The sequence below is a fragment of the Vibrio sp. CK2-1 genome (genome assembly GCF_021726515.1).
GTDB lineage: Bacteria > Pseudomonadota > Gammaproteobacteria > Enterobacterales > Vibrionaceae > Vibrio.
In genome coordinates, this window is record NZ_JAKKCJ010000002.1 from 401,708 (window position 1) to 459,378 (window position 57,671).

The following is a 57,671-nucleotide window of genomic DNA, read 5'->3' on the forward strand; positions in this document are numbered from 1 at the left end:
TAAGCTTAACTTCGGTCCTTGGTAGGTATGAACCCCTTTAGTCCAAGGCGTTGAAGTGGTGAAGGTCGTCTGAGGTAGGGTTTCAAGTTCCTCGCGGCTTAGGTTAATTTGTTGCCCTGTTGGCGACTCTAAGTTCAACATATGCGATGAGTGGGCGAGAGTTGAAACCACCATCAATATCAAAGCTAATGTTAGTTGGAAAGAGGATGAGGTTATCGATTTCATTAGTAATATTCACTCTGCGCATATATTCCATCGCATTCTAACATTACCATGACAATTAGTGCTATTTTGTTGGGGGATTTTTAAACAAAAAAATGAGAGGCATAGGCCTCCCACTTAGTATTATTGATTATTCTTGTATCGATTACTTACGTACCGCAATCGCTTCAATTTCAATACCAACATCTTTTGGTAAACGCGCGACTTCTACACAAGAACGAGCAGGGTAGTTGGCAACGTTATGCTCATCAAAGAATGCGCCGTACACTTCATTTACTGCAACAAAGTCATTTAAGTCTTTTACAAATACGGTCATTTTAACAATATCACCCACCGTTAAGCCTGAAGACTCGACAACTGCTTTAACGTTATCTAAAGACTGACGAGCTTGAGCCGTGATTTCTGCAGGTACTTCACCCGTTGTTGGGTTCACTGGAATTTGGCCAGAAGTCATTACCATGCTGCCAAGATCGACACCTTGAACGTATGGGCCAATCGCTGCGGGTGCTGATTCAGTATGCAGTACTTTAGTCATTATCTTTTCCTTGTTATTCCGTGGTAATAATTATTTCTCAGTCATGATTTCGCGAGAAAAACTTTTCTCACAATACTTACACTTTAAGCGAATATCATCATTTTTTTCAATCACAGAAAAACTACTCGAAACAGGTTCATTGTGAGTAATGCAATTGCTATTGGCGCAGTTGAATACGTCAGTCACCACTTTCGGTAAGGTTAGGGCGAGTTTCTTGACGACTTGATAATCTTCAATTTGATTCACTGTGGCATGGGGCGCATACAAAGCGAGTTTCTGTGCTTGCTCTTCAGTGATGAAAGTATTTTCGATTTTGAGTAAATCTTTAGCGCCAAGCGCCGAAGATGGCAAATTTAAGCCGACGGTCACTCTTTCATTTGAGTTATCCATTTCAAATAGCTTCAGTACTTTGATGCCAATATGCGCAGGAATGTGGTCGATCACGGTGCCGTTTTTAATGGCTTCAACTTGTAATTGGTATTGCTTAGACATGGAAGGCCTCCGTGATTATAAAGTTTGGTTTAGAACAAGCGCGAGCAGGGCGGTACGAGCGTAAACGCCATTCTCTGCTTGTTCGAAATAATAAGCGTATGGCGTTTTATCAACATCAACCGTGATTTCATCTACACGAGGCAGCGGATGAAGCACTTTCAAATTATCTTTAGCGGATTTCAATGCAGCCGCAGTTAATACAAAAGCGGATTTAATATGAGCATATTCTGACTCATCAAAACGCTCTTTTTGTACGCGCGTCATGTATAAAATATCTAGCTTTGGAATCACTTCATCCATATCGGTATGCAAGCTGTATTCAATGCCAGCATCATCCAGTTCTTCACAAATATAATCAGGCATCGCCAGCGCTTCCGGAGCGACAAAATAGAAACGTACGTTGCTGAACTTAGCGAGCGCTTGAGTTAACGAGTGCACGGTGCGGCCGTATTTTAAATCTCCGACAAACGCGATATTAATATTATCTAAAGTGCCTTGAGTTTCATAAATGCTGTACAGATCAAGCAAGGTTTGAGTTGGGTGTTGGTTTGAACCGTCGCCAGCATTGATGATAGGCGTATCGTTGGAGAACTCAGATGCTAAGCGCGCCGCACCTTCTTGTGGGTGGCGCATTACAAACGCATCGACATAAGAAGAAATGATGCGGATTGAATCGGCAAGCGTTTCTCCTTTATTGGCATGAGAAGTATTACCTGCATTATCAAAGCCAATCACACTACCACCAATACGCTGAATGGCGGTTTCAAAAGACAATCGAGTACGAGTGGAAGGCTCAAAGAAGCAACTTGCTACCACTTTGCCTTTGATTAACTCTGGCTGAGGATTCTCTTTAATTTGTGCGGCAGTCTGAATGATTAATTCAAGCTCCTGACGAGACAGTTCTGGGATGGAAATAATGTGCTTTTGATAGAGCGAGTTCGCCATGATTTGTCCTTAGATTCACGCTAGAAACAGATACAAAAAAGCCTCCCAAATAAGGAGGCTTGATCATGAAAGAATAAAAGCAATAACAGAATTAAATAAGCCCATTTGCTTGAAGCAAAATTTGATATTTAGGCTTAACAGTCGCATTGCTCACTCCTTTGATAATTGGCGGAAATTATACTCCCAATAAAAGTAAGCGCAAGCGTTTGCTAAAGCTAATTATTGCATGTTTTGATTTCTGTTTATCGAATGATGCTAGTCACCTAGAGTCGCCACCATAACGGCTTTAATCGTATGCATGCGGTTTTCAGCTTGGTCGAAAACAATAGAGTAGTCAGACTCAAACACTTCCTCTGTTACTTCTAAGCCTTTCATGCCGTATTTTTCAGCCACTTCTTTACCGACGGTAGTTTCATCATTATGAAAAGCAGGTAAGCAGTGCATAAACTTCACATTCGGATTGTTGGTCGCATTAATCATATCCATATTGATTTGATAAGGCGTCATCAAGGCAACACGTTCATCCCAAGCATCTGCCGCTTCACCCATCGAAACCCACACATCGGTATATAAGAAATCACAACCTTGAACACCTTCGGCAACATCTTCGGTGAGTGTGATTTTAGCGCCAGTGCTTTGGGCGATAGTTTGGCAAGTTTCCACTAGGCTTTCTTCTGGCCAAAATGCTTTCGGTGCAACTAGGCGAATATCCATTCCCATTTTCGCCGCGCCAACCATTAATGAATTACCCATGTTGTTTCGAGCATCGCCTAAGTAAGCGAAACTCACTTCATTTAATGGCTTGTCTTGGCTGTACTCTTGCATAGTCAGGAAGTCAGCTAAAATTTGCGTTGGGTGAAATTCATCGGTTAAGCCATTCCAAACTGGTACGCCGGCATGCTCTCCGAGTTCTTCAACAATCGCTTGTCCAAACCCGCGATACTCGATGCCATCATACATACGACCTAAAACGCGCGCGGTATCTTTCATTGATTCTTTATGGCCAATTTGCGAACCAGAAGGGCCAAGATAGGAGACTTGCGCACCTTGATCAAACGCGGCAACTTCAAAGGCACAACGAGTACGAGTGGAGGATTTTTCAAAGATAAGCGCGATATTTTTACCTACCAATGATTTCTTCTCACAGCCTGCGTATTTAGCGCGTTTAAGATCGCGAGATAAGCTGAGTAAAAAATCGATTTCTTTTGGCGTGAAATCCAACAGTTTTAAGAAATTACGGTTGCGTAAGTTGAAAGCCATAACTACGTCCTTGTGAGTCGGTGGTAAAAGTTATTTATACATAAAAATGCCAATAAAGTGAATTTTTATTTAATTTCAATGCAAGGTTAATCTGAATGTGAATCGCATTAATAAATTTTAGTGATTAGCCTTAGTCTCATTTACTGAGTTTTAAGTTATATACTTGGTATTTTATCGTCAACATCCTTCATATTAACGCTTACTTAGTATGAGCTTTCATGGCAAAATACACCGTATTAATCTACATTGAAAATTCGCCCACACTGGAGCTTAAGCTATGTCTAATAATGATCAATCGATGCAAGACGATTACATGTCGGTAGAAGAACTGATTGAATTTCAAAAAGAAGAAACACGTGAAATTATCGCAGCATTGATTGAAGATGGCAGTGATCCAGATGCGCTTTACGATATTGAGCACCATTTATTCGCTGAAGATTTCGCAACATTAGAAAAAGCGGTGATGGAAGCATTCCAAATGGGCTTTGAAGTTTTAGAAGCCGAAGAAACTGAAGACGAAGATGGCAGCAAAGTATTGTGCTGTGATGCGATCATGCAATCGGCTTTAGATGCTAATCTTATTGATGAGCAAGTTGAGAAGCTTGTTCATTTGGCTGAAAAGTTTGACATCATCTATGATGGCTGGGGCACTTTCTATGAAGGTGAAGATGCGATTTATGATGAAGAGAATGACGACTACGATAGCGAGTAACGCTTTCCTTTTCGTTAATAAATACCAGCTGAATAGGCTGGTATTTTTATATCTACCCCCAACAGATTCACGGACGATTATGCATTTTTTACTTGATGGCCTTTGGCAAATATCCCCGCTTACTGATTTATCTATACCTCAAGCGGATATCGCTTTTCCTGCCAAATTGAGTTCGGTATTACCTAGTCATTTAACTGAGCAAGAGATTGATCAACAAGAATGGCATTTAATGCATGATATCGAGGTCGATCAGTCAATGTTAGATCTTGCAGGGGTAGATCTTGTGATCGATGGTATTGATCGTTATGCCGAGGTGCGAGTAGGTGGTGTAGCGGTATTTGACTGTGATGGTAGCCAATATCGTTATCAAAAAGATATTCAGCCTTATCTTAACCTTGGTAAAAATCGGATTGAGATTCTGTTTTTAGAGCCTGATGATGATTTCTTGATTGAAGAAGAAGCATCGGTTTGTCACTTAGGCGAACCAGTTAGCGATGCTCCAATTGTTAGTGGAATTAAGCGCACACCTTTTTTGCGTTTAGTGCGTAATGTTCGACTGCAACATGTGGTGACTGAGCAAATTTGGCATCACGGTGGTGGCTGTGAGTTAAAAGTGGATGTGTATTATTCGACATTAAAGCCGGGATTAGTTTCAACTCAAATAAAATATGAAGGGATGATGTACACCATACCTTTGGATGTGAGAAGCGACCACGTGACGGCTATTTTTCAGGTCGATGCTCCTAAACAAGCGGTGATTGAGCAAGAAACCAATCAAGCTTTATCTGGCAATACCGAGCTCTATGTTCACTTAGATGGTTATCACTTTAGGTTTAATGTGGCGCTATCAGAAACGCAAAGTGTTAGCCATTATCCTCTATAATCTTGGCTTTTATTCATTGTGATTACAGCGCTTTAGCCATTACTACTTCACAATCACTGTGACCGGTATTTCCCCACGGCCCGTCTAAATGCTGAAAGCCAAGCTTTTGATATAAAGTAAGCGCCGCTTTCAGTTCAGCAGTGGATTCTAAATAACACTGCTCAAAGCCGATTTCTCTCGCTTGCTCAAAACAAACATCGATTAACTTCTTAGCGAAACCTTGGCCACGAGCGCGATTTAAAATATACATCTTCTGTAACTCACACACTTCGGGCTTACCGGCGAGTGGGGCAATTCCCGCACCACCCACAACCAGACCATCTTTATCAACCATTACCCAATAGTGAGAAAGCGTCGCTTGGTAGACTTCAAATAAACTATCTAAAGTTGGATCGGCCACGCTATAGCCTTTATCTGCAGTTAAGCCAAACTCTGCGGAAACATCACGAATAACTTGAGCAATTTGAGGGTTATCTTGCGGCTGAATAGGGCGAATGGTGTAAGTCATAGTACGGCTTGATTCTTAAGGATATGAGTAATAGCAGACAGTGTACTCCAATATTTCTCGGCTATAAAAATAAAAATGAAAAACAAAAACGCCCACTATCTTATTCGGAGTAGTGGGACGTGGGCGTTTGTTGTTTAACGTGTTGATGTAGGATTAATAGGCTCTGACTTGGTCGTCTTTCACTTCTGATACTTCAATACTATGCTGCTGTAATTCATGGTGGTGGCAATGTAAGCTGATTTTCGCTTTTTCATTACGTTGCCATACTCGCTCATGGAAGTAGAACACAACCGTGTTAATACTTGGCTCTAACGCCGCCATCAAACCACCGACAAACACATCACCTGTTAATAAGTAAACCACTAAGAACGCTACGCTAAAGTGCAAAACAGCGAAGCTAGCGGTTTTACGACTCGGTTTTAACATTGCTAAACGAGCCCACTTTGGCTGTTGCCATGCTTTTTCATGGAAGTAGAAAGCAACCGTGTTCACCATAGGTTCAATCATCGCGATCATGCTACCTAAGATAATGTCGCCAGTTAATACATAAGCAACGGTAAAAGCGACACTGAAATGTAAGATAGCGAATGTGAATGTCTTTTTCATAATGACTCCGAATAATGTCTTTGTTTTGTTGAGTACATTATTGCGAATAATTCTCATTACGTAAAGTAAGTTTGTGATTATTTGTTTGATAGGAAAAAGCTATTGATTAGGTCGCTTTACTGCAAAACGAAAAAGGCTAACCTCTCGGCTAGCCTTTAATCGTTCTTTTTCGAGTTACGAGCAGCGTAGCGCCCGAAAACCGAGTATCGCTGCTTTACAACGCCGCAATAGTCGCTTTTTGCTCTTCTAGCTTAACCAAAGTTTCTTGGTAGCCTTCAAGCTTAGCGCGCTCGGCTGTAACAACTGCTTCTGGTGCTTTTGCGACAAAGCCTTGATTGTTTAGCTTACCTTCGATGCGTTTGATTTCACCTTGGGTTTTCGCGACTTCTTTATCAAGACGAGCCAGTTCTGCATCTTTATCAATCAGACCTGCCATTGGCACCATGATAGTTGATTTACCTACCAGTGAAGTTGCACATGCTGGTGTTTCTTCGCCTTCCGCTAATACTTTCACATCTTCCAGCTTACCTAGAGAGCTTAATACCGCTAGGTTATCTTCAAGACGTTTAGCATCAACAGAATCCGCTTTCAGCATAATTGAAAGTGGTACGCTTGGCGCAATATCGTATTCTGCACGTAGGTTACGGATACAAGTGATGAATTGTTTTACCCACTCGATATCGTCTAGTGCTTTTTGGTCGAAGTTATTTTCATCAAACTGAGGCATGGCCTGAGTCATGATGGTGTCGCCTTCAACGCCAGGAATAAGAGGTTTCACGCTCTGCCAAATAGACTCTGTGATGTATGGGATCACAGGATGCGCAAGACGCAATGTTTTCTCTAGTACAGTAATTAGCGTACGACGAGTAGCACGTTGTTTTGCTTCTGTGCCTTTCCATAATACTGGCTTAGTTAGCTCTAAGTACCAGTCACAGAATTGGTTCCAGATGAATTCGTATAGCGTATTAGCAGCCATATCTAGACGGAAGTTTTCGATATGTGCATTGAACTCTTTAGCGGCGATTTCGAATTGAGCTTCAATCCATTTGTCGGCTAGAGAATATTCAAGCTCGGCACCTTCAGCAAAACCACAATCTTGCTCTTCTGTGTTCATCAATACGTAACGGCTTGCGTTCCATAGTTTGTTACAGAAGTTACGGTAACCTTCAAGACGCTTCATATCCCAGTTTATGTCACGGCCAGTTGAAGCCATGGCTGCTAGGGTGAAACGTAGAGCATCAGTACCATAAGGTTCGATACCGTTTTCAAAAGTTTTACGGGTGTTTTTCTCGATCTTCTTCGCAAGCTGAGGCTGCATCATGTTGCCACAACGTTTTTCAACCAGAGACTCAAGATCAATACCGTCAATCATGTCGATTGGGTCAAGTACGTTACCTTTTGACTTAGACATCTTATCGCCGTTTTCATCACGGATAAGGCCCGTCATGTAAACGGTTTTAAATGGTACTTGTGCTTTACCATTTTCATCTTTCACAAAGTGCATGGTCATCATGATCATACGTGCAACCCAGAAGAAGATGATGTCAAAACCAGACACCAATACATCGGTTGGGTGGAAAGTTGAAAGATCTTTGGTTTTTTCAGGCCAGCCCATAGTGCCGAACGTCCAAAGCGCTGAAGAGAACCAAGTATCTAATACGTCATCGTCTTGGCGTAGAACGATCACTGGATCTAGGTTGTTTTTCTCACGAATTTCTTCTTCAGTACGACCTACATACACGTTGCCGTTGTTGTCATACCAAGCTGGAATACGATGGCCCCACCAAAGTTGGCGAGAGATACACCAGTCTTGTACGTCACGCATCCACGCAAAGTACATATTTTCATATTGCTTAGGTACGAATTGAATTTCGCCATCTTCTACCGCTTTCACCGCTGGAGCGGCTAAAGGTGCAGTGCGAACATACCATTGGTCAGTTAGCATTGGCTCGATAACCACGCCACCACGGTCACCGTAAGGAACGGTTAGGTCGTGATCTTTAACTTCTTCTAATAAGCCAAGTGAATCCATTTCTGCAACGAGTGTTTTACGTGCTGCGAAACGTTCCATGCCTTGATATTGAGTAGGGATGTCAGTGCTATAAACATCAGATGGTTCACCAGTTGTAGTGAAAACTTCAGCGGCATCACGGATATCAGCATTTAGCGTTAAAATGTTGATCATTGGAAGCTGGTGGCGTTTGCCCACTTCATAGTCATTGAAATCGTGCGCAGGAGTGATCTTCACACAACCTGTGCCTTTTTCCATATCAGCGTGTTCGTCAGCAACGATTGGAATACGACGACCTACGATAGGCAAGATGATTTCTTTGCCAATGATATCTTTGTAACGAGGATCTTCTGGGTTAACCGCAACACCAGTATCACCTAGTACAGTTTCAGGACGAGTGGTTGCGACCACGATGTAGTCTTTACCTTCCGCAGTTAATGCGCCATCGGCTAATGGGTAGCGGAAGTGCCACATGTGACCTTTTTTGTCTTTGTTTTCAACTTCAAGATCAGAAATCGCAGTGTGCAGTTTTGGATCCCAGTTTACTAGGCGTTTGCCACGGTAAATCAGGTCATCTTCATAAAGACGGACGAACACTTCACGAGTGGCATCAGATAGGCCATCATCCATAGTAAAGCGTTCGCGATCCCAATCAACTGATGCGCCAAGGCGACGAAGCTGACGAGTGATGTTGCCACCTGATTCTGCTTTCCAATCCCAGATCTTATCGATAAAGGCTTCACGACCGTAATCGTGTTTTGTTTTGCCTTCTTCTGCTGCAATCTTACGTTCAACGACCATTTGAGTCGCGATACCGGCATGGTCGGTACCGACTTGCCAAAGGGTGTTTTTGCCTTTCATACGCTCACAACGGATCAAAGTATCCATGATGGTATCTTGGAAAGCGTGGCCCATGTGAAGACTGCCGGTGACGTTCGGCGGTGGAATGACAATGCTGTAGGCTTGCTTTGAAGTATCACCATGAGGCTTGAAGTAACCAGCCTCTTCCCAACGCTGGTATAGCGCTTGTTCAATTGATGTTGGGTTATATGTCTTTTCCATAGTCTTCTTTTATCGATACGTTGAGCGTGAAAAATAATGTTTTTCGAGCCTAGAGCGCTGCGCTTTTTCGTTGCTAGAGCGCTTCGCTGCTCGATTTATTAGCTACTCGATTTACGTGCTTTGCTTTTCCGAGCTACGAGTAACGTTTTTAATGTTAATTGTCTGCATTTCAAAGCCAGCTTGTCGGTAGATTTTATACCTTTCTCGAGCTTGTTGCTTTGGTTTTTCTTCGCAAGGAACGAAGTCTACCACTTGTCTAAAGGTCTGAGCAAAAATTGTATTATCATTCGCCATATTGATGACTAACTGGCGGTTGCGATGTGGCTTTACTTGGCTAAAACCTATTTCAATTGGAGTTCCATATTGAGGGCCTTCTCCAGATAAGTTATGCGATTGAAATTGTTCAGGTTCTTTTTGCCAAAAGGCTTCATCTATGGCTTCTGCTTGGCTTTTATCTTGTGCATTGACGTACACTTTTGCCCCTTGAGAAGCAAAATAACTGGCTAAATACACCGCATAGTCAATATGGCCAGTCGTAGTATCTTGCAAGCTGTTTGGTTCAATGATGTAAAAAGTTGCAATAGCCATACGCAGTTTTATGTTCGCCAAAATGAAAGGGGACCGTAAAGGCCCCCATTTTATACGATTAGCTCATCAAAGAGATAAGAATTATTCTTCTAAGATTTGCGAGCCTGATGCACGGTTTACTAAGAATTGTACTAGTAACGGTACTGGACGGCCGGTTGAGCCTTTTTGTGCGCCTGATTTCCAAGCTGTGCCTGCAATATCAAGGTGCGCCCAATTGTATTTCTTAGTAAAGCGAGATAAGAAACAACCTGCGGTAATTGTGCCACCCGGGCGACCACCGATGTTTGCCATATCAGCAAATGGGCTATTGAGTTGTTCTTGATATTCATCAGACATAGGTAGACGCCATGCGCGGTCACCCGCTTGCTCTGATGCGTTAACAATCTCATGCGATAGCGGGTTATGGTTAGCAACTACGCCACTGATGTGATGACCTAGTGCAATCACACAAGCACCAGTTAAGGTTGCTACATCAATAACGCAATCAGGATCGAAACGCTCAACATAAGTCAGTGCATCACAAAGTACTAAACGACCTTCTGCATCGGTATTTAATACTTCAACCGTTTGGCCTGACATCGTGGTTAAGATATCACCTGGGCGATAAGCGTTGCTGCCTGGCATGTTTTCACAGCCCGCTAACACACCAACCACGTTAATTGGTAAGTTGAGTTTCGCGAGTGCTTTCATGGTGCCGAATACAGAAGCGGCGCCACACATGTCGTATTTCATTTCATCCATGCCTTCGCCTGGTTTTAATGAAATACCGCCTGAATCAAAGGTTAAACCTTTACCCACAAGCACAATCGGTTTGGCTTCTGGATCTGGGTTACCTTTATAGTTGATGATAGACATCATAGATTCATTGCGTGAGCCGCGACCGACTGCTAGGTAAGAGTGCATGCCGAGTTTTTCCATCTCTTCTTCACCAATAATTTTGGTGGTGATGGTCTCGAAATCATCGGCTAGGCGACGTGCTTGAGAAGCAAGATAAGCTGGGTTTGCAACATTCGGTGGCATATTGCCAAGATCTTTCGATGCTTTAACACCTGATGAAACCGCTAAACCATGAGCAATCGCTTTTTCGCCGAGGTTAAGCTCGCGACGAGTCGGTACGTTAAACACTAATTTACGTAGAGGACGGCGAGTTTCTGGCTTATTGCTCTTAAACTGATTAAAGGTGTAAAGGCTATCTTTTGTTGATTCAACTGCTTGGCGAACTTTCCAATAAGTATCACGACCTTTGACATGTAGCTCAGTTAAGAAGCATACTGCCTCCATTGAGCCGGTGTCGTTCAAGGTGCTGATGGTTTTTTGGATAATATCTTTGTATTGACGTTCGCCTAGTTCACGTTCTTTACCACAGCCAACAAGTAGAACACGTTCAGATAACATGCCCGGTACTTGGTGCAATAGTAGCATTTGGCCTGGTTTACCTTCGAGGTCACCTCGACGTAATAATGAACTAATATAGCCGTCGCTGATTTTATCTAGTTGCTCGGCGACAGGAGAAAGGCGACGTGGCTCAAACACACCAACGACTATACAAGCGCTGCGTTGTTTTTCTGGGCTGCCACTTTTTACACTGAACTCCATGCGTACTCCTACATCCTAAAGACAAATAGAACTAAATGTTGGATAATGCTTATTCTTCGTTGCCATTGAGCAAACTGTTCTAGAATTAAGCGACACAAGATTTAGTTAGAAATAGTAAATCGAGTGGCTTTGAATATTCACTCGATATTTAAAGATTAATATAGTTAAAAAACATTAAAAATAATAGACTCATCGGAAAACTATAGTGATTCCGTCAAAAAAACAAGTTTTGTATAGGTAATGCTGCGTGATTATTGTTAGATATTTGATCCGCGAGACACTCAAAAGCCAGTTCGCCGTCTTCTTTGTGCTTTTTCTCGTGTTTTTGAGCCAAAAATTTATCAGTGTGTTAGCTGATGCATCTGATGGGGACATTCCCGCCAGTATGATTATGTCGATTGTTGGTCTTAATATGCCAGCAATGGGGCTATTAATGCTGCCATTGAGTTTATATGTTGGCATCTTGCTGACTTTTGGCCGCCTGTACGCTGAAAGTGAAATCACGGTAATGAATGCTACCGGGATTGGTAATAAGTTTTTAGTGCATGCAGCTTTATATCTTGCGGTGATCACCGGTGCTATTGCCGGTTTTAACTCTTTATACCTTTCGCCTTGGAGTCAGGAAAAAGTAACCCAACTTCTTGAGCAAGTTACCGCAACCAGTAGTATTGATTTGCTTAAAAAAGGCCAGTTCCAACCTGCGCCAGATGGTAGTGCAGTGGTTTTTGTTGATGATATTAAAGATAAACAACTGACCAATGTATTTGTCGCTCAAGCACAACCAAGAGATTCGGTTCGTCCAAGCGTGATGTTTGCTAACTCTGGTGTGGTGCAAGAATTCCCCGATGGCCGTCAAATGTTAACCCTAAAAGATGGGGTTCGTTATGAAGGCATTCCTAACTCTTTAGATTACCGCAATACCGATTATGACGAATACTCAGCGTTAATTGGTCAACGTGATGTGCAAACGAAAAAGCGTAAGTGGGAAGCCATTCCAACCAAAGATCTTATCGGCATCAATGACCTAGAAGCTAAATCTGAACTGCAATGGCGTTTAACGTTGATTGTTTGTATCCCACTGCTTACTTTAGTGGTGGTGCCTTTATCGGCGGTTAACCCTAGACAAGGGCGTTTTGCCAAACTAGGTCCTGCTGTATTGATTTATTTAGCTTACTTCTTAGCAATCAGTGCCATGAAATCGGCTATTGAAGATGGTAGTGTGCCACCAGCATTAGGAATGTGGTCGATAAATGCTTGCTTGTTGATTGCCGGGATTATTCTCAATAGTTTAGATAGCTTGTTTGTACGTGGACTCAGAGATAAATTGAGAAGAAGGAAGTTGAGCCGTGTTTAAAATTCTTGATTGGTATATTGGCCGAACCATTATTGCCACTTCTTCTTTGTGTCTCGCGACCTTGGTTGGTTTGTCTGCCATCATTAAATATGTTGAGCAGTTACGTAAAGTAGGTCGAGGTACTTACGATTTGATGGAAGCTTTGTACTTTGTGGTATTAAGTATTCCTCGTGATATCGAAATGTTCTTCCCAATGGCAGCGTTACTTGGTGCCTTGATTGGTCTCGGTATGTTAGCGGCTAGTTCTGAACTTGTGGTCATGCAGGCATCGGGCTTCTCGAAGTTAAATATTGGTGTTTCAGTATTGAAAACCGCAGTGCCTTTAATGCTAATGGTGATGATCCTAGGCGAATGGGGCTCACCACAAGCACAAAAACTGGCGCGAGATTCACGTGCCATGGCGATTGCCGGTGGTGACATTGTTTCGGTTCGAGATGGTGTTTGGGCGCGTGATGGTAATAACTTTATCTATATCGGTCGAGTGAATGGCGAAGATGAGTTAAAAGGCGTGACCATCTGGCAGTTTGATCAAGAGAAAAAACTTAACGATATTCTAGTGTCTCAAACCGTTCGTTACGAAGATGACAATCGCTGGATGATGAAAGATGTGCAAATTACTAAGATGGAAAATGACGTTCAGCTTAGTAAAGTGAAAGAGCCAAATTATGAATGGCATACGACATTAACGCCGGACAAGCTAGCAGTCGTAACGGTTAAGCCAGAAGAATTGTCATTAACCGGTTTATACAGCTATGTGACTTATTTGAGAGATTCAGAGCAAGATCCATCTCGCTATGAATTAGCCTTTTGGCGTAAAGTCTTCCAGCCGTTATCTATTGCTGTGATGATGTTGATGGCGCTATCGTTTGTTTTTGGTCCGCTGCGTAGTGTGACCATGGGGGCAAGGATTCTATCGGGTGTTATTGCCGGCTTTACTTTCTACATTTCCAGTGAAGTCTTTGGCCCAATGAGCTTGGTATATGGCATACCACCGATAATAGGCGCACTCGCTCCGAGTGTGATCTTCCTAGTGGTCGCCGTGATGCTGATGAGGCGGAAAGCCTAGCAGTGAAATAGCCAAAACAAACAAGGGATGCCAAGTGCATCCCTTTTTAATGTGTTCAAGTAGCTGATTGAATTTAAACAGCTTTTGGTAGGTGAATCACTTGGCACTTTGACCACATATCTTGCAGGGCTCTTTTTTCAGAATCAAATAACACAGTGATATTACCCAGCCCAAATAGAGATGTAGCCGCTCGAATTAAAGATTGAGCGAAACGGATATTACTACCATCTTCATTCTGTACTCTTAACTTCCAAGCTCGCATGCCGAGAGTTTGTCCTTTCATCCAGAAGAAGCTTAGAAAGCCAACCCAGACAAACACCACATAACCATGAAATAAAATACTCCAAACAGGATGATGATTGAGTAAATCACTAGCATCAATATAAGAGCCGTAGCTGATGATGCCTTGAGATAAAAGGGCTTCCATGGTGGCAATCACAATACCTACCGCGATCATTTCCACCGCAATAATAATCAGAGCATCATAAAATATCGCCGCCAAACGACGTAAAAAACCAGCAGGCTTGGTGTGTACTTGAGAATTCATAAGCGATCTAATTTATAAAAGGTGTCAGCAGAATAGCCATTTGTATGAGACATTTAAAGTTGAAACTTGTATCTAATTAGCATTAATGGTGAAAATATCAGCGATTAAACCATTTTGAAAATTTAACACTTGCGCCGGTGTCTTCCATACGTATAATTCCAATCACTCCTTAGCGTTATAAGCTAATTGAGTGACATTTTGGCGGTGTGGTGAAATTGGTATACACGACGGATTCAAAATCCGTTGCCTTCGGGCGTGGCGGTTCAAGTCCGCCCACCGCTACCAAATTTAAAGAAAGGCGTTCAAGCAATTGAGCGCCTTTTTTGCATCTGAAATCTAGCTAGTCTCTTTTCTTCCTTTCCTCAATCCATACTAAGCGACTTCATTTTTTGAAGTGGTGATCTTCGTCGATAGATTTTCATTCTCATTGAGCGCATTATGAAGCAGTCTTACTGATTTAATTTCAGCTAAACTGAAAGTATTAAAAATAAAAAAGGGATGAATATGAAGCAATTAAAAAATCAAACACTCCTTGCCTCGGTGTTAACGGATGGCAAAGGGCAGCAAGTATTCAATCCATTTGATAATAGTTTGCTCGCTACGGTGCCGGTTTCTTGCCAAGCGAGAATTGAGCATGATGTTGCTGATATGGAAGCTGGGCAAAAAATCTGGCAGAAAAAGCCGGTTGCCGAACGCTGCCAGCTTATGAAGAAATGGCATCAATTGATTTTACAAAATGAAGATGATCTTGCCATGCTGATCACTTTAGAAGGTGGTAAGCCATTAAAAGAAGCGTTAGGTGAAGTGCGTTACGGAGCCTCTTTTATCGAATGGTTTGCTGAAGAAGGGCGTCGCGCTTACGGTAATACCATTCCATCGGCGAGTAATGACAAAACCATTTTAACGGTAAAACAAGCGATTGGTGTGGCGGCGGCAATTACCCCTTGGAACTTCCCATTAGCCATGATCACTCGTAAAGCGGCACCGGCACTGGCCGCTGGTTGTAGCTTTATCTGTAAACCGTCTGAATCAACGCCTCTGACGGCATTTGCGGTCACTGAGTTGGCATATCAGGCTGGCATCCCTAAAGACGTTCTACGCATGGTTGTGGGAGAAAATGCGCATGATGTAGGGGAGGTGTTTACCTATCATCCTTCTGTTCGTAAGTTTTCGTTCACTGGTTCGACTCTCGTGGGGCGTAAATTACAAATGCAGTGTGCTTCAACCATTAAACGTACTTCAATGGAGCTCGGTGGCAATGCGCCATTTATCGTGTTCGATGATGCGGATATTGATAGTGCGGTTAAAGGGGCGATTGCCAGTAAGTTCCGTAATGCAGGGCAAACTTGTGTATGTGCTAATCGCTTTTATGTGCAAGATGCGGTTTATGATGAATTTATTGAAAAGCTGGTGGCGGAAGTCGATAAACTTAAAGTTGGCAACGGGCTTGATGAGTCAACCGATATTGGTCCGCTTATCTCAAAAGAGGCGAAGCAAAGAGTTTCTGATTTGATTGAAGAAGCGAAAGGCCGCGGAGCAAGACAAGTAAATAAAGAGCAATCGTTAGAAGGCAACTTTATAGCACCAACGGTATTGGTGGATGTTGAGCACGATAGGCCATTAGTTCAAGGTGAGATCTTTGGCCCAGTATTACCGATCATTCGTTTTTCTGAAGAAGATAAAATGATTGCGATGGCCAACGACACTATCTACGGATTAGCCGCTTATTTTTATAGCCAAGACATGAACCGCATTTGGCGTGTCGCGCATAATCTAGAGTACGGCATGGTAGGAGTCAATGAAGGTATTATTTCGACGGAAGTTGCGCCGTTTGGTGGCATGAAACAATCGGGTAATGGTCGAGAAGGGGCCAAAGAAGGTTTAGAAGAATACCTAGAGACGAAATACGTGTGTATTGGTGGGTTAGATCGATAATGAAGCAGGGTAAAGGTATTTGGTTCCTAGTTTCTAGGAAGAGCGATTTTTCGAACGCTTTGCTTTTACTCATAGCTTTTACACGTATTTAGTAAGACGCTACTTTTTCTCGGTTTGAGAGAGTGGCGTTTCCGAGTTCTGATAGTTCTACCCTAGAAACGAAAAAAAACCTCATCATCTGATGAGGTTTTTTTAAAGTGGCTCCCCTTGCAAGACTTGAACTTGCGACATACGGATTAACAGTCCGCCGTTCTACCAACTGAACTAAAGGGGAATTATTCTTTTTTTTATTTCTAGTGATTAAGCTAGAAAATGGTGCCGACTACCGGAATCGAACTGGTGACCTACTGATTACAAGTCAGTTGCTCTACCTACTGAGCTAAGTCGGCGCACTTTGTTTTTTGCTTCTAATTATCTGAATTCTTGATTCAAACAATTTTAAATTGGCTCCCCTTGCAAGACTTGAACTTGCGACATACGGATTAACAGTCCGCCGTTCTACCAACTGAACTAAAGGGGAATTATTCTTTTTTTATTTCTAGTGATTAAGCTAGAAAAAATGGTGCCGACTACCGGAATCGAACTGGTGACCTACTGATTACAAGTCAGTTGCTCTACCTACTGAGCTAAGTCGGCACACTGTATTTTTCAATTTGACGTCTACTTTATCAAGACACCAAACTATAAATAGTGGTGCCCGGAGGCGGAATCGAACCACCGACACGAGGATTTTCAATCCTCTGCTCTACCGACTGAGCTATCCGGGCGACGGGGGGTATTAAACGGTTTTTCGTGACTAACGTCAACAGTAAAATATAAAAAAATGTTCGTTTGAGTAATTTATAGTCGCCATTGCGTGTTTCTCCACACAATAGGACGTTTTTTTCTCAAATTTTGCTGTTTATTTGTGGGTGATTACTGACGTGAAAGCGAATGAGAATAAGAGTAGCTTGGGTATAAGTTTAGCTTGAGTGCAATTCATCGTGCTGAATGCCGAAAATATAAGCTAAGTGAGTCATTATCATCGAATACATGATTGCTCGAATACATAATAGAAAGGAGAGGTAGTGATTAAACTATCTCTCCTTTTTCGTTACAGCTTATCTGAAGGGATTAAAATTATATTTGGGCCCACGGTCCACCAGAGGTTGGTTCATCGCCTTGTGTCCACCATTGTGCTTTATAAGAAGCGCCGTGGTAGTTTACCGTATCACCGGATGTATAGACCTTATCGGCTTGCCACTCAGCATTATCACTTGCGGCCGCTTGCCAAGCACTTGAGGTGTCAGGCTGATCACCTTGAGTCCACCATTTAGCGGTATAGCTCACGCCGTTATATAGCACGACATCACCGCTGTTGTAGGCAATTGCACTATCCCAAGTAGTTTCGCCATTGTTATTACCGTCATCTTCTAATGGGGTTACAGTAATGGAAATTGTTGATTGGCTAGTGGTAATAGGATCGCCAACCGAAACCACTATGCTTTCATTGAGAGTAGTTGTAGTTTCTGGTGCTTGATAATTGACGGTAATGCTAGTGTCGCTTTGAGTGATGATATTGCCTTTATCGACACTGAATATCAGCGGATCATTGTCGGCATCGGTTGCTGAAACCTCAAACACTAGGCTTTCTCCGCTTTGCACGCTTAAATTGCTTGGAGCAGTAATAACCGGAGCTTGATTACCCGTTTTGATTTCTAGTTGATAGCTGTAATTCGAGTTGGTGACATAAACCAAATTGCTATACAAATCTTGGCTTTGGTACTGAATAGTTTGTGAAGCTGAGTCTTTTAAACCAATTTGCACCGTTTGTGGGTATTTTTGATTCACGGTTGTTGCTAAAGATTCTGCCCACACAGTTTCCGCATCATTATCAATTGGGAACTTTTCAAACACGATCTCTTGGCCATTTTCATCAAAGATACGTAGCCAAGCCGTATCACCAGCATTTGCGTCCATGGTTGAAGCTAGGTAGTTACCGCTACTGACCCATTTATCGAGCGGGTTATTTGGATCGGTTCCATCGTCGTTACCGGTAAATGAAACATCACTACAGTTATAAAAACCTTCCCCTGCCGGATCTTGACGTTGCCAGCGAGTATATAAAATAGCATCGCCAGTACGATCCGTTGGCAGTGTGACTTCCATTTGATAGTACTTTTTGCCATTAAGCTCAACGGTTGCCAAGTTGCCAAACTCCGCGATTAAATCTAAATCACTCCAAGCCAGCGGCATAGTTGCAGAATCATAATTTGGCTTGGTTAAGTAAACTTTCCAAAAGCTTGGGTTATGGGGCGTGTTGGCGCGATATTGCAGGGTGACCTTACCATTGTTGGTTAAATCAAGTTTGGTCTTTTGCCAATCAGGTGAAGGTAGGTCGATACCATGTTTGGCTTTATCGCCCGCTGAGCATAATTCGCCATTGGGAATGGTTGCTTCAACGGCAGCTTGATCATTGTAGTTAGAAACTAAAGTGGAAAACTCTGGCTTTTGCACAAATGGCGTCCAGCCTGATTCTAAAAACGCGGCACGGCAAGCAGCGTTGGGAATAGTACTACCATCGGTTGAATCCCAGTAACCGCCATCCATATCACAAATCTGTTGCCTTGCTGGTGGGTAGTCTAGGTAACCATGCGCTTGTACATGAGTTGAAAGTAAAGTTAAGCTAATGACGCTCGTGGATAAGCATAATTTGCTTCGAAAAAGTGAATAATTCATACACACCTCCATTTGTTATTGAATGGCATGGAGTGTGGTGGGGGATAAGAAAAAGGCAGAATAGAAAATTGTTAGTTTGAACACTCTCTCGAAGAAATTTATCTTCAGTTTCACTTGTCGAAGTAAAATTGAATAGTCGCTTTGAAAGTGAAGCTAATTGACATAAAGATTACATAAATTGGAAAAAGCCAGCTAAGCAGAGAAAATGTGGTGAGGCGAAACTATGGTAAAGGATGGGTAAAGGATGTTATTGAAGGCGAAAAAAAACCTCATCAGATGATGAGGTTTTTTAAAGTGGCTCCCCTTGCAAGACTTGAACTTGCGACATACGGATTAACAGTCCGCCGTTCTACCAACTGAACTAAAGGGGAATTATTCTTTTAACACTAATTGATGCAATCAGTCGTTAACTAAATAATGGTGCCTCGAGGCGGAATCGAACCACCGACACGAGGATTTTCAATCCTCTGCTCTACCGACTGAGCTATCGAGGCAATAAATGGTGCCGACTACCGGAATCGAACTGGTGACCTACTGATTACAAGTCAGTTGCTCTACCTACTGAGCTAAGTCGGCACACTATATTTATTGCTTGTCCGTGCATGTAACCATGACACCAACAATTTAATTGTGGTGCCCGGAGGCGGAATCGAACCACCGACACGAGGATTTTCAATCCTCTGCTCTACCGACTGAGCTATCCGGGCAACGGAGCGCTATTAAACGGATTTTCTGCTTCACCGTCAACTTGTTTTTGTAAAAAACTCGAAAAAAAGGTTTGTTTGCTGCCAATTTAAGCAAAAAAGTGTGATTTGCTGTTTTTTAATACAAATATTACTTCATCGAATGAAATTCTTTTTGGTAAGCCGTTACTTTTTCTAGGTAACGGCGAGACTCGGCATTCGGGTGTTTTTTGGTCAGTGCCCAATAAACTTGACTAGTTTGTAAGCTGTTAATGTCATTGATGGCACTGGTTTTACCGCCACCAAAGGTGTTAAACACTCCGCCGGAGCCACCGTTATACGCTGAAATCATGCTGTATTGCAGCGAGGTTGAATTTCGTATGCCCTTTAAGTAACGGGTTTTTAAAATGTAAAAGTAGGCCGTGCCGGTATCTATATTATTGGCTGGATTGTATAGATATTGAGGCGTTGGCATGCCCGATTTACCTTTAACTAGGTTAAACACATCGTGTCCGGCTGTTTTGGGTACGATTTGCATTAAGCCATAAGCATTCGCCCAGCTCACTGCGTAAGGGTTGAAGCTACTTTCCGTCTTGATGATGGCATAGATAAGATCTTCAGGGATGTCATATTGTTTTGAAGCTTTACGCACGATATCAGCATATTGATAACTACGTAGTTTGGAGTGGTTTTTTACCATAGGGATGGTGACATAGTACGACTTTTTAAAATCAATAGTGCGAGTCTTAAGCTTGTTTTTTATAAGATAATCAGCAAATTGACTAGCACGCCAAGACCATTGAATCGATTGACCATTTTGATCAACGACCTGATCGGATAAAAATGGTTTACCGCCCATTGCGATCTCTTTAGATGAGAATAAGTCAACATTCGCTGGGTTATTTGGCGTTAGTAGGGTAGTCACAATCGCTTGTTTTAAGTGCCCTGTGGGATCAGTTGAGGCAATGGTTTCTACGGTGACAGTACCATTATCAAAGTCGATATCGGCTCGGTTTAAGTAGCCATCGGTATATTTAACGTAGGTTTTCGCGCCCGCCATCTTGATATTGTCTTGCCCCCATTTGTTGGCGACTTGGCCGGAGAACTGATTCATCAAACTATCTAAAGCGGCGGTATCTTTGGCAAATTGGCCAGGAAGTGGTGCTAGGTTTTTAGCAAAGCGATTGGTAGGGGTGTAATCGACATCATAAATACTTTCGATAAATTCTCGGCTACAGCCAGAAAGGGCAAAAAAGGTGATGAGTAACAGCCAAAGTTTTTTATTCATGTCGAGTTCGAATTTGCTTAAAAACAAAACAGGCATTGCTTTCGATTTCCCAAAACGGGAAGAGCAATGCCTGCTACAAAAGTTGGTTGTATTATACCCGATTATTCACTCGGTGGGGTATAACCATCAATAATGATCTCTTTTCCTTCAAATAAGAAATTAACCATTTCAGTTTCCAGTAGTTTGCGGTGCTCTGGATCCATCATGTTTAATTTTTTCTCATTGATCAGCATGGTTTGTTTATGCTGCCATTGGCCCCAAGCTTCTTTGCTGATGTTATCGAAAATACGCTTACCGAGTTCACCAGGGTAAAGTTGGAAATCTAAGCCTTCCGCTTCTTTCTTTAAGAAAACACAGTTTACAGTACGGCTCATAGGAGCTCCTTGAGAGATTGAATTAATCGTTAAGTTCGTAAGGCAAGCTATGCAGCAGTTGTTTGACTGGTGCGGCGAGCCCGACTTCTTTCGGTTGAGATAAGTTATACCAAAGACCTTGCTGACCTTCCATCACCAAGCTTGGTTGTTTATTCAATTTTACTAAGATTGGCGTGATATCTAAGTGATAATGGCTAAAAGTATGACGAAAGGCCGTCAAAGTACTTTTCTGGCTTATCATCGTCTCCGTAATCGCTTTATTATCTAGCAAATCTTCAATGGTTTGATTTGAATGTTGAGGGAAACAAAATAACCCTCCCCAAATGCCGCTTTGCGGACGCTGTTCTAGCCAAACCTGATTGTCGTGATAAAGCATCACAAACCAAGTTTCCTTTATCGGTTTTTCTTTTTTCGGTTTTTTGCCCGGAAAATCAAGTTGGCGCTGTTGGGCTTTGGCTTGGCAGAACTGCTCGATAGGGCATAAGTCGCATTTAGGTTTACTACGAGTACACACTATTGCGCCCATATCCATCATGGCTTGATTGTACTTATCAACATCATGCTTCGGCGTATGTTGTTCCGCTATTTGCCATAATTGGTTTTCAACGGTTTTTTGCCCCGGCCAGCCTTCTACGGCAAAACAACGTGCTAAAGTACGTTTTACATTGCCGTCTAATATGGCGTGAGGCTGTTTATAAACCGAAGACAAAATTGCCGCTGCGGTTGAACGGCCAATCCCCGGTAGAGCATTCATTTGTTCTATATCGGTCGGGAATTCACCTTGGTAGTCTTGCTCGACAATTTGCGCCGCTTTGTGCAGGTTACGAGCACGAGCGTAATACCCTAGTCCAGTCCAAAGGTGGAGTACTTCATCTTGATGCGCTTTGGCTAAATCTGTCACGGTAGGAAAGCGCTCAAGGAAGCGTTCAAAATAAGGAATAACCGTGGTGACTTGGGTTTGTTGTAACATGATTTCTGATAACCAAACTTTATAGGCGGTTTTATTTTGCTGCCAAGGCAAGCTTTTACGGCCAAAGTTTTCATACCAATTTAAAATGGAATCAGAAAATGTACTCACTGGTTACTCTTTATTTGAATTTTAATTGGCGTTGATTCCACCATAGCTATACAGTTTAGTAAACCATGTAAATTATATGGATAAAAATGGCTATTTGGGTGAAGTGGCAATAAACCGATGAGAAAGTCGATTAATTCGACGATAAAAGCTTGCACCTTGAGCGTATCTTTGGATAATTCTCACCCTAGTTTTGAATAGCCTCTATTATTTAAAATCACTCATTATTTTCAATCGCTAAGTTTCAGCTAGAACAATCAAACTTGGCATAATCTTCAGGCGAAACCATGACAGAAGTAACAACCAACGAAGTAAATGAAGAAGGCAAAATTGTTCGCAGAATTCGCAGTTTTGTTCGCCGTGAAGGGCGCTTAACCAAAGGCCAAGAAAAAGCGATTGAAGAATGCTGGCCAACCATGGGCATCGAGTTTGCTCAACAGCGTCTAGATTGGAAACAAGTATTTGGTAACGATAATCCAGTTGTTCTAGAAATTGGCTTTGGTATGGGCGCGTCATTAGTTGAAATGGCGAAGAATGCACCAGAGAAAAACTTTATCGGTATTGAAGTTCATAGCCCAGGTGTGGGTGCTTGTTTAGCGTCAGCGCAAGAAGCTGGCGTAACGAACTTACGTGTAATGTGTCATGATGCAGTTGAAGTGTTTGAGCACATGATCCCAGATAATAGTTTGATCACGTTACAACTATTCTTCCCAGACCCTTGGCACAAAAAACGTCATCATAAACGTCGTATTGTGAAACTAGAGTTTGCTGAAATGGTTCGTCAAAAGCTCATTATTGGTGAAGGCATTTTCCATATGGCAACTGACTGGGAAAACTACGCTGAGCATATGATTGAAGTGATGAATGAAGCGCCGGGCTTTGAAAATATTGCCACTGATGGTGATTTCATTCCTCGTCCGGATGAGCGTCCATTAACTAAGTTTGAAGCTCGTGGCCATCGTTTAGGTCATGGCGTATGGGATATTAAATTCCGTCGTGAAAGCTAATCGATCTAATAAAGATTAATGATAAAAAACCAACCGCGCGGTTGGTTTTTTTGTTTAAGGTTTAACAGTTTCAGTTAAGCATTTTTAGATTAACAGCTTTAAACCGCTTCAGTCTCACTGGTTAAGCATTTCTCTACTTTGATTGCCGCGACCTTAAACTCTGGGATCTTAGCGTGCGGATCAGTCGCAGTGACGGTTAATCGGTTTGCTGCCGCCTCTACAAAGTGGAAAGGAATAAACACTACACCTTGCTGCATACGTTTGGTGACAAAAGCGTCGATTTCAATTTCCCCGCGACGACTGGAGACCTGTAAACGTTCACCATTTTTGATCCCTAACGCTTCAGCATCTTGTACGCTGATCATGGCGCGAGGCCCTGCTAGATTATCTAATCCTTTGGTTTTACGAGTCATAGTACCAGTATGGAATTGTTCCAGTACTCGCCCTGTCGTTAGCACTAATGGATATTCAGGATCAGGCAATTCTGCGGCATATCTAAATGGTGTCGCGATTAATTGACCTTTGCCACGCATAATACCGTTACTGTGCATTAAGCGAGTACCGTCAGGGTTTGTGGTATTACAAGGCCATTGCACACCATCTCGGCCAACTTTATCCCAAGTGATTCCCGCATATTGAGGGGTAACTTGAGTAATTTCAGCGGTAATGTCGGAGACCGAGTGATAACCCCAATCACTACCCATAGCATTGGCGATTTGTTGGATGATCCACCAATCTTCTTTTGCTTCTCCCGGTGCTTTTACCGCGGGAGTTAACCGCTGAACGCGTCGCTCGGTATTGGTAAAGTGACCGGTTTTTTCGGCAAATGAATAAGCCGGCAATACGACATCTGCATACTGCGCGGTTTCAGTTAAGAAGATATCTTGCACGACTAAGAAATCGAGTGCTTCTAATCCTTCAATCACATGCGCTTGATTCGGATCGCTTAACATTGGGTTCTCACCCATCACAAATAAGCCTTTCACTTGCTGGTGGCAAGCCGCATCAATGATCTCAGTTAGGGTTAGCCCTTTTTGATTTGAAAGCTGTGGTGCGTTCCAAGCTTCAACAAATTTGGCGTGAACCTCTGGGTTGGTGACTTTTTGATAGCCGGGGAAGTCGGTCGGTAGCGCGCCCATATCACAAGCGCCTTGCACATTAGATTGACCGCGTAATGGGTTGATGCCTCCACCTTCAATACCAATGTTGCCGCATAGTAGTTGTAGGTTAGAAATCGACACCACATTATCATGGCCAGTTGTGTGCTGTGTGATACCCATTGAATAGTAAACAGCAGTTCGCTTGGCTGTACCAATAGTACGCGCGATTTGTTTAATATCTTCGGCTTTAATGCCAGTGACTAGCTCAACTTTATCAAGTGCATAGTCAGGCTTTAATAACTCTTGTTTGAGCGCTTCAAAGCCTTGAGTATTGGCATTAATGTAATCTTGGTCTTGCCAGTTATTTAATAAGATTTGTTGCATGATGCCATTTAACAGCATCACATCAGTGCCCGGACGTTGCGCCACATAAAGCTCAGCATGATCGGCCATATCAATGCGTTTAGGATCGGCTACGATCAAACGAGCACCCTGATGACGAATGGCTTGTTTGATGTGTGAAGCAATAATTGGGTGGGCCGATGTGGTATCTGAGCCAATAATAAAGATCACATCAGAATGCTTGATGCTTGGAATATCATTAGTCATCGCGCCACTGCCTAGCGTTGCCTCTAAACCTGTTACTGTTGAAGCGTGACATAAACGCGCGCAGTGATCTAAGTTATTGGTACCAAACTCACGACGCACTAGCTTTTGGAATGCATAGTTATCTTCGTTGGTGGTTTTGGCCGATGAGAAACCGGCTAAAGCATTGGAGCCAGAATGCTGTTTGATATGATTGAACTTGTCAGCAACCAATTGAATCGCTTCTTGCCAACTAGCAGGCTGTAATTTTCCATCACGTCGAATAAGTGGTGTGGTTAGGCGCTGATTATTATTAATAAAATCAAAACCAAATCGACCTTTCACACATAACATGCCTTGGTTTACTGGCGAGTCCGCTCCTTGCACGTAACGGATTTTATTGTTGGCTTGATCAACAAACATAGTGAGTTTGCATCCGACTCCACAGTAGGTGCAGATGGTTTCAACTGGAGTAAGAATATCAAGGCGGCTTTCTGATTTATCGCGCGCGTCGACTAATGCGCCGGTTGGACAGGCTTGTACGCATAGACCGCACTGTACGCAATTTGAATCGCCCATTGAACAGGTTTCACCACCAAATCCAGCACGAGCTTCTGGACGCATCATTGGCGTACCATCAAGGTTCTTCAAAAAGCTTAAAACGCCATGAACGCCGCTCTCATTGCACGCTTGTACACATTGACCACAGCTGATGCAGCGATTGGCATCAAAGGTGATAAATTCAGAGCTGTCATCAATGGCAAATTTTTGCTGCATCGATTTATCTAGTTCATCATCAATCACGCCATATTCGGTACCGTAGTCGCGTAGGGCACAATCGGTATTGGCTTGGCATCCACACTCTAAACAACGAGCCGCTTCATCCATAGCTTGTTGATTGGCAAAGCCCGTTTCGACTTCCTCAAAGCTACCTTGGCGTTGATTAATTGGCAGCTCCGGCATAACAACACGAGCAACTTTTTGAATATTTTCAAATTGTTTTGGGTCGACCTGTTTAACCGATTTTTCTTTTTTAGAATCGTATTGGCGAACAGGGATGTGTTCCATGGTGCCTTGAAAATAACGATCGATGGCTTCTGCTGCCACACGACCATCGGCGACAGCTTCAATAGCGGTAGCAGGGCCACGACGGAAATCACCAATGCTGAAGATGTTTTTATTGCCACTATGCATGGTATTTTCATCTACTTCAGCAGTATTCCAACGAGATAATGGCAGCTCGATATTGTCATTATCTAAAAAGCTAAGATCGGGCTTTTGAGAGACCGCCGCAATCACGGTATCAAACTCTTGAATAAAGAATTCCCCCGTTGGTTCAGGGCGACGACGACCCGATGAATCGGCTTCACCAAGATGCATTTTTTCTAATTTTATTTGGCAGACTCGACCATTTTGATCGGCAATGTTTTCCACCGGATTAGTCAACATTAAAAATTGTACGCCTTCGTGCTCAGCTTCTAGGATTTCATAATCTTCAGCTGGCATTTCATCACGAGTACGGCGATAGATTAATGTGGTTTCAGCACCATCACGCACCGCGGTTCTTGCGCAATCAATCGCTGTGTTACCACCACCAATGACGGCTACTTTTTTGCCCGTGGTGTAATGATGATCCATAACGTAATCTTTTAGGTAATCGACGCCTAAATAACAACCATCAAGATCAGAACCGGGGTAATGCATTTCCACTGCTTTTGATGCACCCACCGCAAGGCAAACTGCATCAAAATCTTGGCTTAGGCGGGTTAAGGTAAAGTCATCACCGAGCTTTTTATTTAGCTCAATTTGCATGCCATTACGGCACATTAATTCAATTTCTTTATCAAGAATATCTTTAGGCAAGCGGTACTCTGGAATGCCATAACGAAGCCAACCACCGGCTTTTGGCATCGATTCAAATACCGTGACTTCATAACCTTCATTAGTGAGGTAGTAGCCGCAAGTTAATCCACCAGGGCCACTGCCTATTACGGCAATGTGTTTTTGTTTGGCTGGTTTTTTCTGTGGGACATAGGCTTCTTGAGCAGCAAGATCCGCATCGGCCGCATGGCGCTTTAATTGACGAATTGCAAGCGGCTCATCAATGATATTACGGCGACATTCAGTTTCACAAAATGCTGGGCATACACGACCAATGGATAGTGGCATTGGCAAGGTACGTTTAATGACTTCAATCGCTTTTTGATGGTCATTTTGTGAAATATGATAAAGGTAAGATTGAATATCGACACCCGCAGGGCAGGCTACTTTACAAGGCGCTTCACAGTCTGCGTAGTGATCTGATAATATCGCCTGCAACGCTTGTTTTCTGTGGGCGCTTAATGCGGCAGATTCAGTGGTGACTTGTAATCCATCGTAGACTTGCATTTCACAAGCGCGCTGAGTAGTGCCATCGGAAACTTCCACCACACACAAATCACAGGCGACTTTTTCTCCCTGCGTATTCGTGCCACATAGAGAAGGAATGTCGATATTATGTTGTTTCGCAGCATTGAGAAGATTTTGTTCTCCATCAACACTGAAAGTATGACCATTAATAATGATTTTCACGATTACATCCCATCCTTGCAGCGATAAATAACCAGCAATATTCTGCTCGTTGAAACAGCGACTGATTTAATAATTTTTATGTGAGTGAACTTGTCTGACAAATACCACTACTATAAAAAACTCAAGTTGCTTGAAATATGATCTGATACAAGAAAAGTGTGAATTACCCCTAAATAGGAACCGCTATGCCACAAGCTACGACTGAATTACTGAACGATATCTTAGAGCAAGTTCGCCCATTAATTGGTAAGGGCAAAGTGGCAGACTACATTCCCGCTTTAGCGTGCGTTCCGAATGATAAATTGGCTATCGCGGTTTATACCAATGATGGCAAGGTGGTGAAGGCAGGGGACGCTGATGAGCCGTTTTCGATTCAGTCGATTTCGAAAGTTTTGAGTTTAACGCTCGCGATGGGTTTATATGAATCCGAAGAAATTTGGCGTCGAGTAGGTAAAGAGCCCTCAGGCCAAGCCTTTAACTCGATGATTCAGTTGGAAGTTGAACAAGGTATTCCGCGTAACCCGTTTATTAATGCAGGGGCAATTGTCGTGGCTGACATGCTTCAATCGCGTTTATCTGCTCCTCGTCATCGCTTATTAGAATTTGCCCGTCAATTGTCTGGTGATACGCATATTGTGTATGACAAAGTAGTAGCCGCTTCTGAGATGCAGCACAGCGACCGTAATGCCGCGATTGCCTACTTGATGCGCTCATTTGGTAATTTTGAAAATGAAGTAATTCCGGTTTTAAATAACTACTTTCATGCCTGCGCACTGAAAATGAGCTGTGTCGATTTAGCGAAAACATTCAGTTATCTCGCCAATAAAGGTCAATCGGTACAAAACAAAAAGCAAATTATCGCTCCGAATCAAACTAAGCGTTTAAATGCCTTATTGGCTACTTGTGGGCTTTATGATGGCGCAGGTGAATTTGCGTTCCGTGTTGGCATGCCGGGTAAATCTGGTGTCGGTGGTGGTATTGTGGCAGTGATCCCGGGAGAAATGAGCATCGCAGTATGGTCACCAGAATTAGATAAATCCGGTAACTCATTAGCGGGAACCGCGGCGCTGGAGATATTATCGACGGAGTTAGGGCGGTCGATATTCTAAAGAGACTTACGTCAATAGGAATCTCGTTACTCGTCGCTCGATAGGACCTTCAAGCGACGAGAAGCAAAGCGCTCGAGAAACGAGATTCGTTTTTTATTCTTCTTCTACAAACAACTCCACCAAATCATTAAAAAACAATTTCCCTTTCTGGGTAATGTGCCAATGACTTTCCGTTTCGGTTAAATAGCCTTGCTCTATCGCGGTTTGGATCTGCGCTTCAATCACAGAAAGCGCCAATCCGGTACGCTCGACAAATTCAGCTTTCGGGCAAGCTTCGATTAAGCGGAAGCGATTCATAAAGTATTCAAACGGGCGATCTTCGGTTTCGACTAAGGTTTCGCTATCTAGGTAGCTTTTGACTAGGTTTTGATAAGCCGCTAAATAGCCTCTAGGGTGCTTGACCTTAGTAGTGCGAACGATTCGTCCATCCTCAAAGCTTAACTTGCCATGCGAGCCGCAGCCTATGCCTAGGTAGTCACCAAAATGCCAATAGTTAAGGTTATGGCGACATTGATAACCGGGTTTGCTGTAGCCAGAAATTTCATATTGCACGTAACCAGCATCAGTTAATCGCTGGTGGCCTTGTTCGAAAATATCCCACAAATCGTCATCATCCGGCAGAATCGGCGGTTTGGAGTAGAACAAGGTATTGGGCTCAATGGTTAATTGATACCAAGATAAGTGATAAGGATTCAGTTCAACCGCTTTATCTAAATCGGCCAGAGCTTGTTGCTGGGTTTGATTAGGTAGCCCGTGCATCAAGTCTAGGTTGAAACTGTTTAACCCAATCTTATGCGCCAGATGAGCTGCATTAATCGCTTCTTGTTGTCCATGAATTCGACCTAGGGCTTGTAGCTTTTCTTCTTCAAAGCTTTGTACTCCGATAGAAATACGATTGACCCCTTGAGTTTGAAATTGAGCAAAACGCTCAGCTTCAATGGTTCCCGGGTTGGCTTCCATGGTGATCTCAATATTGTCTTCAAATGGCAGCAGCGCTTCGATGCCTTGCAATAAGCGACCAATTTCTGACGGCGAAATTAAGCTTGGCGTACCGCCACCAATAAATATTGAATGCAGTAATCTAGGAGCACCAGCTAGCTGATATTTTTCGATATCGGTTTTGAGATCTTCTAACAAGGCATCGATATATTGGGTTTCTGGGATCTCACCTTTTTGGGCATGCGAGTTGAAATCACAATACGGGCACTTTTGAACACACCATGGAATGTGCACATATAAACTTAATGGTGGCGGAGTAATTGAATTCATGTCTTAACTTAAAAACTGAGGAGAATCAGACAGTTCAGCAAACAGTTTTTTCAGAGCTTTACCGCGATGTGATAGTTGCTTTTTACGTACTGGTTCTAGCTCGGCAGATGAGCATTGATCTTCAGGAACCCAGAATACCGGATCATAACCAAAACCATTTTCGCCTTGAGCTTTTTCTAAGATCTTACCTTCCCATTGGCCGTGACAGACTAATGGGGTTGGATCGTTTTCGTGGCGCATTAATACGAGAACACAGTGAAAGCGTGCGCTGCGTTGTTCACTAGGTACGCCCTTCATTTCTTCTAGCAGTTTATCTAGGTTGCGTTGATCGGTCGCCCCTTCACCTGAATAGCGGGCAGAGTAGATTCCCGGAGCGCCTTGCAGTGCATCAACTTCTAAACCGGAATCATCCGCAATTGCCGGTAAGCCCGTTTCTTTTGCGGCATGGCGAGCTTTGATAATGGCATTTTCGATAAAGGTGGTGCCGGTTTCTGCCACTTCTGAAACCTTATATTGGCTTTGCGCTTCAACCTCAAAACCAAATTCAGAAAGTAGGTCAGCCATTTCTTTGACTTTGCCTTGGTTGCCAGTGGCGAGAACGAGCTTTTTCATTGGGGATCCTGTGTTATTTATTCTTCAACATAAAACTTTTGCGTGAAGCTGATTGGGCCGCTGCCCGTGTTACCAGCATCAACATTAATATTGAAGGTGAGTTGTTCTTCATTGGTGATAGGAAATTCTGCTAAGTAATAAATCGCTTCGCCTTCTTTCACTTGTTTGAAGTTAAGTTGTTTCGTTTGGCCTATTAGGTTCTTACTACTACCTGTGACTTTTGCATCCACCGCAGGTTTGCCGAGCTTACTAGTGTCTAACACACTGATATTTAAAATTGCCGAATAGCCATTACGCTTTAATTTATATAGAGTGGCCACTTCTGGGGTAAGCATGGCGGAATTGAAAGCAGAGTAGTGCACTTCGCTATTTTTAATGGTTTTGAATTGCCCAGCAAAGCTCGGTATAGAGACCAAGGTAATCAAAGAAACCAAAGCAGGTAGGGCGATAGCGATCCATTTTTTCATGAGACTTCCTTATCAATGTAGATTATCAAAGTAGATTTTGTATCGACTCGGGAATAACGCTTGGGGTAGTGATTCGAATGGTTTTATGTCTGCCTAATTCGCCTTTTTCGATACTCACTGAGCCTTTTGATACCTTACAAAGTTTGGCTAGGTATTTAGTTAAATAGGCGTTAGCTTTGCCATCGACTGGCGGAGCGGTAATGGCGATTTTTATTTCATCCCCATGCAAGCCGACGATGTTATCTCGGCTTGCTTTGGGTTGAATGTAAACTCGCAGTAGTAAGTCTTCTCCTGCGAGTTGTACTGGGATGGCCATCGATTAAAGCTGATACCAAATCGGACCAACTACATCGCCCATCAAGTAGTTGGCAAATTGTAGAATTAAGAATAGAACCAGTAGGCTAAGATCGAAACCGCCCATTGGAGGAAGAATTCGACGAATTGGCGCCAGCATAGGTTCGGTTAATTGCACCATCACATATTCAACTGGGCTGTTGCCTTGGCTTACCCAGCTTAGAATAGCGCGGATCAGTAATACCCAGAATAGTAATCCACCAGCTGCTTTAACCAGTGAAAGCGCGCCAAACATTAAAAAGCTTGGGCTCAGCACTAGGCTGCCATTTGAGATTAAAATTAAGCAGACAAATTTCAGTACGCTAAGTACATAAGCAAAGATAATGGTGGCTAAATCTATGTTACCTACTGATGGAATCACGCGGCGCAAAGGGCCAACAATAGGTTGGGTGGCTTTAACCACAAATTGAGAAAATGGGTTATAGAAGTCTGCGCGAGCCATTTGTAACCAAACACGCAAGATGACGACCATAATGTAGAGGTCGAATACGGTAGAAACTAGAAAAGTCATTGAGTTCATTACTGCAAACCTTGTTATTAATATTTAAATCGAAATTAAATTAGTTTTTCCATTTCTTCAGCACGGTTAACCGCGGCTTGCATCGCTTTAGATACGATGTCAGAAAGGTTATGTTGGTTAAACGTTTTTAGCGCTTCAGCGGTGGTGCCGCCTTTTGATGTTACTTGTTCACGAAGAGTTGATAAGTCGAGCTCAGGGTTTGCTACGACCATTTCCGCCGCGCCTAGGGCTGCTTGTTGAATCAGTATGCGAGCGGTATCTTTATTGAAACCTTGCGCCATGGCTTCTTGTTGCATCGCTTCCATAAATAGGAAGAAGTAAGCAGGTGCACTGCCAGCCGCAGCAATAATATTATTGATGCCAGATTCTTCATCTACCCAACAGATCTCACCAACCGCTGACATGAGATCACCGGCAAAGTCTTTATCATCTTCAGAGACATTATCGGTGGCAAACAAACCGCTCATGCCTTTGCCTACGAGTGATGGTGTATTGGGCATCACGCGTACTAGTTGCACGGTTTGACCAAGCATTTCGTTAAGGCGTTTTGCAGAAATACCTGCGGCAATCGAGATGATTAGTTTGTTGCTTAGATCTATGGATTGAAAATCAGCGCATACATCCGCCATCATTTGTGGCTTAACCGATAAAATCACCACTTCAGCTTGTTCAACGGCTGCAACATTATCGGTTGTTGTGTGGATCCCGTAGCAATCAGCAAGATGTTTGAGTTTATCTTCATCACGGCCTGTTGCGGTAATATTCCCTGCTTTATAGCCACTTGAAAGCATGCCTGCAAAAATGGAACGCGCCATATTGCCAGAGCCGATAAAACTGATTTTACGTTGTTCCATATCTGTATCGTCCTAGTATTTTATCTTTATGCGAGTATATCGTTGGTTCGCTTATGACGCTTGTCATTTACAGTAAAAGTTAGCGCTTAATTGGAATAATCCCTTGCTCCAAAAATAGCGGTACCAATACGAACCATAGTGCTGCCCGCTTCAATTGCTGCTTGCATATCACCACTCATGCCCATCGAAAGGGTATCGATTTGTGGGTAGTGTGATTGTAACGCTTGCTTTAATTCTTTTAGTTGCTGAAATGCTGCCAATTGTGAAGCGTGATCAGAGACATTTTCCGGAATTGACATCAACCCTCTTAATGTGAGGTTAGGTAAGTCATTTATCAACTGAGCTAAGGCAAAAACTTGTTCACGATCTGTTCCTGATTTCGAGCTTTCGCCACTGGTGTTTACTTGAATCAGAATTTGCAGTGGTTTGCCGTCAGGACGTTGATCATTGAGTCGTTGGGCAATTTTTTCACGGTCAACCGAATGTACCCAATCAAAATTTTCTGCGATCAGTCGAGTTTTATTAGATTGAATCGGTCCAATGAAGTGCCATTCAAGTGCGCTCTGGGTATAGTGTTGAGAGAAATATTGTATTTTTTCAACGCCTTCTTGGACGTAATTTTCACCAAAGCATGTTTGTCCCGCTTCGATGGCTAACTCTAATGCCTCAATCGGTTTAGTTTTACTTACTGCTAGCAGCTGTACTGAGTTAGAATGGCGGCCATATTGTTGCTCAGCGGTACGAATCTGCTGGTTAATTTGTTCAATGTTTTGTTGAATACTATTTTTATCAGAACACATCATAGTTTTTCTTCGATAAGGAATATAAATGGATATTGCTGAGTTATTGGAATTTAGTGTAAAGCATAATGCATCAGATCTACATCTTTCTGCAGGCGTTCCTCCAATCTTACGTATTGATGGCGACATCAGACAGTTAGAAATGCCAGCTTTCACGCATTCAGATGTTCATGCATTAGTTTTCGATATTATGAACGATGCTCAGCGTAGCGAATTTGAAGAAAAACTAGAAATCGATTTTTCATTTGAATTACCTAATATTGGCCGTTTTCGTGTCAATGCTTTCAATCAATCTCGTGGTTGCGCGGCAGTATTTCGTACTATCCCTGTTCATATCCCTTCATTTGAAGATATCTCAGCTCCTGAGATTTTCGAAAAAATTGCTAACTATGAAAAAGGCTTAGTGCTAGTAACCGGCCCAACCGGTTCAGGTAAATCGACGACCTTAGCGGCAATGGTCGATTACATTAACCGTAATCATAAAAAGCACATTCTAACCATTGAAGATCCTATCGAATTTACTCACAGCAATAAAAAATGCTTGGTCAACCAACGTGAAGTGCACCGTGATACTCATAGTTTTGAAGCATCGCTACGTTCGGCATTACGTGAAGATCCCGATGTGATTTTGGTGGGTGAACTACGTGATAAAGAAACCATTAGCTTAGCCTTAACCGCAGCGGAAACGGGTCACTTAGTATTTGGTACTCTACATACTAGTTCTGCCGCAAAAACCATTGACCGTATTATTGATGTTTTCCCTGGAACGGAAAAAAACATGGTGCGCTCTATGCTGTCAGAATCATTACGTGCGGTTATTGCGCAGAAGCTATTAAAGCGTGAAGGCGATGCAGGTGGACGTATTGCTTGTCATGAAGTGATGATTGTAACTCCAGCGATTCGTAACCTAGTGCGTGAAGATAAAGTTGCTCAAATGCTATCGATGATCCAAACCGGCTCGGCTATGGGCATGCAAACCATGGAACAAGCCGCTCGTCAGTTATTAATGGAAGGCTTAGTGACTCAAGAAGAAGTTGAAAGCAAAATCGAAACTCTAGCGTCAACATCACCATATTAATGTCACCGTATTAGTTTGAAGGAAACCACATGCAACTTTCACAAGTCCTAGAAATTATGGTGTCATCTAAAGCGTCAGATATTTATTTGACGGTTGGCGCGCCATGTTTGTTTCGTATTGATGGCGAGCTTAAAGCACATGGTGATCCATTAGATAAAGGTGGGGTAGAAGCCTTACTGTTTGAAATGATGGATAACGAAAGACGCGAAGAATACCAGTCAACTCATGAAGCAAACTTTGCTGTAGTGCACGGTGAAGGGCGTTTTCGTGTCAGTGCTTTTTTCCAGCGAGAATTACCTGGTGCGGTAGTCCGCCGAATTGAAACGCGTATTCCAAGTATGGAAGAGTTGAACCTACCTGAAGTATTAAAAGAGCTATCGACCGCTAAGCGTGGTTTAGTGCTGGTGGTGGGGGCGACGGGTTCAGGTAAGTCGACTTCAATGGCGGCCATGACTGGTTATCGCAACTTAAACAAAACCGGCCACATACTGACGGTAGAAGATCCGATTGAGTTTGTTCATGAGCATAAAAAATGCATCGTGACTCAACGTGAAGTTGGCCTAGATACCGAAAGCTATGAAGTGGCACTGAAGAACTCTTTACGCCAAGCGCCAGACATGATTTTAATCGGTGAGATCCGTAGCCGTGAAACCATGGAATATGCCATGACGTTTGCCGAAACCGGGCATTTGTGTATGGCAACTTTGCACGCCAATAACGCCAACCAAGCCTTAGAGCGTATTTTGCATCTGGTGCCGAAAGAACAAAAAGAACAATTCTTGTTTGATTTATCTTTGAACTTAAAAGGCGTTATCGCCCAGCAGTTAGTTCGAGATAAAGAGGGCAATGGTCGACATGGGGTGTTTGAGGTATTGCTTAATACACCACGTGTATCGGATTTGATTCGTCGTGGTGATTTACAAGAGCTTAAATCGACCATGATTCGCTCTAAAGAAGCCGGTATGCAGACTTTCGATCAGGCATTATTTGAGTTATTACAAGCCGATAAGATCAGCCTAGATGATGCGATGCACAGTGCGGATTCCCCTAACGATTTACGTTTAATGCTTAAATCTTCCGGTGATGCGACCTTTGAATCTAGCTCATTGAAAGGCATTAAGATAAACCTGTAGGAGAGCGGATAAATGGATAACACCTTAATTGAGACTTATCAGAAAACTTGTTATCGAGTTGACATCGATGGGCAGGTTTTTGAGTTATTCATTGAGCAGCCTAATTCGCCATTTGCCGCATGCTGCCAGCAGAATAAAATTCAACAATGGGCGATTATTACCGCCTATAATCCTTACTCAAATTCAACGTCTGAGCCGCTCAATCAACAAGCTAATATCGCGTTATCAAACGAGTTACAGGCTCTAGGTTATGAGTTTTATCGTGGTGATGGTGTGCCGGATTCTTCTGAGTGGTCAATTGAAAAAGGATTTTGGATTGCCAATATTGAACTCGCTATAGCGAAGAAGCTGGCAATAAAATATCAGCAGAATGCGTTTGTTTTTGGTGATAGTCATGGGATTCCATCACTGCACTTGTTTGAATAGCTAAACTAAAAAGAGTTGATGGTTCGCATCAACTCTTATGTTTTATTGTTACGTTTTCATTCTTAACTTTTATAGACTAGTACTGACTTTCAAACCAACTTTCTAAAATCACAACAGCAGATTGGCAATCGACATTACCTTTGCTGAGGGCTTTATAGCCGCCCATCGAAAATAATTCCGCACGTGCTTCTTGAGTCGAAAGACGCTCATCATGCAATTCCACTTTAACGCCAAAACGACCATGCAGACGGTTGGCAAACTTGCGTGCTCGGGTCGTGATATCGGTAAGATCTTTACCTTGCATATCGGTCGGTAAACCGACCACGACGAGATCTGGCTGCCACTCTTTGATTTGTTTTTCGATGTCTTCCCATTTTGGTATGCCATCTTGAGCTTTAAACGCTTTAAGTGGTGAGGCGGTGCCAGTAATGGTTTGGCCTATGGCACTGCCAATGCTTTTAGTGCCGTAATCGAATGCCATGATGGTTTGGTTAGACATGATGTTTCTCTATAAGTGTGATTATCGCGAGATTTAAGCGTGACCGGCATCGCCAGATAATTGTGAAACGCTGATCCCGAGTAATTGTACTGCTTTTTTCCAGCGAGCATGTACTGGAGTATCGAATAGAATTTCTAAATTAGCAGGGGCAGTTAACCAAGAGTTATCGAGTAGTTCTTGCTCTAACTGACCTGAATCCCAGCCTGAATAACCTAGGGTGACAATGAATTTCTTTGGCTCGGCTTCGGTGCCAAGTACCGTCAGAATATCTTTTGAGGTTGTGACTGCCAACTCGTCAGTAATTTCAATACTTGATTGGTAGGTATCTTTTCTACTGTGTAGAACAAAGCCTCGGTCGGTCGCCACAGGGCCGCCATTTAATAAAGGAGCAGATAAACTTTGTTGGCAAATACGTGGGTGAACAGGCTGAACATCAATTTGTTCGAGCATGTTTTTAATATCAATGCCGACAGAATCATTAATGACTAACCCCATCGCACCATCCTCATTGTGCTCACAGATATAAATCACGCTGCGAGTAAAATGAGAGTCTTGCATGCTGGGCATAGCAATTAAAAAGTGATCGGTTAAGTTCATTCTGCTCTCCATAAGCAATTTACGTATGGCAACCTATTTGCTGCCATACTATTTTAATGTGAGCTAGCTAGATAAGACTATTTAGCCGCAGCCACACGACGCTCAATAGCATCCATTAACTTACCTGTGATAGAGATATCAAATGCCGCTTCAATCTCTTTAATGCAGGTTGGGCTAGTGACGTTGATTTCAGTTAACTTATCACCGATCACATCAAGACCAACGAAAATTAAGCCTTTTTCTTTTAGCGTTGGAGCAACCGCTTGGGCGATTTTCAGGTCAGTTTCGCTTAACGGACGAGCTTCGCCACGGCCACCAGCTGCTAAGTTGCCACGAGTTTCCCCTTTGGCAGGAATGCGTGCTAGGCAGTATGGCATTGGCTCGCCATCAACCACTAAAATGCGCTTATCGCCATTACTGATATCTGGTACAAAGGTCTGTGCCATCGCATAGTTTTGCTCGTGATTGGTTAAGGTTTCGATAATCACCGACACGTTCGGATCATCTTGTTTCACACGGAATATTGATGCGCCGCCCATGCCATCGAGTGGTTTTAGAATCACATCACCATGCTGCTCGCGGAAGGCTTTAATTTTTTCCGCTTTACGTGTCACTAGAGTAGTTGGCGTTAATTCTGGGAACCAAGCGGTAAATAGTTTCTCATTGCAATCACGTAGGCTTTGCGGCTTGTTTACAATTAACGTGCCTTGTTCTTCGGCGCGCTCAAGAATGTAGGTGGCGTAGATGTATTCCGTATCAAACGGAGGATCTTTACGCATTAAAACCGCATCCAGTTCTGATAACTCAATCGATTGTTCTGACGTGAATTCATACCATTTATTGGCATCTTCAAATAGGCTTACGATCTTGGTATCAGCCAGCGGCTTGCCTTGTTCTAGATGAAGATCAGACATTTCCATGTAATGGATTTCCCAACCACGACGTTGGGCTTCTAGTAGCATTGCAAAGCTTGAATCTTTTTTGATGTTAATGGTTGAAATCGGGTCCATTACGATGCCAATTTTCATCATTGATACTCCATAGTTGGCGAATTCATTGATACCGCTTTTTTATCGCGATATTGAGATGTTTGTATTAACCGAGATCGCCAAAGCGAACTTGTAGGGCGGTAATTGCTGATAAGCCTGCGGTTTCTGTACGTAGCACGCGTGGGCCTAAGAGTGTTTCTTCAAACTGATATTGTTCGGTCATTTGAATTTCTTCATCAGACAGGCCACCTTCTGGGCCAATCAGTAGACGAACTTTACTGACCGGTGCTGGTAGAGTATTGATTGAGTACTTTGCTCTAGGATGAAGGTTGAGCTTTAGTCCATCATAATCTTCTGCGCACCATTGTTCTAGCTGCATCAAAGGGCGAACGGTCGGCACGATATTACGACCACATTGTTCACAGGCAGCAATCGCGATTTTTTGCCATTGTTGTAGTTTTTTCTCGAAACGTTCTGCATTGAGTTTGACCCCACAACGCTCTGAAATTAAAGGCGTAATGGTATTCACCCCTAGTTCGACCGCTTTTTGAATGGTGAACTCCATCTTGTCACCACGAGAAATGACCTGACCAAGATGTAGATCTAACGGGGATTCAATACTACGCTCGATACGTTCTTTGATTTCTACCGTCACATTTTTCTTTGAGACAGTAAGAATCACGGCAGGAAACTCTGCGCCAGAACCATCAAAAAGTAAAACGTCTTGGCCTTGAGTCATACGCAGTACTCGGCCAACATGACCGGCTGCATCTTCAGATAAGTGGATTTCCCCTAGCTGTTCGATAGCTTGGGGATGGTAAATTCTCGGGATTCTCATGTCATGACCTGTGTAAGCTTAATTGCTTTTCTTAACATGGATGTTTTGACCGTAAAAAACAAGGGGCAAGGTTAACTTCACACACTATGTTTTACGATATATAGCATTAATCGCTGATGATAACTTGATTACGACCTTGATGCTTGGCGGTATATAGTGCTTTGTCGGCGCGAATATAGCTTGAATCTATTTTTTCACCTTGTTGAATTTGGGCTAACCCAACCGATAAGGTACAGCGAACTCTCAACTTATCATCGCTATTGTCTTGCTGAATTATAAAGTGGTGATTCTCTATAGAGGTACGTAGAGACTCTAAACGCGCGATAACATGTTGAGCTGAATCTGAGCGAATAAGTAGGATGAACTCTTCTCCACCTAATCTGGCTAAATAGTCATTTACGCCAATAAATCCGCGGAGTAATTCGGCGAGTTGCTGCAGTGTTTTATCGCCAGCAAAGTGACCATATTGATCGTTGATATTTTTAAAGTAATCAATATCGACAATGGCTAAAAAGAACTCTTTGGCGAGATCTTGATGATGAAGTTTTGTCAGTTTATTGATGATGTAACGTCGATTATGTAACAGAGTTAAGGGATCTTGCTCGGCGAGTTTTTTCAGGTGACGTTCTTTATTGATGGTGTCGGTAACAATACTGATGAAGGTACAAACCGCTTGTTGTCCGTGCCAATTTATTAGTTTATCCGTAATTTCAACCATCACTGGGTTGCCTAATAAATCAGTATGAGCAATGACTTTAGGTTCGGTTTGCTGCTCTGCAAAGGCTTTTTGGTAACGAACCTGGGCATCTTCCCTTTCTTCCGGGTTAATCAGCACCATTAATGATTCCATTTCTAGAATTTGATCTACGCTTTTTAATCCACTAAAGCGAGCAAAGGCATCGTTGGCATAAAGCGGTTTGAAGTCAATATGAATCACGCATGGATTAGGGTGAATCTCGAGTATATGTTGATATTCATTCATAGCGTTATTCATCGTTACTTCAAAGGAGTTGAGGTTATTTACGGTCTAATCATAAAGCAATACAAGCTATTTTATAGGCCATTGATCACTTTTTCTTTGTTTAATGGTTCTAATTGAGTGCCACATAAAGAACAATGATACCGAGTTTGTTGCCGTTTCACTTTATTATGCCGCCGAATCGATAATTGATGGGTTTGGCACTGGCATTGATAAGCAAAGGTTTCACCCTGTACCGAACTAATATCGAAAGCATGATAAGTTTCAGGAGGGCACTGGAAAATATTGGCCATCACATAGCGCCACTCTTTGCCATGAGGTTTGACTCGACCAAATTGATGGTAGGTGATGAGATGAGCCAATTCATGGGGAATCACTTGTTCTACGAATGCCTGCTGATTTTCGATAAGCAAGGTTGGGTTTAAGCGAATTTGCCATTGTTGCAGATACGCTTTTCCTGCCACTTTCCCTCTAACTTTGAAGAACAACTCCGGTGTGGGAAAGGTGCATTCAAAGGCCAACTCTGCTTTTTTCAGGTGAGCCTGAAGGCTGTTTTCCAGCTGATGAATTAAATCTTGAGGAACGACAATGGCTGACACAATGAGTCTCTACTAACATTCAGAACCGATAGAGGAAGCCGAATGTTAATAGAGAAAGGTAGGAGATACAATTAATGTTTACGGCTGAGTGTTTTAATGTTTACGACTAATAGTTTGTCGGTAACCATGCCAAGTGGCAAAGCCTAAAACGGGCATCGCAATGATCATTCCTATACCTGCTGTGGCAAAGCCAAAACCGATACATACCACAATGATTCCTGCCCATACGACCATTGCACCTAGGTTATTTTTGACGGCGTTATAGCTAGTAAAAACAGCGGTCATCATATCGACTCGTCTTTCCATCATTAAAGGAATGGAAAATGCTGACATTGAAAAAATGACACACGAGAAAATAAACCCAACCACAGAACCGCTAATTAAAAAGGGTAGGAAGGCTTCGATTGAGGCGCCTTGCATTTCTGGGTATAAGGCATGTAAAAGGGCAGCAATACGCATCCAGAAGATCATCGCTACACAAAGCAGTAGGGCAAAACTCCATTGTGAAACCCCATTGCGTTTAATCGCTTTTATGGAATGGAATAATTTAGGTTTATGGTGTTTTTCTATTTGCCAGCTCGCATCGTATAGCCCTAGTGCTAAAAATGGGCCGATTAACATATAGACAATCAGGCTAGGGAAAATCACTAAATGAGAACCTTGCAAATAGACTAGCCACTGAATACCTGCGGCGGCAGCAGCAAAGCAAATACCATAAAATAAGCTGATCACAGGGGCTTTGAAAATATCGCGAAAGCCGAGTTTCAGCCATTGTAATGGTGCGGATGTAGCGATCTTCTCACAAGGTATGGTGCGAGCATATTCGCTATCTGGTGTTCTAAAATCTGATGGTTTGGCAGTACGAGGCATAAATCCTCCTGGCAGTTCATGAGGGAACAAGTCTGTGCTTGTGTATATAAATATTGTCGCTGTTTGGGATAATTACAAATTTAATGATTAAAATTTGTGCGAATTTAACGGGTAGGAATAATGAGAGGGAATATTTAATAGGTAATAAAAAACCCTCACCGAATGGCAAGGGTTTGAAAGTACAGTGTTTTGTTCTAAAGGCTAATTATAAGCCAGCAAATCCACGTAGTGCTTCTGCTTTGTCCGTTGCTTCCCATGGGAATTCTTCACGACCAAAGTGACCATAAGCAGCGGTTTTCTTGTAGATAGGTTGAAGTAGGTTCAACATTTCTTGTAGGCCGTATGGACGTAAGTCGAAGTGCTGACGAACCGCTTCAATGATGATGTCAGATGGTACTTTTTCAGTGCCAAATGTTTCTACCATGATAGAGGTTGGTTCTGCTACGCCGATTGCGTAAGACAATTGAATCTCACAACGATCCGCAAGACCAGCTGCTACGATGTTTTTTGCTACGTAACGAGCTGCGTAAGCCGCTGAACGGTCAACTTTTGATGGATCTTTACCAGAGAATGCACCGCCACCGTGACGAGCTGCGCCGCCGTAGGTATCAACGATGATTTTACGACCGGTAAGGCCACAGTCACCCATTGGGCCACCGATAACAAAACGACCGGTTGGGTTGATAAAGAATTTAGTTTCTTTATTTAGCCACTCAGAAGGCAGTACAGGTTTGATGATTTCTTCCATTACCGCTTCACGTAGATCCGGTGTAGTAATTGAATCACAGTGCTGAGTTGATAGTACAACTGCATCAATACCTACAATCTTGCCTTGATCGTATTGGAAGGTAACTTGAGATTTTGCATCAGGGCGTAAGAAATCAAGTTTGCCGCTTTTACGTACTTCAGCTTGCTTTTGTACAAGTAGGTGAGAGTAAGTAATTGGGGCAGGCATCAATACTTCTGTTTCGTTACATGCATAACCAAACATAATACCTTGGTCGCCAGCGCCTTGATCTTTAGGATCGGCTTTATCAACCCCTTGGTTGATGTCTGGAGATTGTTTACCGATAGTATTTAATACTGCGCAAGAATCCGCATCAAAGCCCATATCAGAATGAACATAACCAATTTCACGAACGGTTTCGCGAGTAATTTCTTCAATATCAACCCAAGCTGAAGTGGTAACTTCGCCGCCAACCATTACCATGCCGGTTTTTACGTAAGTTTCACACGCCACACGTGCTTTAGGATCTTGCTCTAGGATTGCATCCAATACTGCATCAGAAATCTGATCAGCAATTTTATCAGGATGACCTTCAGATACAGATTCTGAAGTAAATAAATGCTTAGCCATGTGTGAGTGCTCCACTTTGAATCACGCCAATTCATCGCTTGATGAATGCGGTTAAGTTAGAAAAGACGCGTTCTTATATAGCCAATGCTATGAATCGCGTCTTTTAAAAAACAATAAATTCTGTAGGTGTTTCTACATCTAGACGTCTATTCTAGTTTTGATTGGTCGAATTACAAGCCTTTTTTATCTTTTTGCTATTTAGCTGTCTTAAAAGTGAGATAGTAGAGGGAGAGGAAATGTCTATTAATTCACCTTTCTCTCTATTGACGTATTCGATTGCGTTCCCATAATGTCGGGCATTGAGGGGAAATAATGTGACAATGCTAAAAAAGCAAAAAAAATAACCCCAAAAGAGAAAATATCAAGTGGTTAAAGTTTGCAGTCATGCAGTCGCTTTGCGACAATACCACGCAGAATTTAAAGTGAGTTGATGTATTCGGCGAGCTTTCCCAACCTTTAATAAATCGCTTATGCACTTTTAATGCACAAATCAGGAGCAGACATGACGTCTCGTAAAGATCTAGCAAATGCAATCCGCGCACTTAGCATGGACGGTGTTCAACAGGCTAATTCAGGCCACCCAGGCGCCCCAATGGGCATGGCCGATATCGCTGAAGTTCTTTGGCGTGGTCACTTGAATCACAACCCACAAAACCCTGAGTGGTTTGATCGCGACCGTTTCGTGCTTTCAAATGGCCACGGTTCGATGCTGATTTACTCTTTGCTTCACCTTTCTGGTTATGACCTTCCTCTTTCTGAGCTGAAAAACTTCCGCCAATTGCATTCAAAAACTCCAGGTCACCCTGAGTATGGTTATGCACCTGGTGTTGAAACGACTACTGGCCCACTAGGCCAAGGTATCACCAATGCGGTTGGTATGGCGTTAGCTGAAAAAGCATTAGCGGCTCAGTTTAACCGTGAAGGTCACGATATCGTTGATCACTTTACTTATACATTCCTTGGCGATGGCTGCTTGATGGAAGGTATTTCACACGAAGCGGCTTCTTTAGCAGGTGTGCTAGGTCTAGGTAAATTGGTTGCATTCTGGGATGACAACGGTATTTCTATCGATGGTCACGTAGAAGGTTGGTTTGCAGACGATACACCTAAGCGTTTTGAAGCATACGGCTGGCATGTAATTCCTGCTGTTGATGGTCACGATTCTGATGCGATTGAAGCGGCGATTACAGCTGCGAAAGCGGATCCTCGTCCAACGCTTATCTGTACTAAAACGGTTATTGGTTTTGGTTCTCCAAACAAAGCGGGCACGCACGACTGTCACGGCGCTCCACTAGGTGCTGACGAAATTACAGCGACTAAAGCTCAACTAGGCTGGGAACACGGTCCATTTGAAATTCCTTCAGATATCTACGCTGAATGGGATGCCAAAGAAGCCGGCGCAGCAAAAGAAGCGGCTTGGAATGAAAAGCTGGCTGCTTATGAAGCGGCTTACCCTGAGCTAGCGGCAGAATTCAAACGTCGTATGGCGGGTGATCTTCCTAAAGAATGGGAAGAAAAAGCAAACGCAATTATTGCTGATCTTCAAGCAAACCCTGCGAACATCGCTTCACGTAAAGCATCTCAAAATGCACTAGAAGCGTTTGGTCAAATGCTTCCTGAGTTCATGGGCGGCTCTGCTGACCTTGCACCTTCAAACCTAACTATGTGGTCTGGCTCTAAGTCTTTAACGGCTGAAGATGCTTCAGGTAACTACATTCATTACGGTGTGCGTGAATTTGGTATGACAGCGGTCATTAATGGTATCGCCCTACACGGTGGTTTCATTCCTTACGGCGCAACATTCCTAATGTTTATGGAATACGCTCGTAACGCAATGCGTATGGCATCATTGATGAAAGTGCAAAACATTCAAGTTTACACACACGATTCAATTGGCCTAGGTGAAGATGGTCCAACTCACCAACCGGTTGAGCAAATGGCATCACTTCGTATGACTCCAAATATGAGCACATGGCGTCCATGTGACCAAGTTGAATCTGCAGTAGCATGGAAACTTGCGATTGAGCGTAAAGATGCACCTTCGGCGCTGATTTTCTCTCGTCAAAACCTAGCACAACAAGAGCGTAATGCTGAGCAAGTAGCAAACATTGCTAAAGGTGCTTACATTCTTAAAGATTGCTCTGGTAAGCCAGAGTTAATCTTGATTGCTACGGGTTCTGAAGTTGAACTAGCGGTTGAAGCGGCAGCGCAACTTTCTGCTGAAGGTAAGCAAGTACGTGTGGTTTCTATGCCATCGACTGATGCATTCGACAAGCAAGACGCGGCTTACCGTGAATCTGTACTACCATCTGACGTAACGGCTCGTATCGCTATTGAAGCGGGTATTGCGGATTACTGGTTCAAGTACGTTGGCCTAGATGGTCGTATCATCGGTATGACAACATTTGGTGAGTCTGCACCAGCAGGTGAACTATTTAAAATGTTCGGCTTTACGGTTGAAAACGTAGTAGAAACTGCGAAAGAGTTAATTGCTTAATCCTTTTGAATTAAAGTAATTGCAAGATGAAAGCCGGGCATGATTGCTCGGCTTTTTTAATGCGTATTAAAAGGCGATGAGGTAACATACTGCCACTTTAGATTGATGCCACGGAATGATTATGCTCAGAATTGCTATTAATGGATTTGGTCGAATTGGACGCAGTGTATTGCGCGCTTTATATGAAAGTGGCAAAAATCAGTCGATTCAAGTAGTAGCAATTAATGAATTGGCCGAACCGGAAGGCATGGCGCACCTACTGCAATATGATTCAAGCCATGGTCGTTTCTTCAAAAAAGTGACTCATGATCAAGAACATCTTTTAATTCATCACAACGATAAGGTCGAACCGGGTTTTGACTCGATTCGTATATTGCACCTCTCAGATGCCAAGCTTCTGCCTTGGAAAGATTTAAATGCCGATATCGTTTTAGATTGTACAGGTAAGTTTGGCTCTCAAGCCGATGGCCAATTGCATATTCAAGCTGGAGCAAAACGAGTGTTGTTTTCTCACCCCGGCGGTAATGATGTCGATAACACCATTATCTACGGTGTGAATCACGAAACACTGACGGCTGAGCATCATGTGGTATCAAATGGCTCTTGTACCACTAACTGTATTATTCCGGTGATCAAAGCGCTGGATGATAGCTTTGGTATTGAATCGGGCACCATTACCACCATTCACTCATCAATGAACGATCAGCAAGTGATTGATGCTTATCACTCGGATTTACGCCGTTCTCGAGCGGCCAGCCAATCTATCATTCCGGTTGATACTAAGCTTCATTTAGGCATCGCCAGAATTTACCCAAAATTTGCTGATAAATTTGAAGCAATTTCAGTTCGAGTGCCTACAATTAATGTCACAGCGATGGATTTAAGTGTCACAGTTCACAAAAATGTCGATGTTAATGACGTAAATCAATCTATCGTGGAAGCATCTCGTTGTACATTGGACGGCATATTGGATTACACCGAAGCGCCTTTGGTTTCGATTGATTTCAATCATGACTCGCACAGTGCGATTGTGGATGGTTCGCAAACTCGCGTCAGTAATCATCGCTTAGTAAAAATGTTAGTGTGGTGTGATAACGAGTGGGGCTTTGCCAACCGAATGCTCGATACCGCATTAACAATGGGTTCAATGCTTGACTCAAAATAAGATTGACTAAATTTACGGTTGTGACGAATAAATAGTCGATTTATTATTTTTTAGCTTGAAATAATAAATGGTCGCCCCCAGTATATTGGGTAATGAAATGATTAGCCCTGTTCGGTTTACAGGAAGGCGATTTAGTCGCTAAGCTAGATAGAAATTGCTAGATAAGAAATTTGATCATTGGGCACTATGCCGGATGGTAATGGTTTAAATATTTTTAATTTCACTAACATTGAGAGGACAAATAATGTCTGTAATCAAGATGACTGACCTGGATCTTGCAGGTAAACGTGTATTCATTCGTGCTGACCTAAACGTGCCAGTAAAAGACGGTAAAGTAACTTCAGATGCTCGTATCTTAGCGTCTTTACCAACGATCAAAACTTGCCTAGAAGCTGGCGCAAAAGTAATGGTGACTTCTCACCTAGGTCGCCCAACTGAAGGTGAATACAACGAAGAGTTCTCTCTTGCTCCTGTCGTTAACTACTTAAACGACGCATTAGATTGTGACGTTAAACTAGCAAAAGATTACCTAGACGGTATCGAATTAAATGCTGGTGAGCTTGTTGTTCTTGAAAACGTTCGCTTTAACAAAGGCGAGAAGAAAAACGAAGAAGAGCTATCTAAAAAATACGCAGCACTTTGTGACGTATTCGTAATGGATGCATTTGGTACGGCTCACCGTGCTCAAGCATCGACTCACGGTGTTGGTATGAATGCTCCAATCGCTTGTGCGGGTCCTTTACTTGCTGCTGAACTTGAAGCACTAGGCAAAGCAATGGATAACCCAGAGCGTCCGCTAGTTGCTATCGTTGGTGGTTCTAAAGTTTCTACTAAACTAACCGTACTTGAGTCTTTATCTAAAATCGCTGACCAACTAGTAGTTGGTGGTGGTATTGCCAATACTTTCATTGCAGCTGAAGGCCACAATGTTGGTAAATCTCTATACGAAGCTGATCTAGTAGATACTGCTAAAAAATTAATGAAAGATTGTGCAATTCCAGTTGCGACTGATGTTGCCTGTGCAAAAGCGTTTGATGAAAATGCGGAAGCTGAAATCAAGAATGTTGCTGACGTTCAAGACGACGACATGATTTTTGACCTTGGCCCTGAATCAACAAAAGTACTTGCAGACATCATCATGAATGCAAAAACAATTCTTTGGAATGGCCCTGTTGGCGTATTTGAATTCAAAAACTTTGAAGCAGGTACAGCGGGTATTTCTAAAGCAATTGCAGAATCAGCTGGTTTCTCTGTTGCAGGCGGCGGTGACACGCTAGCGGCTATCGACAAGTTTGGCATTAAAGCTGACGTATCTTACATCTCAACGGGTGGCGGTGCTTTCCTTGAGTTTGTAGAAGGTAAAGTATTACCTGCAGTTGCAATGCTTGAAGAGCGTGCAAAAGCTTAATGTTTGAAAATAAGGCGGGAGAAAATTCTCGCCTTTTTTACGTTTGTAGATTTTTATCTGTTGCGTAGATCACACTATGTGAATTGAAGCGGTTTGTTGCTACAATGCTCCCGTTATCAAGCAAACGTTTATTTAATTAACGATTTCGTTCTTTGAACGGGATTTTAAACGATAGAAAAATAGGACTAAACCCATGTCTAAGATCTTCGATTTTGTAAAACCTGGTGTTATCTCTGGTGATGACGTACAGAAAGTTTTTGAAGTAGCAAAAGAAAACAAATTTGCTCTTCCTGCAGTTAACGTTGTTAACACTGACTCTGTAAACGCAGTACTAGAAGCAGCAGCAAAAGTAAAAGCTCCTGTAATCGTTCAGTTCTCTAACGGCGGCGCTGCTTTCTTTGCTGGTAAAGGCGTTAAGCTTGAAGGCCAAGGTGCACAAATCCTAGGTGCAGTTGCTGGTGCGAAATACGTACACGCTGTTGCTGAAACTTACGGTGTACCTGTGATCCTTCACACTGACCACGCTGCTAAGAAACTTCTTCCTTGGATCGACGGTCTACTAGACGCAGGTGAAAAACACTTCGCTGAAACTGGTAAGCCTCTATTCTCTTCTCACATGCTAGACCTTTCTGAAGAGTCTCTAGAAGAGAACGTTGAAACATGTGCTAAGTACCTAGAGCGCATGGCTAAAATGAACATGACTATCGAAATCGAACTAGGTTGTACTGGTGGTGAAGAAGATGGCGTTGATAACTCTGATATGGACGCATCTGAGCTTTACACTTCTCCAGAAGACGTTGCATACGCATACGAGAAACTAAGCGCAGTAAGCCCACGTTTCACTATCGCTGCATCTTTCGGTAACGTACACGGTGTTTACCAAGCGGGTAACGTTGTTCTTACTCCAACTATCCTACGTGATTCACAAGCGCACGTTTCTGAGAAATTTGGCCTACCAGCTAACTCTCTAAACTTCGTATTCCACGGTGGTTCTGGTTCTTCTGAAGCTGAAATCCAAGAGTCAATCGGCTACGGTGTTATCAAAATGAACATCGATACTGATACTCAGTGGGCATGTTGGGATGGCGTTCGTGCATACGAAGCTGAAAATCACGATTACCTACAAGGTCAAATCGGTAACCCAACTGGCGAATCTGCGCCAAACAAAAAATACTACGATCCTCGCGTATGGCTACGTGCTGGTCAAGCGTCTATGGTTGCACGTCTTGAAAAAGCGTTCGCTGACCTTAACGCTATCGACGTACTATAATTCGTCTTTAATAAGTGTTTGACAAAAACCTCGCATAAAAATGCGAGGTTTTTTTTATCTATGGATCAAGGATTAGTAAAAGTCTCATCTAATTAAATTATGTAGTTATGAAAGTGGCATTGTTCTTAACAAATCATTTTCATTCGTAGGTAAACTCTTATATATTTACAGAGTTACTATCAGTTAATTATCACTGTTTTAGTAAGTCCCTTTTTGGTTATAACCTTTTATATTTATAAGGAAATCATTATGTCTGCAGAAGATGTAGTAAAAGAGCAAGTAGAACAAGCGGCACACATTGTTCCTGAAGCTGGTAAATGGTTAGAAAGCCATTCAGAACTTCTTATCCAGTATGGTGTAAATATCATTTCCGCCATTCTTATTCTTTTTATCGGTAATATTATCGTTAAAATGATCAGCAACAGCGTATCTAAAGTTCTTGAAAAGAAAAAAATGGACCAAGCGGTTGTTCATTTCGTTGGTTCGCTAGTTCGCTATGTTCTATTCGTTATTGTTCTTATTGCAGCGTTAGGTAAAGTTGGCGTACAAACAGCTTCTGTCGTAGCGGTTATAGGTGCGGCTGGTTTAGCGGTTGGTTTAGCTCTACAAGGCTCTCTTGCTAACTTTGCAGCAGGTGTATTGATTGTGGCATTCCGCCCATTCAAAGCTGGTGACTACGTTGAAATTGGTGGTGTTGCAGGTAGTGTTGAGTCTATCCAAATTTTCCAAACCGTATTAACCACTCCTGATAACAAAATGATCGTTGTTCCAAACGGCAGCGTGATTGGTGGTGCGATTGTCAACTACTCTCGCCACGCAACTCGTCGTATTGACTATGTTATCGGTGTTTCTTACAAAGCTGATTTGAAGAAAACCAAAGATGTGATTACTCGTGTATTAGAATCAGAGAAACGCGTACTTCAAACTCCAGCGCCAACTGTTGGTGTCGTTGCATTAGCGGATTCATCAGTAAACTTCGTGGTACGTCCATGGGTTAAAACTGCAGACTACTGGGATGTATATTTCGATTTGCTACAAGCGATTAAAGAAGAGCTTGATGCTGAAGGTATCGAAATCCCATTCCCACAAATGGATGTACACTTAAACAAGCTAGAAGGTTAATTTTCAGCTTAGTGTAAATTATTGAAAAAAGGCGCCTAGTGCGCCTTTTTTATTGCTAGAGTATTGTGAATTGAATATATAACGAATTCCACATTTTAGAGGTTGTTATGAAAAGAGTAAGTACACAGTTTCTTTCATTCACTACGCTTTGTTTGTCATTGCTGGTGGCGACACCTGCCGCGATGGCTAATGATATTAATGTGCCGACACTATCGACAACTGGTTATGGGGAAGTGATTGCAAAGCCTGATATAGCTGAGTTTTCCGTCGCGATTCAAGCGGATAGAAGCCAAGCGAAACAAGCCAAAGCCGCAGTCGATAAAGTAGTTGAAACCTTTATCGCCTCTTTAACAAAATCGGGCATGGCACGTAAATCGATTGTAAGTAGTCACTTACAGTTATCGCCTCAATATAACTACCCGAAAGATGGTAAGCCTGTTCTCAATGGTTATCGAGCGGTACGTGACATTACCGTGACGGTGGAGCAATTAGATAAACTGAATACTTATCTCGATCTGGCGCTACAAAGTGGGGTGAATCGAGTTAACAACATTAATCTAAAAGTGAAAGATGAAACTCAGTATAAGCAGCAAGCTCGCCAAGCTGCGATTGCAGACGCTAAGCAAAAAGCTCAGCAGTTAGCGAAAGGCTTTGATAGTGAGTTAGATGGCGTATGGTCGATTGTGTATCGTAGTAACTCGATTCGCCCCGTTATGATGGCAAAAGCGGTGGCAATGGAATCTCGCGCTGCCGATCAAGGTTATCAAGATGAAGAGATGACAATCAGCGATCAAGTGGATGTGATTTTTAAATTGAAAAATTAATGGGTATTTACTTAGCAAGTAGTTGAGTAAACACAAATAAAAACAGCGACCTTATAATAGGTCGCTGTTTTGTTTTTATAGAAGCTACAAAATATAGAAGCTACAAAAATTAATGCAGAATACGAGCGCGAATTGTGCCTGGTACCGCTTTCATTTTATCTAGTGCTTCTTCTGAGCGTTCCGCTTCGATATCGATCACCACATAACCCATCTCAGCGTTCGTTTGTAGATACTGCGCCGCAATGTTAATTCCAGCTTCTGCAAAAATGGTGTTAATTTGAGTCAGAATACCCGGGCGGTTTTCGTGAATATGAAGTAGGCGAGAGGTGCCAATATGCTCAGGTAGTGATACCTCTGGGAAGTTAACACAAGACAGCGTCGAACCATTATCTGAGTACTTAGCTAGCTTGCCAGCCACTTCAATACCAATGTTTTCTTGAGCTTCCTGAGTTGAACCACCAATGTGAGGGGTTAGAATCACGTTATCAAACTTCATCAGTGGTGATTCAAATGGGTCGTTATTGGTTTTTGGCTCTACTGGGAATACGTCAATTGCTGCGCCACCTAGGTGACCAGACTCTAAAGCATCACATAGTGCAGGAATATCGACGACAGTCCCGCGAGCGGCGTTAATAAAGATCGCACCCGGCTTCATTTGTGCAAACTCATCCGCGCCCATCATTTCTTTGGTGCTCATGGTTTCTGGCACATGCAGAGAAATAATGTCTGATTTATTGAGCAATTCACTCATGGTCGAGACTTGAGTGGCATTACCAAGTGATAACTTGTTTTCAATATCATAGTAATAAACGCGCATACCTAAGTTTTCAGCCAGAATACTCAACTGAGTACCGATGTGCCCATAACCGATAATACCAAGACGTTTTCCGCGCGCTTCATAAGATGCATCGGCGCTCTTCTTCCAGATACCACGGTGAGCCAGTGCATTCTTCTCTGGGATACCACGAAGTAATAGTAAAATCTGGCCTAGAACGAGTTCTGCAACACTACGAGTATTCGAGAATGGTGCGTTAAACACAGGAATACCACGAGCTGCTGCGGCATTAAGATTGACCTGATTGGTACCAATACAAAAACAACCTACTGCGACAAGTTTTTCTGCTGCATCAAATACTTCTTGTGTCAGTTGGGTACGAGAGCGTAGACCTATGAAGTGAACATCTTTTACCGCTTCAAGAAGATCCTCTTCTGAAAGTGAGCCTTTGTGATATTCAATGTTGGTGTAGCCAGCAGATTGTAGAACTTCTACAGATGATGGGTGAAGGCCTTCAAGAAGGAGAATTTTGATTTTATCTTTACCGAGAGAAACTTTAGCCATGTAACGTCGTCCTTAATAGATAATAATGATTCTTGCGCATGCAATGGCATCACCACGTCTAGTGGCTGTCTGAACATTCCTTGTGCGACTATTTAATTAAAATATCAAAAAAATGTGAACTTGGGTAAGGTTTTTAATGAATAAAGTATAAAAAAACGGCACTTTTAAGCACCGTTTTTTAATTGACTTTCAAAAAGAGAAAAATAGCTGATTATTCTTCGATTTTTGCACCTTCAGGTGTACCCGTAATCACTACATCTGCGCCACGGTGAGCAAATAAACCAACCGTTACCACACCCGCAATGCTATTAATTTTATCTTCTAGAGCTTTTGGAGCGACAATCGATAGGTTATGAACATCTAAGATGATATTGCCATTATCGGTTACGATGCCTTGGCGATATTCAGGAGTACCACCAAGCTTAACAAGTTCACGAGCCACATAAGAGCGAGCCATCGGAATAACTTCAACCGGTAGTGGGAATTTACCTAAAACGTCAACCGCTTTAGTACCATCAACAATACACACAAAAGTTTTCGACATTGCCGCGACAATTTTTTCACGGGTTAATGCTGCGCCACCGCCTTTGATCATATCTTTTTGCGCGTTGATTTCATCAGCACCATCGATATAAACGTCCAGACCATCCACTTCATTCGAATCGAATACGTGAATACCTAGTTCTTTTAGTCTTTCAGTTGAAGCAACAGAACTGGATACTGCCCCTTCAATTTCGTTTTTCATGGTCGCAAGCGCGTCAATAAAGTGATTAACAGTTGAACCGGTTCCCACGCCCACAATGGTATCTGGTTTTACGTATTTTAAAGCAGCCCAACCAGCGGCTTTTTTCATTTCATCTTGTGTCATGAGAACTCCTAAATAGATAAGTAATCGATTGCTTTTAAGTGTGTAGTTATCGATATTCCGTTTAAATCGGCGTGATTATAGCGACTTCTCTGCTTTTTCCCAATGCCAGATGTTACTTGGGGTCACAAATATTGGTAATGGAATGTCCCAATGCTCTATAGGAATCAGTTCTACTTGTTGGCAATCATGAGCTAAGCCGATGGGAAGAGGGCCGATTCCGGTATTAAACCATTGCTCTAGAGTGCGATCGTAATACCCTCCGCCCATTCCTAGGCGTTGTCCTGTATGGTCAAAGGCGACCAGTGGGGTAAAGATAATATCGATGTCTTTGATGAGGCAGATCTGAGTTTGATCGAGTTTAGGTTCAGCGATTCCGTATTTATTATGAGTGATTGGGCTGTCAGCATGATAATTAAGGAAAAGTAAGTGTCCCTTAGAAAACGGGTGTAAAACAGGTAGCACGACTTTTTTATTTTGTTGCCATAACCACTCAATCACTGGCTTAGTATCTATTTCGCCATCAGAAGAAAGATAGATAGCGATATTGTTGGCATCATGGATAGCGGGAAGTTGTTTGATTTGTTCCAGAAGTTCGATGCCAGCAGCGGTTTGTTCAGCAGAGGTTAAGCTAGAGCGTCGCTGACGAATCAGTTGTCGTAATTGTGAACGGGAAAGTTCAGATTGAATTGGATATTTCATAGTAAGGAATACCCCAAAGTGCCGTTGAGAATTGATGGACCTATGAACCAGCGAGTTCAAGGCGGATCCGCAATGAAAACCGTAGGCTTCTCGGTACGAGCCGAGCTTGCTCAATAGTTCTCAAATACCGATCCTGGGTTGTTGCTTATCGGCTCAGGGACTTAAATCCTCTGACAAACACTCCAGGGTAAATTTGGCTACGTTATTGAATGTAGAGTTTACGGATTCAATCGCGTTAGTTTTTGGCTAGCGCTTTGTCTAATGCTTTTGACAATTGCTCGATGCGCTGTGCCATTTGCTGACTATCACTAAGTTCATCTTTTAATTCTTGAACTTCATAACAAGCATTTAAAGCTGCGATAATCAGTAGCTGTTCAATGTTGTGTACTTTAGTACGTTCAGTCATTTGGTTCAAGCGTCGGTTTAATTCATTAGCAGCAGCATGCAAGGCCTCTTCTTGTCCCGGTGGACAATTGACGCGAGTGAGTTTTCCTAATATTTCGACTTCCACTGGGGCGCACTCTTAATAGCTGATGAAAAAGTACAATCTTAATATAAAACCCTTGGTTAAGATTGTTCGACTGAGGGGGAAACTATAGGCTAAATTGCCTTACATGTTCAAGCATTTCAGACGTGTGGGCTTTTATTTTGCTGAATGTTGACCGATTCGCTTACAAAGTGAGTCATTTGCTTCATTTTATTGGTGATGATGGCGGTTATTTGGGGATTAACATTTTCGGGCTTGGCTTTGAATTGATATACTCAAATAAAATTGACCAACCAAGTGAGACGACTCATGAGCGATATTCGCCTACCTGATTACAATCAAGCCTTAACAGAACTGACTTCTGCTTCGTTATCGGTAACACCAGCAGAATTACAGGGCTTAATTGCCGGTATGTTAAGCGGTGGCATTCCAACGGATAATGATAATTGGAAGACTATCTTGTTTGATTATACCAATGACGGAATGGGTTGGCCTGTAAGTGCGGCGACATTAGCTGAAACGCTTTATGCATTTTCGATGAAAGAATTAAGTGGCACGAGCATGGAATTGACCATGTTGTTGCCAAGTGATGATGAATTACTTAATTATGCCGATGCGGTTTCAGAATGGGTTAACCACTTTATTTCTGGTTTAGGGCTTGCAGGTTCAAGCTTAGCGAAATTATCTGCCGAAACCAAAGAAGCACTCGCCGATCTAGAAGAGATTTCTAAGCTAGGGATCGATGAAGATGATGATTTTTCTGAACAGGCGATTTTGTTAGAACAAGTGATTGAGCATGTCAAAGTATGTGTACTGACTATTCATGCCGATTTAGCAGCAAAACCTGCGGCTCCTGCTGAGTCTAAAACCTTACATTAAGGTCATCTTATGAAGTGTTACGATATTGCAATTATTGGCGCAGGAATGGCTGGTGCAACCTTAGCTCTAGCGGTTGATCGTTTGTGTCGCGGGCAGTTGAGCATTGCGGTGATTGAAGCCCATCAAATGAATCAGCAGCAAGCTCATCCGGGGTTTGATTCGCGCGCGATTGCACTATCTTATGGCACGGTAAGTATTTTACAGCGGTTGGAGTTATGGCATCACTTTGAAGATTTAGTGACGGCGATTACCGATATTGAAGTCTCCGATCGCGGACATCTTGGTCTCGCTGATATTACCGCAGAGCAAGAGAACGTAGACGCTTTGGGTTATGTGGTTGAGCTTGAAAATGTTGGCCGTATTTATCAGCAAGCATTGAGTGATTGTTCTGCGGTTGACTATTTTTGTCCTGCCAAAGTTTCGAATATCGAACGCACGCTTGAGAAAGTTACCGTCTCATTAAATGATGGACAAATGTTCGAGACTCGTTTGCTGGTGGCCGCTGATGGCGCGTTATCGGAAAGCTGCCAGCAACTTAATATTCCATTGCAAGAAATCGATTTTGAACAATTTGCCGTGATAGCGAATGTTTGTACGGAAATAGCACCTCAAGGTAGAGCATTTGAGCGCTTTACGGAAACTGGTCCTGTGGCTTTTTTACCTATGTCACAAGGACGTAGTTCGGTCGTGTGGTGCATGCCAGAGGCGCGAGCACAACAGATTATGCAGGCCGATGAAGCAACGTTAATTGCGGCTTTACAAAAAGATTTTGGTTGGCGTTTAGGCAAGGTAACCAAAGTTGGCAAGCCAGCTTGTTATCCCTTGTTATTGCGCTATCGAGATTCGGTGGTATCACATCGCTTTGCCATTGTGGGGAATGCGGCGCAAACCTTACACCCGATTGCCGGTCAAGGCTTTAACTTGGGGATTCGTGATGTGATCAGCTTAGCGGAAGAAGTTTCATCTGCTTATCAATCGCATGGCGATATTGGCTGTTATTCTATGCTGTCTCGTTACCGACAGCGACGTGAGTGCGACCGTAATCAAACCATGTCATTGACTGCGAGCTTAGTGCACTGCTTTTCCAATCATTGGCCGGCGATGCGTATCGGTCGTAACCTAGGTTTACTGGCTATCAATCATTTACCTTATATTAAGCAACCTATAGTCAAGCGTACTATGGGATTAGTGGAGCGATAACATGCAGAGTTTTGATATCACCATCGTTGGCGGTGGCATGGTAGGTCTAGCCTTAGCTGCTTCGTTTGCCGAGAGTAATTTACGTATTGCGGTTATCGAAGGGCAGACGCCTGATGAATCATTAAATGATGCACCGGATACGCGAGTTTCCGCATTGAGTCGCGCCAGTGAAAATTTCCTGAAAAATATTAAAGCTTGGGATGGCATCACCCGCCGTCGAATTGCGCCTTATCATGCGATGGAAGTATGGGAAAAAGACAGCTTTGCTCGTTTAGAGTTTAAAGCCAATGATTTAGCTCAGTCTAACTTAGGGCATATTGTTGAGAATCGTGTTATTCAATTAGCCTTGCTCGAGCGAGTCAAGCAGCTATCGAATGTTTCATTATTTATGCCAAATCGTTGCGCGACGATGGCTATTGGTGAAAGTGAGGCGTGGTTAACTCTAGATAATGGCGACTCTATTTCAAGTAAGCTAGTCGTGGGTGCCGATGGAGCGAATTCTTGGGTTAGAACCCATCAAGATATCCCATTAACGCATTGGGATTACGGCCATAGTGCGATTGTTGCGAATATTCGAACTACCGAACCTCACCAAGGTGTGGCAAGACAAATCTTTACTCCACAAGGGCCAATCGCTTTCTTGCCGTTATCTGATCCTCATTTATGTTCTCTAGTTTGGTCTACCGATCCTAACCGTGCCGATACTTTACTTTCTCGCTCAGAGACAACGTTTAATCAGGTTTTGACTAGTGAGTTCGATACCAGACTAGGCTTGTGTAGTGTTGAAGGTGAGCGCTGTGCTTTTCCGTTGAAAATGCGTTATGCACGCAACTTTGTGGT

54 protein-coding genes, 10 tRNA genes and 1 other RNA gene (2 of these 65 running past the window's edge) are annotated in these 57,671 nt (G+C 42.7%); 20 read left to right on the plus strand and 45 right to left on the minus strand.

Going from position 1 to position 57,671, the window contains the following annotated elements; genetic code table 11:
- The 5 genes from L3V25_RS06685 to L3V25_RS06705 form a co-directional block, all read right to left on the minus strand.
- Positions 1–225, minus strand: the beginning of a protein-coding gene (locus tag L3V25_RS06685; RefSeq protein WP_237294662.1) for a hypothetical protein. It extends 258 nt beyond the left edge of the window; the window shows 225 of its 483 coding nt (coding positions 1–225); it begins with the start codon at positions 223–225; its stop codon lies off the left edge, out of view.
- A 142-nt stretch (positions 226–367) separates the two neighbouring features.
- Positions 368–757 (minus strand): Rid family detoxifying hydrolase, encoded by a 390-nt coding sequence (locus L3V25_RS06690; RefSeq protein WP_237294663.1) that lies wholly within the window; start codon positions 755–757, stop codon positions 368–370.
- Between the two features lie 30 nt (positions 758–787).
- Entirely contained in the window at positions 788–1,249 is a 462-nt protein-coding gene (gene pyrI / locus L3V25_RS06695) for an aspartate carbamoyltransferase regulatory subunit (RefSeq protein ID WP_237294664.1), read from the minus strand.
- Between the two features lie 15 nt (positions 1,250–1,264).
- On the minus strand, positions 1,265–2,194 hold the full coding sequence (pyrB, locus tag L3V25_RS06700) for an aspartate carbamoyltransferase (RefSeq protein WP_237294665.1): 930 nt from the start codon (positions 2,192–2,194) through the stop codon (positions 1,265–1,267).
- A gap of 255 nt (positions 2,195–2,449) precedes the next feature.
- Entirely contained in the window at positions 2,450–3,454 is a 1,005-nt protein-coding gene (locus L3V25_RS06705; RefSeq protein ID WP_237294666.1) for an ornithine carbamoyltransferase, read from the minus strand.
- 277 nt (positions 3,455–3,731) lie between these two features.
- On the opposite strand from L3V25_RS06705, the gene rraB reads away from it, so the two are divergent.
- Positions 3,732–4,166, plus strand: a complete 435-nt coding sequence (gene rraB, locus L3V25_RS06710; protein WP_027697713.1) for a ribonuclease E inhibitor RraB — start codon at positions 3,732–3,734, stop codon at positions 4,164–4,166.
- Between the two features lie 79 nt (positions 4,167–4,245).
- On the plus strand, positions 4,246–5,049 hold the full coding sequence (locus L3V25_RS06715; RefSeq protein WP_237294667.1) for a sugar-binding domain-containing protein: 804 nt from the start codon (positions 4,246–4,248) through the stop codon (positions 5,047–5,049).
- 22 nt (positions 5,050–5,071) lie between these two features.
- Here L3V25_RS06715 and L3V25_RS06720 read toward each other — a convergent pair whose 3' ends face one another.
- The 5 genes from L3V25_RS06720 to pepA form a co-directional block, all read right to left on the minus strand.
- Positions 5,072–5,557, minus strand: a complete 486-nt coding sequence (locus tag L3V25_RS06720; RefSeq protein ID WP_237294668.1) for a GNAT family N-acetyltransferase — start codon at positions 5,555–5,557, stop codon at positions 5,072–5,074.
- Between the two features lie 153 nt (positions 5,558–5,710).
- Complete coding sequence (locus L3V25_RS06725; RefSeq protein ID WP_237294669.1) at positions 5,711–6,163, minus strand: DUF2061 domain-containing protein; 453 nt, start codon at positions 6,161–6,163, stop codon at positions 5,711–5,713.
- Between the two features lie 214 nt (positions 6,164–6,377).
- Positions 6,378–9,236 carry a valine--tRNA ligase gene (locus L3V25_RS06730; protein ID WP_237294670.1) on the minus strand — a complete coding sequence of 953 codons (2,859 nt, stop codon included), beginning with the start codon at positions 9,234–9,236 and terminating at the stop codon, positions 6,378–6,380.
- Between the two features lie 111 nt (positions 9,237–9,347).
- Positions 9,348–9,824, minus strand: a complete 477-nt coding sequence (locus L3V25_RS06735) for a DNA polymerase III subunit chi (protein ID WP_237294671.1) — start codon at positions 9,822–9,824, stop codon at positions 9,348–9,350.
- A gap of 81 nt (positions 9,825–9,905) precedes the next feature.
- A complete protein-coding gene (gene pepA / locus L3V25_RS06740; protein ID WP_237294672.1) occupies positions 9,906–11,420 on the minus strand; it encodes a leucyl aminopeptidase in 1,515 nt (504 codons plus the stop codon).
- A gap of 247 nt (positions 11,421–11,667) precedes the next feature.
- Here pepA and lptF point away from each other — a divergent pair, with 247 nt between their 5' ends.
- A complete protein-coding gene (lptF, locus tag L3V25_RS06745) occupies positions 11,668–12,774 on the plus strand; it encodes an LPS export ABC transporter permease LptF (RefSeq protein ID WP_237294673.1) in 1,107 nt (368 codons plus the stop codon).
- Positions 12,767–13,840, plus strand: coding sequence for an LPS export ABC transporter permease LptG (gene lptG, locus L3V25_RS06750; RefSeq protein ID WP_237294674.1), 1,074 nt, complete (start codon positions 12,767–12,769; stop codon positions 13,838–13,840). The genes lptF and lptG overlap by 8 nt, the downstream gene beginning before the upstream one ends.
- Before the next feature lie 73 nt (positions 13,841–13,913).
- Here lptG and L3V25_RS06755 read toward each other — a convergent pair whose 3' ends face one another.
- Complete coding sequence (locus tag L3V25_RS06755; RefSeq protein WP_237294675.1) at positions 13,914–14,387, minus strand: RDD family protein; 474 nt, start codon at positions 14,385–14,387, stop codon at positions 13,914–13,916.
- A 200-nt stretch (positions 14,388–14,587) separates the two neighbouring features.
- Between L3V25_RS06755 and L3V25_RS06760 the strand changes: the two genes are divergently transcribed.
- Positions 14,588–14,672: transfer RNA gene (locus tag L3V25_RS06760), tRNA-Leu, on the plus strand.
- Between the two features lie 219 nt (positions 14,673–14,891).
- Positions 14,892–16,322, plus strand: coding sequence for an NAD-dependent succinate-semialdehyde dehydrogenase (locus L3V25_RS06765; protein WP_237294676.1), 1,431 nt, complete (start codon positions 14,892–14,894; stop codon positions 16,320–16,322).
- Between the two features lie 198 nt (positions 16,323–16,520).
- On the opposite strand, the gene L3V25_RS06770 is transcribed toward L3V25_RS06765, so the two are convergent.
- The 13 genes from L3V25_RS06770 to mutY form a co-directional block, all read right to left on the minus strand.
- A tRNA-Asn gene (locus L3V25_RS06770) sits at positions 16,521–16,596 on the minus strand.
- A gap of 39 nt (positions 16,597–16,635) precedes the next feature.
- Positions 16,636–16,711: transfer RNA gene (locus tag L3V25_RS06775), tRNA-Thr, on the minus strand.
- 55 nt (positions 16,712–16,766) lie between these two features.
- Positions 16,767–16,842, minus strand: a tRNA-Asn gene (locus tag L3V25_RS06780).
- 40 nt (positions 16,843–16,882) lie between these two features.
- Positions 16,883–16,958 (minus strand) — tRNA-Thr (locus tag L3V25_RS06785).
- Positions 16,959–17,013: 55 nt separating this feature from the next.
- A tRNA-Phe gene (locus L3V25_RS06790) sits at positions 17,014–17,089 on the minus strand.
- A 352-nt stretch (positions 17,090–17,441) separates the two neighbouring features.
- Entirely contained in the window at positions 17,442–19,040 is a 1,599-nt protein-coding gene (locus L3V25_RS06795; RefSeq protein ID WP_237294677.1) for a lytic polysaccharide monooxygenase, read from the minus strand.
- 295 nt (positions 19,041–19,335) lie between these two features.
- Positions 19,336–19,411 (minus strand) — tRNA-Asn (locus L3V25_RS06800).
- Positions 19,412–19,458: 47 nt separating this feature from the next.
- A tRNA-Phe gene (locus L3V25_RS06805) sits at positions 19,459–19,534 on the minus strand.
- Between the two features lie 6 nt (positions 19,535–19,540).
- Positions 19,541–19,616, minus strand: a tRNA-Thr gene (locus tag L3V25_RS06810).
- A gap of 55 nt (positions 19,617–19,671) precedes the next feature.
- Positions 19,672–19,747: transfer RNA gene (locus L3V25_RS06815), tRNA-Phe, on the minus strand.
- A 127-nt stretch (positions 19,748–19,874) separates the two neighbouring features.
- Entirely contained in the window at positions 19,875–21,011 is a 1,137-nt protein-coding gene (gene mltC, locus L3V25_RS06820) for a membrane-bound lytic murein transglycosylase MltC (RefSeq protein WP_237294678.1), read from the minus strand.
- Positions 21,012–21,112: 101 nt separating this feature from the next.
- Entirely contained in the window at positions 21,113–21,385 is a 273-nt protein-coding gene (locus L3V25_RS06825; RefSeq protein ID WP_237294679.1) for an oxidative damage protection protein, read from the minus strand.
- 22 nt (positions 21,386–21,407) lie between these two features.
- Positions 21,408–22,463 (minus strand): A/G-specific adenine glycosylase, encoded by a 1,056-nt coding sequence (mutY, locus tag L3V25_RS06830; protein WP_237294680.1) that lies wholly within the window; start codon positions 22,461–22,463, stop codon positions 21,408–21,410.
- Positions 22,464–22,747: 284 nt separating this feature from the next.
- Between mutY and trmB the strand changes: the two genes are divergently transcribed.
- Positions 22,748–23,467, plus strand: coding sequence for a tRNA (guanosine(46)-N7)-methyltransferase TrmB (trmB, locus tag L3V25_RS06835; RefSeq protein ID WP_237294681.1), 720 nt, complete (start codon positions 22,748–22,750; stop codon positions 23,465–23,467).
- A gap of 98 nt (positions 23,468–23,565) precedes the next feature.
- Here trmB and fdhF read toward each other — a convergent pair whose 3' ends face one another.
- Positions 23,566–27,726 (minus strand): formate dehydrogenase subunit alpha, encoded by a 4,161-nt coding sequence (gene fdhF / locus L3V25_RS06840; RefSeq protein WP_237294978.1) that lies wholly within the window; start codon positions 27,724–27,726, stop codon positions 23,566–23,568.
- A gap of 182 nt (positions 27,727–27,908) precedes the next feature.
- Between fdhF and glsB the strand changes: the two genes are divergently transcribed.
- Positions 27,909–28,832 carry a glutaminase B gene (gene glsB / locus L3V25_RS06845; RefSeq protein WP_237294682.1) on the plus strand — a complete coding sequence of 308 codons (924 nt, stop codon included), beginning with the start codon at positions 27,909–27,911 and terminating at the stop codon, positions 28,830–28,832.
- 93 nt (positions 28,833–28,925) lie between these two features.
- Here glsB and hemW read toward each other — a convergent pair whose 3' ends face one another.
- The 7 genes from hemW to L3V25_RS06880 all read right to left on the minus strand — a co-directional run bounded on the left by hemW (position 28,926) and on the right by L3V25_RS06880 (position 33,711).
- Positions 28,926–30,101 carry a radical SAM family heme chaperone HemW gene (hemW, locus tag L3V25_RS06850; protein WP_237294683.1) on the minus strand — a complete coding sequence of 392 codons (1,176 nt, stop codon included), beginning with the start codon at positions 30,099–30,101 and terminating at the stop codon, positions 28,926–28,928.
- A 3-nt stretch (positions 30,102–30,104) separates the two neighbouring features.
- Positions 30,105–30,713, minus strand: coding sequence for an XTP/dITP diphosphatase (locus L3V25_RS06855; protein ID WP_237294684.1), 609 nt, complete (start codon positions 30,711–30,713; stop codon positions 30,105–30,107).
- 17 nt (positions 30,714–30,730) lie between these two features.
- On the minus strand, positions 30,731–31,180 hold the full coding sequence (locus tag L3V25_RS06860) for a DUF4426 domain-containing protein (RefSeq protein WP_237294685.1): 450 nt from the start codon (positions 31,178–31,180) through the stop codon (positions 30,731–30,733).
- A 25-nt stretch (positions 31,181–31,205) separates the two neighbouring features.
- Positions 31,206–31,496: a DUF167 family protein YggU gene (gene yggU, locus L3V25_RS06865; protein WP_237294686.1), complete on the minus strand. Its 291-nt coding sequence runs from the start codon at positions 31,494–31,496 to the stop codon at positions 31,206–31,208.
- Positions 31,497–31,499: 3 nt separating this feature from the next.
- Positions 31,500–32,054: a YggT family protein gene (locus tag L3V25_RS06870; protein WP_237294687.1), complete on the minus strand. Its 555-nt coding sequence runs from the start codon at positions 32,052–32,054 to the stop codon at positions 31,500–31,502.
- A gap of 35 nt (positions 32,055–32,089) precedes the next feature.
- Positions 32,090–32,908 carry a pyrroline-5-carboxylate reductase gene (proC, locus tag L3V25_RS06875; RefSeq protein WP_237294688.1) on the minus strand — a complete coding sequence of 273 codons (819 nt, stop codon included), beginning with the start codon at positions 32,906–32,908 and terminating at the stop codon, positions 32,090–32,092.
- Between the two features lie 86 nt (positions 32,909–32,994).
- Positions 32,995–33,711 (minus strand): YggS family pyridoxal phosphate-dependent enzyme, encoded by a 717-nt coding sequence (locus L3V25_RS06880; RefSeq protein WP_237294689.1) that lies wholly within the window; start codon positions 33,709–33,711, stop codon positions 32,995–32,997.
- A gap of 25 nt (positions 33,712–33,736) precedes the next feature.
- Here L3V25_RS06880 and L3V25_RS06885 point away from each other — a divergent pair, with 25 nt between their 5' ends.
- Genes L3V25_RS06885 through L3V25_RS06895 form a run of 3 tightly spaced genes read left to right on the plus strand, consistent with a single transcriptional unit; the run spans position 33,737 to position 36,345 of the window.
- A complete protein-coding gene (locus tag L3V25_RS06885) occupies positions 33,737–34,786 on the plus strand; it encodes a type IV pilus twitching motility protein PilT (protein WP_237294690.1) in 1,050 nt (349 codons plus the stop codon).
- Between the two features lie 29 nt (positions 34,787–34,815).
- Positions 34,816–35,919, plus strand: coding sequence for a PilT/PilU family type 4a pilus ATPase (locus L3V25_RS06890; RefSeq protein ID WP_237294691.1), 1,104 nt, complete (start codon positions 34,816–34,818; stop codon positions 35,917–35,919).
- Positions 35,920–35,931: 12 nt separating this feature from the next.
- Positions 35,932–36,345, plus strand: coding sequence for a DUF3293 domain-containing protein (locus L3V25_RS06895; RefSeq protein WP_237294692.1), 414 nt, complete (start codon positions 35,932–35,934; stop codon positions 36,343–36,345).
- A 76-nt stretch (positions 36,346–36,421) separates the two neighbouring features.
- Here L3V25_RS06895 and ruvX read toward each other — a convergent pair whose 3' ends face one another.
- The 8 genes from ruvX to metK all read right to left on the minus strand — a co-directional run bounded on the left by ruvX (position 36,422) and on the right by metK (position 43,073).
- Positions 36,422–36,844, minus strand: coding sequence for a Holliday junction resolvase RuvX (gene ruvX / locus L3V25_RS06900; RefSeq protein ID WP_027697685.1), 423 nt, complete (start codon positions 36,842–36,844; stop codon positions 36,422–36,424).
- A 33-nt stretch (positions 36,845–36,877) separates the two neighbouring features.
- Positions 36,878–37,441: a YqgE/AlgH family protein gene (locus tag L3V25_RS06905; protein WP_237294693.1), complete on the minus strand. Its 564-nt coding sequence runs from the start codon at positions 37,439–37,441 to the stop codon at positions 36,878–36,880.
- 77 nt (positions 37,442–37,518) lie between these two features.
- Positions 37,519–38,472 carry a glutathione synthase gene (gene gshB / locus L3V25_RS06910; protein WP_237294694.1) on the minus strand — a complete coding sequence of 318 codons (954 nt, stop codon included), beginning with the start codon at positions 38,470–38,472 and terminating at the stop codon, positions 37,519–37,521.
- Between the two features lie 64 nt (positions 38,473–38,536).
- A complete protein-coding gene (rsmE, locus tag L3V25_RS06915) occupies positions 38,537–39,268 on the minus strand; it encodes a 16S rRNA (uracil(1498)-N(3))-methyltransferase (RefSeq protein WP_237294695.1) in 732 nt (243 codons plus the stop codon).
- 106 nt (positions 39,269–39,374) lie between these two features.
- On the minus strand, positions 39,375–40,262 hold the full coding sequence (locus L3V25_RS06920; protein ID WP_237294696.1) for a GGDEF domain-containing protein: 888 nt from the start codon (positions 40,260–40,262) through the stop codon (positions 39,375–39,377).
- 59 nt (positions 40,263–40,321) lie between these two features.
- Complete coding sequence (locus tag L3V25_RS06925; RefSeq protein WP_237294979.1) at positions 40,322–40,816, minus strand: SprT family zinc-dependent metalloprotease; 495 nt, start codon at positions 40,814–40,816, stop codon at positions 40,322–40,324.
- Between the two features lie 123 nt (positions 40,817–40,939).
- Positions 40,940–41,716, minus strand: a complete 777-nt coding sequence (locus L3V25_RS06930) for a DUF2189 domain-containing protein (protein WP_237294697.1) — start codon at positions 41,714–41,716, stop codon at positions 40,940–40,942.
- 205 nt (positions 41,717–41,921) lie between these two features.
- Entirely contained in the window at positions 41,922–43,073 is a 1,152-nt protein-coding gene (gene metK / locus L3V25_RS06935; protein WP_237294698.1) for a methionine adenosyltransferase, read from the minus strand.
- Between the two features lie 502 nt (positions 43,074–43,575).
- Here metK and tkt point away from each other — a divergent pair.
- From tkt to L3V25_RS06965, 6 genes are all read left to right on the plus strand, one after another.
- Complete coding sequence (gene tkt, locus L3V25_RS06940) at positions 43,576–45,570, plus strand: transketolase (RefSeq protein WP_237294699.1); 1,995 nt, start codon at positions 43,576–43,578, stop codon at positions 45,568–45,570.
- A gap of 121 nt (positions 45,571–45,691) precedes the next feature.
- Positions 45,692–46,735, plus strand: a complete 1,044-nt coding sequence (gene epd, locus L3V25_RS06945; protein WP_237294700.1) for an erythrose-4-phosphate dehydrogenase — start codon at positions 45,692–45,694, stop codon at positions 46,733–46,735.
- Between the two features lie 244 nt (positions 46,736–46,979).
- Entirely contained in the window at positions 46,980–48,143 is a 1,164-nt protein-coding gene (locus L3V25_RS06950; protein WP_237294701.1) for a phosphoglycerate kinase, read from the plus strand.
- A gap of 193 nt (positions 48,144–48,336) precedes the next feature.
- Positions 48,337–49,413 (plus strand): class II fructose-bisphosphate aldolase, encoded by a 1,077-nt coding sequence (gene fbaA / locus L3V25_RS06955; protein WP_237294702.1) that lies wholly within the window; start codon positions 48,337–48,339, stop codon positions 49,411–49,413.
- A gap of 249 nt (positions 49,414–49,662) precedes the next feature.
- Positions 49,663–50,535: a small-conductance mechanosensitive channel MscS gene (gene mscS / locus L3V25_RS06960; RefSeq protein WP_237294703.1), complete on the plus strand. Its 873-nt coding sequence runs from the start codon at positions 49,663–49,665 to the stop codon at positions 50,533–50,535.
- 107 nt (positions 50,536–50,642) lie between these two features.
- Complete coding sequence (locus tag L3V25_RS06965) at positions 50,643–51,359, plus strand: oxidative stress defense protein (protein WP_267135432.1); 717 nt, start codon at positions 50,643–50,645, stop codon at positions 51,357–51,359.
- Between the two features lie 109 nt (positions 51,360–51,468).
- Here the strand turns inward: L3V25_RS06965 and serA are convergent, their stop codons facing one another.
- The 5 genes from serA to zapA all read right to left on the minus strand — a co-directional run bounded on the left by serA (position 51,469) and on the right by zapA (position 54,776).
- Positions 51,469–52,698, minus strand: a complete 1,230-nt coding sequence (serA, locus tag L3V25_RS06970) for a phosphoglycerate dehydrogenase (protein WP_237294704.1) — start codon at positions 52,696–52,698, stop codon at positions 51,469–51,471.
- 211 nt (positions 52,699–52,909) lie between these two features.
- Complete coding sequence (gene rpiA, locus L3V25_RS06975; RefSeq protein ID WP_237294705.1) at positions 52,910–53,566, minus strand: ribose-5-phosphate isomerase RpiA; 657 nt, start codon at positions 53,564–53,566, stop codon at positions 52,910–52,912.
- A 75-nt stretch (positions 53,567–53,641) separates the two neighbouring features.
- Entirely contained in the window at positions 53,642–54,265 is a 624-nt protein-coding gene (locus L3V25_RS06980; protein ID WP_237294706.1) for a 5-formyltetrahydrofolate cyclo-ligase, read from the minus strand.
- 6 nt (positions 54,266–54,271) lie between these two features.
- Positions 54,272–54,457: non-coding RNA, 6S RNA (ssrS, locus tag L3V25_RS06985), on the minus strand.
- 43 nt (positions 54,458–54,500) lie between these two features.
- On the minus strand, positions 54,501–54,776 hold the full coding sequence (zapA, locus tag L3V25_RS06990; protein WP_193000460.1) for a cell division protein ZapA: 276 nt from the start codon (positions 54,774–54,776) through the stop codon (positions 54,501–54,503).
- Between the two features lie 285 nt (positions 54,777–55,061).
- Here zapA and L3V25_RS06995 point away from each other — a divergent pair, with 285 nt between their 5' ends.
- The 3 genes in view from L3V25_RS06995 to L3V25_RS07005 are tightly spaced (at most 9 nt apart) and all read left to right on the plus strand, a layout consistent with a single transcriptional unit that may run on beyond the window.
- Positions 55,062–55,631, plus strand: a complete 570-nt coding sequence (locus tag L3V25_RS06995) for a YecA family protein (RefSeq protein ID WP_237294707.1) — start codon at positions 55,062–55,064, stop codon at positions 55,629–55,631.
- A 9-nt stretch (positions 55,632–55,640) separates the two neighbouring features.
- Positions 55,641–56,831 (plus strand): 2-octaprenyl-6-methoxyphenyl hydroxylase, encoded by a 1,191-nt coding sequence (gene ubiH / locus L3V25_RS07000; RefSeq protein ID WP_237294708.1) that lies wholly within the window; start codon positions 55,641–55,643, stop codon positions 56,829–56,831.
- Between the two features lies 1 nt (position 56,832).
- On the plus strand, positions 56,833–57,671 hold the 5' portion of the coding sequence (locus L3V25_RS07005) for an FAD-dependent 2-octaprenylphenol hydroxylase (protein WP_237294709.1). Its footprint extends 382 nt past the window's final position; only the first 839 of its 1,221 coding nucleotides appear in the window; its start codon is at positions 56,833–56,835; the stop codon falls past the right edge of the window.

What these genes read in the sequence shown, in the direction of transcription:
- L3V25_RS06705 (WP_237294666.1), bottom strand. Translation starts at nt 3,454, where the DNA reads ATGGCTTTCAACTTACGCAACCGTAATTTCTTAAAACTGTTGGATTTC.
- L3V25_RS06885 (WP_237294690.1), top strand. Translation starts at nt 33,737, where the DNA reads ATGGATATTGCTGAGTTATTGGAATTTAGTGTAAAGCATAATGCATCA.
- yggU (WP_237294686.1), bottom strand. Translation starts at nt 31,496, where the DNA reads ATGGCCATCCCAGTACAACTCGCAGGAGAAGACTTACTACTGCGAGTT.
- L3V25_RS06895 (WP_237294692.1), top strand. Translation starts at nt 35,932, where the DNA reads ATGGATAACACCTTAATTGAGACTTATCAGAAAACTTGTTATCGAGTT.
- L3V25_RS06765 (WP_237294676.1), top strand. Translation starts at nt 14,892, where the DNA reads ATGAAGCAATTAAAAAATCAAACACTCCTTGCCTCGGTGTTAACGGAT.
- trmB (WP_237294681.1), top strand. Translation starts at nt 22,748, where the DNA reads ATGACAGAAGTAACAACCAACGAAGTAAATGAAGAAGGCAAAATTGTT.
- rraB (WP_027697713.1), top strand. Translation starts at nt 3,732, where the DNA reads ATGTCTAATAATGATCAATCGATGCAAGACGATTACATGTCGGTAGAA.
- metK (WP_237294698.1), bottom strand. Translation starts at nt 43,073, where the DNA reads ATGGCTAAGCATTTATTTACTTCAGAATCTGTATCTGAAGGTCATCCT.
- hemW (WP_237294683.1), bottom strand. Translation starts at nt 30,101, where the DNA reads ATGAATTCAATTACTCCGCCACCATTAAGTTTATATGTGCACATTCCA.
- L3V25_RS06965 (WP_267135432.1), top strand. Translation starts at nt 50,643, where the DNA reads ATGAAAAGAGTAAGTACACAGTTTCTTTCATTCACTACGCTTTGTTTG.
- L3V25_RS06870 (WP_237294687.1), bottom strand. Translation starts at nt 32,054, where the DNA reads ATGAACTCAATGACTTTTCTAGTTTCTACCGTATTCGACCTCTACATT.
- L3V25_RS06950 (WP_237294701.1), top strand. Translation starts at nt 46,980, where the DNA reads ATGTCTGTAATCAAGATGACTGACCTGGATCTTGCAGGTAAACGTGTA.
- L3V25_RS06735 (WP_237294671.1), bottom strand. Translation starts at nt 9,824, where the DNA reads ATGGCTATTGCAACTTTTTACATCATTGAACCAAACAGCTTGCAAGAT.
- L3V25_RS06855 (WP_237294684.1), bottom strand. Translation starts at nt 30,713, where the DNA reads ATGAAAAAGCTCGTTCTCGCCACTGGCAACCAAGGCAAAGTCAAAGAA.
- L3V25_RS06880 (WP_237294689.1), bottom strand. Translation starts at nt 33,711, where the DNA reads ATGATGTGTTCTGATAAAAATAGTATTCAACAAAACATTGAACAAATT.
- glsB (WP_237294682.1), top strand. Translation starts at nt 27,909, where the DNA reads ATGCCACAAGCTACGACTGAATTACTGAACGATATCTTAGAGCAAGTT.
- gshB (WP_237294694.1), bottom strand. Translation starts at nt 38,472, where the DNA reads ATGATGAAAATTGGCATCGTAATGGACCCGATTTCAACCATTAACATC.
- L3V25_RS06980 (WP_237294706.1), bottom strand. Translation starts at nt 54,265, where the DNA reads ATGAAATATCCAATTCAATCTGAACTTTCCCGTTCACAATTACGACAA.
- ruvX (WP_027697685.1), bottom strand. Translation starts at nt 36,844, where the DNA reads ATGTCTAACCAAACCATCATGGCATTCGATTACGGCACTAAAAGCATT.
- pepA (WP_237294672.1), bottom strand. Translation starts at nt 11,420, where the DNA reads ATGGAGTTCAGTGTAAAAAGTGGCAGCCCAGAAAAACAACGCAGCGCT.
- L3V25_RS06725 (WP_237294669.1), bottom strand. Translation starts at nt 6,163, where the DNA reads ATGAAAAAGACATTCACATTCGCTATCTTACATTTCAGTGTCGCTTTT.
- L3V25_RS06920 (WP_237294696.1), bottom strand. Translation starts at nt 40,262, where the DNA reads ATGAATAACGCTATGAATGAATATCAACATATACTCGAGATTCACCCT.
- L3V25_RS06930 (WP_237294697.1), bottom strand. Translation starts at nt 41,716, where the DNA reads ATGCCTCGTACTGCCAAACCATCAGATTTTAGAACACCAGATAGCGAA.
- rsmE (WP_237294695.1), bottom strand. Translation starts at nt 39,268, where the DNA reads ATGAGAATCCCGAGAATTTACCATCCCCAAGCTATCGAACAGCTAGGG.
- L3V25_RS06995 (WP_237294707.1), top strand. Translation starts at nt 55,062, where the DNA reads ATGAGCGATATTCGCCTACCTGATTACAATCAAGCCTTAACAGAACTG.
- L3V25_RS06890 (WP_237294691.1), top strand. Translation starts at nt 34,816, where the DNA reads ATGCAACTTTCACAAGTCCTAGAAATTATGGTGTCATCTAAAGCGTCA.
- L3V25_RS06715 (WP_237294667.1), top strand. Translation starts at nt 4,246, where the DNA reads ATGCATTTTTTACTTGATGGCCTTTGGCAAATATCCCCGCTTACTGAT.
- L3V25_RS06720 (WP_237294668.1), bottom strand. Translation starts at nt 5,557, where the DNA reads ATGACTTACACCATTCGCCCTATTCAGCCGCAAGATAACCCTCAAATT.
- fbaA (WP_237294702.1), top strand. Translation starts at nt 48,337, where the DNA reads ATGTCTAAGATCTTCGATTTTGTAAAACCTGGTGTTATCTCTGGTGAT.
- mltC (WP_237294678.1), bottom strand. Translation starts at nt 21,011, where the DNA reads ATGAATAAAAAACTTTGGCTGTTACTCATCACCTTTTTTGCCCTTTCT.
- pyrB (WP_237294665.1), bottom strand. Translation starts at nt 2,194, where the DNA reads ATGGCGAACTCGCTCTATCAAAAGCACATTATTTCCATCCCAGAACTG.
- L3V25_RS06905 (WP_237294693.1), bottom strand. Translation starts at nt 37,441, where the DNA reads ATGAACTTAACCGATCACTTTTTAATTGCTATGCCCAGCATGCAAGAC.
- pyrI (WP_237294664.1), bottom strand. Translation starts at nt 1,249, where the DNA reads ATGTCTAAGCAATACCAATTACAAGTTGAAGCCATTAAAAACGGCACC.
- serA (WP_237294704.1), bottom strand. Translation starts at nt 52,698, where the DNA reads ATGGCTAAAGTTTCTCTCGGTAAAGATAAAATCAAAATTCTCCTTCTT.
- L3V25_RS06860 (WP_237294685.1), bottom strand. Translation starts at nt 31,180, where the DNA reads ATGAAAAAATGGATCGCTATCGCCCTACCTGCTTTGGTTTCTTTGATT.
- L3V25_RS06795 (WP_237294677.1), bottom strand. Translation starts at nt 19,040, where the DNA reads ATGAATTATTCACTTTTTCGAAGCAAATTATGCTTATCCACGAGCGTC.
- tkt (WP_237294699.1), top strand. Translation starts at nt 43,576, where the DNA reads ATGACGTCTCGTAAAGATCTAGCAAATGCAATCCGCGCACTTAGCATG.
- L3V25_RS06690 (WP_237294663.1), bottom strand. Translation starts at nt 757, where the DNA reads ATGACTAAAGTACTGCATACTGAATCAGCACCCGCAGCGATTGGCCCA.
- proC (WP_237294688.1), bottom strand. Translation starts at nt 32,908, where the DNA reads ATGGAACAACGTAAAATCAGTTTTATCGGCTCTGGCAATATGGCGCGT.
- L3V25_RS06755 (WP_237294675.1), bottom strand. Translation starts at nt 14,387, where the DNA reads ATGAATTCTCAAGTACACACCAAGCCTGCTGGTTTTTTACGTCGTTTG.
- L3V25_RS06730 (WP_237294670.1), bottom strand. Translation starts at nt 9,236, where the DNA reads ATGGAAAAGACATATAACCCAACATCAATTGAACAAGCGCTATACCAG.
- ubiH (WP_237294708.1), top strand. Translation starts at nt 55,641, where the DNA reads ATGAAGTGTTACGATATTGCAATTATTGGCGCAGGAATGGCTGGTGCA.
- mscS (WP_237294703.1), top strand. Translation starts at nt 49,663, where the DNA reads ATGTCTGCAGAAGATGTAGTAAAAGAGCAAGTAGAACAAGCGGCACAC.
- rpiA (WP_237294705.1), bottom strand. Translation starts at nt 53,566, where the DNA reads ATGACACAAGATGAAATGAAAAAAGCCGCTGGTTGGGCTGCTTTAAAA.
- L3V25_RS06825 (WP_237294679.1), bottom strand. Translation starts at nt 21,385, where the DNA reads ATGAGCCGTACTGTAAACTGTGTTTTCTTAAAGAAAGAAGCGGAAGGC.
- epd (WP_237294700.1), top strand. Translation starts at nt 45,692, where the DNA reads ATGCTCAGAATTGCTATTAATGGATTTGGTCGAATTGGACGCAGTGTA.